Annotated in this window: 51 protein-coding genes, 1 tRNA gene and 1 other annotated feature (1 of these 53 running past the window's edge); of the genes, 49 read left to right on the top strand and 3 right to left on the bottom strand. The window is 42.9% G+C overall.

Features of this window, described 5'->3' with window-relative positions; translation table 11 throughout:
* A protein-coding gene (locus ABUA34_RS02160; protein WP_349822781.1) for a GLUG motif-containing protein crosses the window boundary here: on the top strand, window positions 1–4,305 show its 3' portion. 1,011 nt of this gene lie to the left of the window's left edge; the window shows 4,305 of its 5,316 coding nt (coding positions 1,012–5,316); its start codon lies beyond the left edge, outside the window; the stop codon is at window positions 4,303–4,305.
* A 106-nt stretch (window positions 4,306–4,411) separates the two neighbouring features.
* Here ABUA34_RS02160 and asnB read toward each other — a convergent pair whose 3' ends face one another.
* The gene (gene asnB / locus ABUA34_RS02155) at window positions 4,412–6,268 is read right to left on the bottom strand and encodes an asparagine synthase (glutamine-hydrolyzing) (RefSeq protein ID WP_349822780.1); all 1,857 of its coding nucleotides are present in this window, start codon (window positions 6,266–6,268) and stop codon (window positions 4,412–4,414) included.
* 210 nt (window positions 6,269–6,478) lie between these two features.
* On the opposite strand from asnB, the gene ABUA34_RS02150 reads away from it, so the two are divergent.
* The 7 genes from ABUA34_RS02150 (at window position 6,479) to ABUA34_RS02120 (ending at window position 13,728) form a co-directional block, all read left to right on the top strand.
* Window positions 6,479–7,834: an MATE family efflux transporter gene (locus tag ABUA34_RS02150; protein ID WP_349822779.1), complete on the top strand. Its 1,356-nt coding sequence runs from the start codon at window positions 6,479–6,481 to the stop codon at window positions 7,832–7,834.
* Between the two features lie 109 nt (window positions 7,835–7,943).
* The gene (locus tag ABUA34_RS02145; RefSeq protein ID WP_349822778.1) at window positions 7,944–9,254 is read left to right on the top strand and encodes a GNAT family N-acetyltransferase; all 1,311 of its coding nucleotides are present in this window, start codon (window positions 7,944–7,946) and stop codon (window positions 9,252–9,254) included.
* 74 nt (window positions 9,255–9,328) lie between these two features.
* Window positions 9,329–9,617, top strand: a binding site (T-box leader).
* Between the two features lie 101 nt (window positions 9,618–9,718).
* The gene (gene ilvB, locus ABUA34_RS02140) at window positions 9,719–11,443 is read left to right on the top strand and encodes a biosynthetic-type acetolactate synthase large subunit (RefSeq protein WP_022216433.1); all 1,725 of its coding nucleotides are present in this window, start codon (window positions 9,719–9,721) and stop codon (window positions 11,441–11,443) included.
* A gap of 81 nt (window positions 11,444–11,524) precedes the next feature.
* Complete coding sequence (gene ilvN, locus ABUA34_RS02135) at window positions 11,525–12,031, top strand: acetolactate synthase small subunit (RefSeq protein WP_022216434.1); 507 nt, start codon at window positions 11,525–11,527, stop codon at window positions 12,029–12,031.
* Between the two features lie 76 nt (window positions 12,032–12,107).
* A complete protein-coding gene (gene dtd / locus ABUA34_RS02130) occupies window positions 12,108–12,554 on the top strand; it encodes a D-aminoacyl-tRNA deacylase (protein WP_015534965.1) in 447 nt (148 codons plus the stop codon).
* Window positions 12,555–12,720: 166 nt separating this feature from the next.
* Window positions 12,721–13,383: a DivIVA domain-containing protein gene (locus tag ABUA34_RS02125; protein ID WP_055144408.1), complete on the top strand. Its 663-nt coding sequence runs from the start codon at window positions 12,721–12,723 to the stop codon at window positions 13,381–13,383.
* 15 nt (window positions 13,384–13,398) lie between these two features.
* A complete protein-coding gene (locus ABUA34_RS02120) occupies window positions 13,399–13,728 on the top strand; it encodes an SCP-2 sterol transfer family (protein WP_015534963.1) in 330 nt (109 codons plus the stop codon).
* Between the two features lie 109 nt (window positions 13,729–13,837).
* On the opposite strand, the gene ABUA34_RS02115 is transcribed toward ABUA34_RS02120, so the two are convergent.
* The gene (locus ABUA34_RS02115) at window positions 13,838–14,866 is read right to left on the bottom strand and encodes a 3-deoxy-7-phosphoheptulonate synthase (protein WP_022216437.1); all 1,029 of its coding nucleotides are present in this window, start codon (window positions 14,864–14,866) and stop codon (window positions 13,838–13,840) included.
* 149 nt (window positions 14,867–15,015) lie between these two features.
* Here ABUA34_RS02115 and ABUA34_RS02110 point away from each other — a divergent pair, with 149 nt between their 5' ends.
* The 38 genes from ABUA34_RS02110 to ABUA34_RS01925 all read left to right on the top strand — a co-directional run bounded on the left by ABUA34_RS02110 (window position 15,016) and on the right by ABUA34_RS01925 (window position 53,877).
* On the top strand, window positions 15,016–16,263 hold the full coding sequence (locus ABUA34_RS02110; RefSeq protein WP_238050284.1) for a D-alanyl-D-alanine carboxypeptidase family protein: 1,248 nt from the start codon (window positions 15,016–15,018) through the stop codon (window positions 16,261–16,263).
* 10 nt (window positions 16,264–16,273) lie between these two features.
* Complete coding sequence (locus tag ABUA34_RS02105; protein ID WP_022216439.1) at window positions 16,274–17,128, top strand: metallophosphoesterase; 855 nt, start codon at window positions 16,274–16,276, stop codon at window positions 17,126–17,128.
* Window positions 17,129–17,254: 126 nt separating this feature from the next.
* Window positions 17,255–18,859: a L,D-transpeptidase family protein gene (locus ABUA34_RS02100; RefSeq protein WP_161171927.1), complete on the top strand. Its 1,605-nt coding sequence runs from the start codon at window positions 17,255–17,257 to the stop codon at window positions 18,857–18,859.
* A gap of 9 nt (window positions 18,860–18,868) precedes the next feature.
* Window positions 18,869–18,956: transfer RNA gene (locus tag ABUA34_RS02095), tRNA-Ser, on the top strand.
* A 68-nt stretch (window positions 18,957–19,024) separates the two neighbouring features.
* On the top strand, window positions 19,025–19,840 hold the full coding sequence (locus ABUA34_RS02090) for a purine-nucleoside phosphorylase (protein ID WP_349822777.1): 816 nt from the start codon (window positions 19,025–19,027) through the stop codon (window positions 19,838–19,840).
* A gap of 15 nt (window positions 19,841–19,855) precedes the next feature.
* A complete protein-coding gene (gene rnhA, locus ABUA34_RS02085; protein ID WP_022216442.1) occupies window positions 19,856–20,338 on the top strand; it encodes a ribonuclease HI in 483 nt (160 codons plus the stop codon).
* 17 nt (window positions 20,339–20,355) lie between these two features.
* Entirely contained in the window at window positions 20,356–22,782 is a 2,427-nt protein-coding gene (locus tag ABUA34_RS02080) for a homocysteine S-methyltransferase family protein (protein ID WP_349822776.1), read from the top strand.
* A 186-nt stretch (window positions 22,783–22,968) separates the two neighbouring features.
* Entirely contained in the window at window positions 22,969–23,445 is a 477-nt protein-coding gene (gene ilvN / locus ABUA34_RS02075; RefSeq protein WP_015534958.1) for an acetolactate synthase small subunit, read from the top strand.
* A 70-nt stretch (window positions 23,446–23,515) separates the two neighbouring features.
* Entirely contained in the window at window positions 23,516–24,541 is a 1,026-nt protein-coding gene (gene ilvC, locus ABUA34_RS02070) for a ketol-acid reductoisomerase (RefSeq protein WP_015534957.1), read from the top strand.
* A 203-nt stretch (window positions 24,542–24,744) separates the two neighbouring features.
* Entirely contained in the window at window positions 24,745–25,242 is a 498-nt protein-coding gene (gene greA / locus ABUA34_RS02065) for a transcription elongation factor GreA (RefSeq protein WP_015534956.1), read from the top strand.
* Window positions 25,243–25,251: 9 nt separating this feature from the next.
* Window positions 25,252–25,791, top strand: a complete 540-nt coding sequence (locus tag ABUA34_RS02060) for an anti-sigma factor family protein (RefSeq protein ID WP_022216444.1) — start codon at window positions 25,252–25,254, stop codon at window positions 25,789–25,791.
* 42 nt (window positions 25,792–25,833) lie between these two features.
* Window positions 25,834–28,479 (top strand): DNA polymerase I, encoded by a 2,646-nt coding sequence (gene polA / locus ABUA34_RS02055; RefSeq protein ID WP_349822775.1) that lies wholly within the window; start codon window positions 25,834–25,836, stop codon window positions 28,477–28,479.
* 1 nt (window position 28,480) lies between these two features.
* The gene (gene coaE, locus ABUA34_RS02050) at window positions 28,481–29,074 is read left to right on the top strand and encodes a dephospho-CoA kinase (protein ID WP_015534955.1); all 594 of its coding nucleotides are present in this window, start codon (window positions 28,481–28,483) and stop codon (window positions 29,072–29,074) included.
* Window positions 29,075–29,206: 132 nt separating this feature from the next.
* Complete coding sequence (gene pta, locus ABUA34_RS02045) at window positions 29,207–30,238, top strand: phosphate acetyltransferase (protein WP_015534954.1); 1,032 nt, start codon at window positions 29,207–29,209, stop codon at window positions 30,236–30,238.
* 57 nt (window positions 30,239–30,295) lie between these two features.
* Window positions 30,296–31,489 carry an acetate/propionate family kinase gene (locus ABUA34_RS02040; protein WP_117548948.1) on the top strand — a complete coding sequence of 398 codons (1,194 nt, stop codon included), beginning with the start codon at window positions 30,296–30,298 and terminating at the stop codon, window positions 31,487–31,489.
* Window positions 31,490–31,607: 118 nt separating this feature from the next.
* Entirely contained in the window at window positions 31,608–32,123 is a 516-nt protein-coding gene (locus tag ABUA34_RS02035) for a YceD family protein (RefSeq protein ID WP_015534953.1), read from the top strand.
* Between the two features lie 13 nt (window positions 32,124–32,136).
* Entirely contained in the window at window positions 32,137–32,319 is a 183-nt protein-coding gene (rpmF, locus tag ABUA34_RS02030; protein WP_004850916.1) for a 50S ribosomal protein L32, read from the top strand.
* Window positions 32,320–32,548: 229 nt separating this feature from the next.
* Window positions 32,549–33,559 (top strand): phosphate acyltransferase PlsX, encoded by a 1,011-nt coding sequence (gene plsX, locus ABUA34_RS02025; RefSeq protein WP_022216447.1) that lies wholly within the window; start codon window positions 32,549–32,551, stop codon window positions 33,557–33,559.
* The gene (rnc, locus tag ABUA34_RS02020) at window positions 33,559–34,248 is read left to right on the top strand and encodes a ribonuclease III (protein ID WP_022216448.1); all 690 of its coding nucleotides are present in this window, start codon (window positions 33,559–33,561) and stop codon (window positions 34,246–34,248) included. The genes plsX and rnc overlap by 1 nt, the downstream gene beginning before the upstream one ends.
* A gap of 3 nt (window positions 34,249–34,251) precedes the next feature.
* Window positions 34,252–37,809, top strand: a complete 3,558-nt coding sequence (smc, locus tag ABUA34_RS02015) for a chromosome segregation protein SMC (RefSeq protein ID WP_349822774.1) — start codon at window positions 34,252–34,254, stop codon at window positions 37,807–37,809.
* Between the two features lie 30 nt (window positions 37,810–37,839).
* Window positions 37,840–38,817: a signal recognition particle-docking protein FtsY gene (gene ftsY, locus ABUA34_RS02010; protein WP_022216450.1), complete on the top strand. Its 978-nt coding sequence runs from the start codon at window positions 37,840–37,842 to the stop codon at window positions 38,815–38,817.
* A gap of 103 nt (window positions 38,818–38,920) precedes the next feature.
* Window positions 38,921–40,165 (top strand): threonine ammonia-lyase, encoded by a 1,245-nt coding sequence (gene ilvA, locus ABUA34_RS02005; RefSeq protein WP_238050276.1) that lies wholly within the window; start codon window positions 38,921–38,923, stop codon window positions 40,163–40,165.
* 15 nt (window positions 40,166–40,180) lie between these two features.
* On the top strand, window positions 40,181–41,620 hold the full coding sequence (locus ABUA34_RS02000; protein ID WP_118649332.1) for an ASKHA domain-containing protein: 1,440 nt from the start codon (window positions 40,181–40,183) through the stop codon (window positions 41,618–41,620).
* Entirely contained in the window at window positions 41,617–42,414 is a 798-nt protein-coding gene (locus ABUA34_RS01995) for an MBL fold metallo-hydrolase (protein ID WP_117548954.1), read from the top strand. Before ABUA34_RS02000 ends, ABUA34_RS01995 begins: the two co-directional genes overlap by 4 nt.
* A 73-nt stretch (window positions 42,415–42,487) precedes the next feature.
* Window positions 42,488–42,760, top strand: coding sequence for an ACT domain-containing protein (locus tag ABUA34_RS01990; protein WP_015534945.1), 273 nt, complete (start codon window positions 42,488–42,490; stop codon window positions 42,758–42,760).
* Between the two features lie 36 nt (window positions 42,761–42,796).
* On the top strand, window positions 42,797–44,161 hold the full coding sequence (locus tag ABUA34_RS01985; RefSeq protein WP_022216453.1) for a PFL family protein: 1,365 nt from the start codon (window positions 42,797–42,799) through the stop codon (window positions 44,159–44,161).
* A 169-nt stretch (window positions 44,162–44,330) separates the two neighbouring features.
* The gene (locus ABUA34_RS01980; protein WP_118016534.1) at window positions 44,331–46,199 is read left to right on the top strand and encodes a TIGR03960 family B12-binding radical SAM protein; all 1,869 of its coding nucleotides are present in this window, start codon (window positions 44,331–44,333) and stop codon (window positions 46,197–46,199) included.
* Window positions 46,183–46,881: a TIGR03936 family radical SAM-associated protein gene (locus tag ABUA34_RS01975; RefSeq protein ID WP_055222657.1), complete on the top strand. Its 699-nt coding sequence runs from the start codon at window positions 46,183–46,185 to the stop codon at window positions 46,879–46,881. The genes ABUA34_RS01980 and ABUA34_RS01975 overlap by 17 nt, the downstream gene beginning before the upstream one ends.
* A 46-nt stretch (window positions 46,882–46,927) precedes the next feature.
* On the top strand, window positions 46,928–48,094 hold the full coding sequence (locus ABUA34_RS01970) for a ribonuclease E/G (protein WP_173794531.1): 1,167 nt from the start codon (window positions 46,928–46,930) through the stop codon (window positions 48,092–48,094).
* Window positions 48,095–48,250: 156 nt separating this feature from the next.
* Complete coding sequence (gene rplU, locus ABUA34_RS01965; protein ID WP_004850943.1) at window positions 48,251–48,559, top strand: 50S ribosomal protein L21; 309 nt, start codon at window positions 48,251–48,253, stop codon at window positions 48,557–48,559.
* Window positions 48,560–48,587: 28 nt separating this feature from the next.
* Window positions 48,588–48,914: a ribosomal-processing cysteine protease Prp gene (locus ABUA34_RS01960; protein ID WP_015534943.1), complete on the top strand. Its 327-nt coding sequence runs from the start codon at window positions 48,588–48,590 to the stop codon at window positions 48,912–48,914.
* A gap of 5 nt (window positions 48,915–48,919) precedes the next feature.
* Window positions 48,920–49,207, top strand: a complete 288-nt coding sequence (rpmA, locus tag ABUA34_RS01955; RefSeq protein WP_004850948.1) for a 50S ribosomal protein L27 — start codon at window positions 48,920–48,922, stop codon at window positions 49,205–49,207.
* Between the two features lie 193 nt (window positions 49,208–49,400).
* Window positions 49,401–50,696 carry a GTPase ObgE gene (gene obgE, locus ABUA34_RS01950; RefSeq protein ID WP_055144437.1) on the top strand — a complete coding sequence of 432 codons (1,296 nt, stop codon included), beginning with the start codon at window positions 49,401–49,403 and terminating at the stop codon, window positions 50,694–50,696.
* A gap of 14 nt (window positions 50,697–50,710) precedes the next feature.
* Entirely contained in the window at window positions 50,711–50,998 is a 288-nt protein-coding gene (gene yhbY, locus ABUA34_RS01945) for a ribosome assembly RNA-binding protein YhbY (RefSeq protein ID WP_022216458.1), read from the top strand.
* A 13-nt stretch (window positions 50,999–51,011) separates the two neighbouring features.
* Window positions 51,012–51,635: a nicotinate (nicotinamide) nucleotide adenylyltransferase gene (nadD, locus tag ABUA34_RS01940; RefSeq protein WP_022216459.1), complete on the top strand. Its 624-nt coding sequence runs from the start codon at window positions 51,012–51,014 to the stop codon at window positions 51,633–51,635.
* Between the two features lie 69 nt (window positions 51,636–51,704).
* Window positions 51,705–52,283 carry a bis(5'-nucleosyl)-tetraphosphatase (symmetrical) YqeK gene (gene yqeK / locus ABUA34_RS01935; protein ID WP_349822773.1) on the top strand — a complete coding sequence of 193 codons (579 nt, stop codon included), beginning with the start codon at window positions 51,705–51,707 and terminating at the stop codon, window positions 52,281–52,283.
* Window position 52,284: 1 nt separating this feature from the next.
* Window positions 52,285–52,635, top strand: coding sequence for a ribosome silencing factor (rsfS, locus tag ABUA34_RS01930; RefSeq protein WP_173794532.1), 351 nt, complete (start codon window positions 52,285–52,287; stop codon window positions 52,633–52,635).
* A 288-nt stretch (window positions 52,636–52,923) separates the two neighbouring features.
* The gene (locus tag ABUA34_RS01925) at window positions 52,924–53,877 is read left to right on the top strand and encodes an HD-GYP domain-containing protein (RefSeq protein WP_349092678.1); all 954 of its coding nucleotides are present in this window, start codon (window positions 52,924–52,926) and stop codon (window positions 53,875–53,877) included.
* A 295-nt stretch (window positions 53,878–54,172) separates the two neighbouring features.
* Here the strand turns inward: ABUA34_RS01925 and lexA are convergent, their stop codons facing one another.
* Window positions 54,173–54,793 carry a transcriptional repressor LexA gene (lexA, locus tag ABUA34_RS01920; protein ID WP_022216463.1) on the bottom strand — a complete coding sequence of 207 codons (621 nt, stop codon included), beginning with the start codon at window positions 54,791–54,793 and terminating at the stop codon, window positions 54,173–54,175.
* A 312-nt stretch (window positions 54,794–55,105) separates the two neighbouring features.
* Between lexA and yneA the strand changes: the two genes are divergently transcribed.
* The 3 genes from yneA to ABUA34_RS01905 all read left to right on the top strand — a co-directional run bounded on the left by yneA (window position 55,106) and on the right by ABUA34_RS01905 (window position 57,524).
* Window positions 55,106–55,435, top strand: coding sequence for a cell division suppressor protein YneA (gene yneA, locus ABUA34_RS01915; RefSeq protein ID WP_015534940.1), 330 nt, complete (start codon window positions 55,106–55,108; stop codon window positions 55,433–55,435).
* Between the two features lie 274 nt (window positions 55,436–55,709).
* Window positions 55,710–56,774: a tyrosine-type recombinase/integrase gene (locus ABUA34_RS01910; RefSeq protein ID WP_055144446.1), complete on the top strand. Its 1,065-nt coding sequence runs from the start codon at window positions 55,710–55,712 to the stop codon at window positions 56,772–56,774.
* A 30-nt stretch (window positions 56,775–56,804) separates the two neighbouring features.
* A complete protein-coding gene (locus ABUA34_RS01905; protein WP_117548961.1) occupies window positions 56,805–57,524 on the top strand; it encodes a tRNA 2-thiocytidine biosynthesis TtcA family protein in 720 nt (239 codons plus the stop codon).
* Window positions 57,525–57,671 lie beyond the last annotated feature (147 nt).

Below are 57,671 nucleotides of genomic sequence, written 5' to 3'. Positions count from 1 at the left end.
ACATACATTTGGCAAGATGACAAAGAACATACAAAAGGAGTAGCATGCAAAGACTGTCCGATCGGATATGTGACTAAAGAGACGGAAGCACACAATTATAATTCGCAGGGATTTTGTACAGATTGCGACGCATATCAGCCGGCGGTGCTCACTACGGACAAGTATGATATTAATGAGGACGGGACAAAGGATGCGGTTTACGAGATCAGTAATGCAGGTCAGCTCTACTGGTTTGCCGGACTTGTAAATGGCACACTTTCAGGCGTAGCGCAGAATAAATCAGCCAATGCAGTCCTGACAGCGGATATTGTTGTGAATGCAAATGTTCTGAAGTCGGATGGAACCTTGAATGAGGGAACATTTAAGGAATGGACACCGATTGCAACTAGCGCAAGTCCATACACTGGTATATTTGATGGACAAAACCACACAATCAGTGGATTGTATTTCAATCAAGAGAATAGTTATGATGTAGGATTGTTCGGTCGTAACAATGGTAAGATTGCCAATGCAGGTATTTTGGATTCTTATTTCTATGGTACCAGCAAGGTAGGAGGCGTGTGTGGAAATAATTATACCGGAACTATCTCAAACTGTTATAATACCGGCAGCGTTAGTGGTATAGGAACAGCAGGAGGCGTGAGTGGATATAATTATACCGGAAGCATCACAAACTGTTATAATACCGGAAACGTCAGTGGTAGTAGCGGTTTTGTAGGAGGCGTGAGCGGATATAATAGTAAAGGAACTATCATAAACAGTTATAATGCCGGCAGCGTCAGTGGCTTAGAATATGTAGGAGGCGTGAGCGGAATTAATTATACCGGAAGCATCACAGACTGCTATAATATCGGTAGCGTCAGTGGTAGCGAAGGTAATGTGGGAGGTGTGAACGGATATAATGACGGAGGAACCATCACAAATAGTTATAATGCCGGTAGCGTCAGTGGTACAGAACGTTATGTAGGAGGCGTGAGCGGATATAATGACGGAGGAACCATCACAAACTGTTATAATACCGGTAGTAGTGTTAGTGGTAGTGGATATGTAGGAGGCGTGAACGGACGGAATCAAGGAACTATCACAAACTGTTATAATACCAGTAGTGTCAGTGGTAAAGAACGTTATGTAGGAGGTGTGATCGGACGTAATGAATCCAATGCAACCATCACAAACTGTTATTATGACAGCGCTATTTATACTGGAAATGCGATAGGCGCGAATGACGGAACCACTGAAAAGGTTGAAGGTAAAACGATAGAGCAATTCAAAACAGGTGAAGTTGCGTATCTCCTGCAGAACGGTCAGTCAGAAGAAATCTGGGGACAGACCATCGGAACAGACACCTATCCTGTATTACATGGTCCGAAGGTATATAAGAGCATAACTTATATGGGCTGTAACGATTCATCTGAAATTGCCTCGGTGTCATACAGCAATGAGAAAAAGGATGTATTTGGCAAACATAACTTCGAGGATGGCATATGCAGATACTGCGGTGAGAAACTTGCAGCGACAGTCACAAAAGGTGATGAGACTATATCCTGTGTTTCACTGCCAGAAGCAATAAGTTATGCCGAAAACATGCCGGACAGTGTTGTCACCGTTATGGAAGATACAAATACAGCTCTTGATATAAACAATCCCGATTCTGATTTTACTATAGACATAAATGGACATAAGACAGATGATATTGATGTAAAAAACGGAAAAATAACGATAATTGATTCTAAGACGGGAGGAGACGTAAAAGGTCATTTAGATATAAAAAAAGATTCAACAGTAACAATTGGTAATGTAAAAATTTCGGGAACGATACATGCTATGGGTCAATTGATACTAAATGGTGGAGATATAAACAAGATAATTCTAGCTGATGAAACAATAAAATTATACTTTAACAACAGTGATATAAAAATCAATGACGGAATATATTTGTATGGAATATACGGAGAAAAAATAATTATAAATGCAGAGCCTCATAATGTTATTCCGATTGTTCTGGATGGAATAGGTGTACAACAAGGTGCTGCATATGCTGTAGCAGGTGATGGCATTGCGTTAAAGTCAGATTGGTTCAACGCATCATCAGATGATTCTATAATTGATCTGTCAACAAGTATAGAAGATAATAAGCTTAGAATTGGAGCATTGCTGAACGATAAAGTATATGCAGAGTTAGATGAAAATAAAAACATCATCTACTCCGGAAGTGAGTTAAAACCATCTGTAAAGGTATATTATAATTGGGACAATATGTTTTCTGTACAGCTAAAAGAAGGCTCAGATTATAATGTAACGTATTCCGACAATATCAACGCTGGCACAGCGACTGCGATTGTAACAGGAATCGGTGCTTACTCAGGAACAAAGAACGTGACATTTACCATTGAGCCAAAGAAGATCAGCAGTCCAACATTTGACGGACTTAAGCCTGAGTACACATACACAGGACAGAAGGTAGAGCCTGAGTTTGCTCTTATGGACGGTGAGACAGTCATTCCTTCAAGCGAATATGAAGTATCTTACAGTGATAACACAGAAGTTGGAACAGCGACGATAACCATCACGGATGCCACGGGCGGAAATTACGATATAAACTGCAAGGCTGAATTCGATATAGTTAAAGCTGATCCGGTTATAAGTGAACTTCCGGTGGCAGATCCGATAAGTTACGATCCACACAAAACCTTAAATGAAGCAAGCATTTCGGGCGGAGCCGTAATCGGAGTTTCAGGAGAAAACATAACCGGAACATGGAGCTGGGCTGATGATTCTGTAGTACCATCGGTGGACGTTACAGACTATGATGTCATATTTACCCCAGATGACCAGAAACATTACAATTCAGTCAGGGGAACTATTCAGTTGAATGTATCAAAGGCCGATGTAGAAGTAGTTGAATTACCAGCGGCAAGCGGAATAACATACGGTGACAATCTTGCAAAAGCTGTTATATCTGGAGGAAGAGTGTCCTTTGAGGGTATTGATCAGGTTGAGATACCGGGAACATTTGCATGGAAGGATGATTCCATAAAGCCGTTTGTATCTGACAGTGACAAGACGCTGTATACCGTTGTATTTACGCCGGCTGACAGTGTGAATTACAACACAGCAGAAATTGAGATCACGGTAAATGTGAGCAAGGCTGCAATGCCGAATCTGCTGTTAAGTGTAGATAATACACATAAGACCGTTGGAAGTATTGCACTTCCGGGAGACTGGACATGGCTTGATGCTGATACATCGACTGCGATAAAGGCAGGCGGATTAGTGGAGGCAACCGCTGTATACGTTGGCGATGACAAGGAAAATTATGACAGCACAGAGCTGAAGATAACCATCTACAGAGCGGCATGTTCAGAAGGTGAGACTGTAAAGTATACACTAAAAGGAGAGAAGGCTCCGACCTGCACAAAGGCAGGAACTGGACATACAGAGTGTTCAATCTGCGGTGATGTCATGAGCACAGGTGTATATGTAAAGGAACTTGGACATAAGTGGAATTCTGGTAGGGTGACAAGGAAACCTACATACACGGCGACAGGTGTGAAGACATTCACATGTACCGTGTGCAAGACTGCGAAAACAGCAAGTATTGCCAAACTTGCAACAACAGATATAAGCAAGAAGACAAGCAAGATCACTGTTTCCGGAATAGAGAACAAGATCTACAACGGAAAGGTACATACCCAGAAGTCTCTTGTTGTCAAGGCTGGTGCAAAGACACTTAGACTGAACAAGGATTACACTGTAACCTACAGCAAGAACAAAGCGGTTGGCAAGGCAAGCGTGACCATATGTGGTAAGAATGCATATTCAGGAAAGATAACAAAGACATTTACCATAGTAAAGGCTGCCAAGGGAAAGACATATACAGTTGGGAAGTTCAGGTACAGAATAACCGGAGCAAAGGCAGACGGCACTGGCACAGTTGCAATTGCCGGAACAACGTACTCAAGGTCAGATAAAAGATTTGCATCACTGACCATCGCAGATACTGTCGTTGTAGGAGATGTAAGGTTTAAGATAACATCTGTAAGCGCAAATGCATTCAGCAGATACACTGCTCTTAAGAATGTCACTATCGGCAACAATGTGACAAGCATAGGGGCAAACGCATTTTTATCATGCAAAAACCTTAAGAAGATGACGATAAAGTCAGCTAAGCTTAAGAGTGTTGGAACGAAAGCCTTCAGTGGAACATACAGCAAGGTTACATTTGTTCTGCCAAAGAGTAAAGCAGCTTCATACAAGCAGCTTATAAAGAAGGGCAGTCCTTCTGCGAAAGCAATCTATAGATAACAAATATATAAATTGCCTGCAAAAACAAGACTTTCAGACCTCTTGTACATGCAGCGTATTCGCCATTTTCGATACGCCACATGTATACAGAAGGCTGGAAGTCTTTTTATATGTCAAGGACAATGGCATATTTTCTCAACCAGTGATCAATCTGGAGAAGATATGCCATCATCTGAGGTCCTGCCATGAGCTGACCGAACCAAGGTCTGCCGTAATCCTTTGGCGCATTTATGAAACTTTTCACATATTCTCTGTCGATGAGAGGCAGAAGAGGACTTTCCGGATCGTTTAGCACACAGAGAAGCCTCTTTGCAAGCTCCTGCTCATAATGAGGGTCATATGACTTTGGATAAGGGCTTTTCTTTCTGTACATGATCTCGTGCGGTACATAATCCTTCATGGCTTCCCTGAGAAGCTTTTTCTCACAGCCTTCGGAATATTTGTACTCCCATGGAACATTGAACACATAATCAAGTATTCGTGGATCTGCAAATGGAACTCTCGCCTCAAGTCCGCTTGCCATGCTTGTTCTGTCCATTCGGTCAAGCAATGTCTGCATGAACATCCTGATATTCAGATAAGATATCTGCCTGCGACGCTTTTCTGTGTCGGATTCCCCCGGGAGAAGATTGATCTCGGACAGGAGAGAATTGTATAGTGATGACACATATCCCGGTATATCAAGACTATCTCTGATGTCCGGCGACAGTACTGAGAGCCTTGGCGACAGATCCTTCATCCATGGAAATGTGTCTGAAGACAGCAGTTCATCCCTGTAGAACCATGGGTAGCCTCCGAATATCTCATCTGCACATTCTCCGGTCAATACTACTTTGTATTCCTTTGCCACAAGTGAGCAGAAGTAGAGAAGGGAAGAATCCACATCCGCCATAGTCGGCATATCCCTTGATTCCACGGAAGTATACAGATAGTCTGCAAGATCACTATAATTGCAAGTCAGATATGTGTGGTCTGAACCTATGTGGGCTACCATCATATCTACATATGGTCGATCCTGCTCTGGCTGGAATGCATTTGACTTGAAATATATGGAGTTGTCCTTGAAGTCAAATGAGAATGTGTGAAGCTGCTTTCCCTGCTCCTTAAGTTTTGCGGCGCATACGCTGCTGACGATTGATGAGTCGATGCCCCCCGAGAGAAATGTACATACAGGCACATCCGATACGATCTGTCTCTCTATACTGTCCTTGACAAGATAACGGACTTTTTCCACAGTGTCTTCATAGCTGTCAGTGTGAGGATTGCTGGTTATGCGGTAATATGTGAAGTCTGTCATTCCGTAGGGTGAGAATTTCATGAAATGTCCCGGCTTTACTTCGTCTATATTCTGAAATACTCCACAGCCTGGAGTCTTGGACGGCCCGATTCCGAACACCTCACATAGTCCCCGTGCATCAATGACAGGCCTTATACCTGGATAGTAGAGCAGGCCTTTGATCTCTGAGGCGAAGACAAGTGTTCCGTCATCAGTTACTGAGTAGTACAGCGGCTTCACACCGAAGTGATCCCTGTACAGATATATGGTCTGGATATGTTCGTCATATATCGCAAATGCAAATATTCCGTTCAGCCTGTGAACAAAATCGGGACCGAAGTGAAGAAAACAGTTGAGAATAACCTCTGTGTCCGAAGTTGTATCAAATGTATATCCAAGGGCGAGCAGCTCCGATTTCAGTTCCTTTGTGTTGTAGATCTCGCCGTTGTACACTATGTATATAGTATTTTCGCCGATGACCTTTTTCATAGGCTGTTCGCCTCTTGCTACGTCACGTATGGAAAGTCTTGTGTGTGCCATTCCACAGTGCGATGACAGCACTGTATTTTGTGCATCCGGACCTCTGTGAGCAAGTGCCTTATTCATGTCGTTCAATATGTATGAGTATCGTTCATGTTCGGTATTGAAATCCCTGTTGGAATTATAGAATCCTGCGATGGAACACATATATTTACCTCTTTTTGTGGTATCTATATATTATATTGGGGAGTTGATTTTATAGAACTTTTATATAATACTATAAGTTTGATGCAAGATATGTTAAGTATTGATATAATGTATCATATTTGTTTTTTGTGAGTATGAACACAAAATCGGCAATAAACATCATGACATTTGAACCTACAAAATATTGATAAAAGAAAGAGAAATACTGCAATGAAAAACACTTTAATAAAGACTAACAAAAAATACCTTCCGGGACTGTTAAATATCGCGGTTCCGATCATGCTGAGCAATCTGATATCACAGCTTCAGATGCTTATAGACAGAATATTTTTAGGACACGTAAACAGCATGTACATGAGCGCACTTGGCAATGTGACTTCACCGATGTGGACCACCATGTCGTTCTGTTTCTCCATCGTGACAGGAGCGTCTATACTGATAAGTCAGAGCGTTGGTGCAGGAGATACCGAACACATAGAGGAATACTCCGGTGCCATGGTGAAATACAATAATATCATACCGATACTGTTATTTTTCTTCTGGACATTCTGCGCTGAATTTGTATTCAGACTCATGGGTGTGTCAGACGGCCTGATGCCGATGTGTCTTGATTATTCCAGGTATTATGCGCCCGTATTTTTGATAACAGGACTGGGCGGTGCATTCAGCGTTATACTCCAGACATCAAACTATACCAAACCACTTGTCGTATATGGAATATTAAGATCTGGTGTGAATATACTCCTTGACTGGGTTATGATATTTGGAAGATTTGGGTTCCCAGCCATGGGGATAAAGGGGGCAGCCATAGCGACGACAATAGCGGAGTACTCTGGACTTATATTTGCAGTGATATTCGTGGTATCAAGCAAGAAACTTAACACTAAACCATCTATGAAATGGGTAGTAAAGGCACATATAAAGCCGTATCTTTTGTCGGCAAAGCTGGGAGTGAACACAGCTCTTGAGGATTTTGCATGGAATCTTGGTAATCTGCTGCTTATAAGGATTCTCAACGCCATAAATGAGATGGCTGCCGGAATTTATTCCATCATATTCAGTGTCGAGGTCCTGGCGGTTGTCATCATTGGAGCGATAGGAAACGGTACAATGACGCTAACCGGTGAGGCAAAAGGAAACAATGATCTGAGTAAATACAAGGGTGTATGTGTCTGTGCGTATGGCTTGTGTATAGTAGTTGGAATCATCACACTCGGTGTCTGTCTTGCGTTTCCACAGCAGATCATATCACTTTTCACCAACGACAAGAGTATAATTGCATCGTGTGGGATATATCTGATCTTTATCAGTATCAATCTGTTTGCCAAATCAGCAAATATAGTGGTTGGCAATGCGATCAGGGGCAGTGGCAATACGATATGGATGCTCATAACACAGCTGTTTGGTACGGTGTGGGTGGTTTCTGTGGCGCTTTTGTTTGTGTTTGTCCTTAAGCTTGGAATAGCAGGTGTCTTTCTTGCAGTCATAGTGGACGAGATCGTTAGATCTTTTATCAATCTCGGCAAATATCTGAGGATAGTGAAAAACTGGGAAAGCACAGACTGAGGTAAAAAGGCTGAATTAGCTAAACAGTGGGTGCGACATTCAGTGGCATATATAATTTAGAATAGACGTATCAGAAAAAGAAAGTCTTATATGAAAGGGGATATATGATTTGATTTTAGAAACTAATAGGTTAATATTACGTCACTGGCAGGAGAGTGACGCAGATATATTATTTGAATATGCAAGTGACCCTGATGTGGGACCTATAGCTGGCTGGCCAGTGCATGAGAGCAGGGAGTACAGCCTTGATGTGATACGGAATGTATTTAATGGGCCGGAGTGTTATGCTGTGTGTCTGAAGGACAGCGGCCTGGTTGTCGGTGCCATCGAATTACTGTTAAATGGAAGGACAGATATGACAGACCGCGATGACGAATGTGAACTCGGATACTGGATAGGAAAGCCTCACTGGGGCAACGAATACGCACCGGAGGCGGCCAGGAGACTCATAGAACATGGATTTCTTGATCTGGGCATGAGAACAATATGGTGCGGTTACTACGATGGCAATTCCAAGTCCTGCATAGTACAGGAAAAGCTTGGATTTGTGTTTCATCATACCTGTGATGAAGTGGATGTGCCTCTTTTGAATGAAATCCGGATAGGACATACGAATATTATGACGAGAAAACATTGGCTGTGTGGAAAGATGAAGAATTCACTGTATGATCAGCTGGCCAGGGATTACTGCTGTGATGCGGCTGATATATATTCCAGTGACAATATATTTTCTGAATACAGACAGATAGAAGGACAAAGACGGTTCAAAGGACAGGAAAAGTGCCCACTCAAAATAGCTGTGGTAAATGGCAAGCTGCTATTTACCGGTAGGAGAGAGATTGTAGAAGAATGCAGAAAACGCTATGAGAATGCATCTGGCAAATGGTTCATGGATATAGAGAAATTTCGTGAGCTTGACAGTATTCTTTCCAGATGCGGATGCAAATTGAAATCTGCCCACCCATTTTACCTTCCGACGAAACTGAGCGAACAGGCAGCGAGAAAAGATAATACAGATAAAACCGTTGATTCGATGATAAAAGAAGATTTTAACCTTGTCAGATATACGGGGGATGAGATCCTGCAATTCAAAGGAGATGACAGATGGGATGAAGCTTTCTGTTTTGATGATAACACTCCTGATGTGCTAGCTGTGGCTGCTGTATCAGATGGTGAGATCATTGGTATGGCTGGCGCAAGCGCTGACAGTGACGACTTCTGGCAGATTGGTATAAATGTTGTTCAAGATGCTGAGGGAAGGCATGTGGGTACATCGCTTGTATCTGAACTGACCAAGGATATACTCAGGTGTGGCAAAATACCATATTATGGCACAGGAATGTCACATATAGCCTCCCAGAGAGTTGCCGCTGCGGCAGGTTATGATGTGTTCTGGTTTGAACTGCTGGCGGGCAAGTAAAAGAATCGTTGACACATCTTCATGTTAATGATAAAATAATCACATCTAAGGGTCGTAAAACGACCGGGAAATAGTCAAATGCTATGACGAGGAGGAGTACATGCATCCCCCCGATCAACAGAGAGAAGACGGTGGTGAGAGTCTTCATCAGGAATGTGTGGAAGGTAGCCTTCGAGCAGTGGATTGAAAGATTGCAGCATACATATTTGTCGGCTGTTGTCGAGTAGGTTTCAACGGTTTTCCCCGTTACAGGAATAAGATATTAATAATGATTACAGTGATAATTTATTATAGTATCTGATAAGTGCAGACATTTGTCTGAATTTAGGTGGTACCACGGATATGAACATATTCGCCCTAAGCGTAAAACAGTTGCGCTTAGGGCTTTTTCTATGCATGGGGTGCATATATACATCCCGAGGCGTAAGTTTAGATTATCATGAACTTTACAGGAGGTATAAGATATGGAGATCAATGGAGCAAAGATGTTTGTAAAAGCGTTGCAGGAAGAGGGGGTAGACACTCTGTTCGCATACCCTGGTGGAACGGCGATAGACCTGTTTGATGCGTTGTATGATGCAGAAGGTATCGATATGATACTTCCAAGACACGAGCAGGCGCTTGTCCACGCAGCAGATGGATATGCACGTTCAACAGGAAGAGTTGGAGTGTGTCTGGTAACAAGTGGTCCGGGTGCGACAAACCTCGTAACGGGAATTGCCACAGCCAACTACGACAGCGTGCCACTGGTATGTTTTACAGGACAGGTTCCAATGAATCTTATTGGAAATGATGCTTTTCAGGAGGTTGATATAGTTGGAATCACAAGAAGCATATGTAAGTATGCAGTCACAGTAAGAAAGAGAGAAGATCTTGCAAGGATCATTAAAAATGCTTTTTACATAGCAAGAACCGGAAAGCCAGGTCCTGTAGTTGTTGATATTCCTAAGGATATACAGCTTGCCATGGGAAGTGACGAGTATCCTACAGAAGTAAATATCAGAGGTTACAAGCCTTCAGAGGGTGTACATGTTGGACAGATCAAGCGAGCCCTTGCGGAGCTTAAGAATGCAAAAAAGCCTGTGTTCCTCTGCGGCGGCGGAGTCAATATCGCACATGCGAGAAAAGAAATGCAGGAGCTTGCAGAGAAGACCGGTATACCTGTAGTTACTACAATTATGGGTAAGGGTGCTATTCCTACTGACCATCCACTCTATGTCGGTAACATCGGTATGCATGGTAACATGGCATCCAACAAGGCTATCATGGAGAGCGATGTACTTTTCTCCATCGGATGTAGATTTAACGACCGAATAACAGGTACTATAGATACATTTGCCAAGAATGCCAAGATCATACATGTTGATATAGATGCAGCGTCCATATCAAGAAATATAAAGGTAGATATACCTATCGTTGCTGATGCCAAGGTTGCCATATCCAAGATGCTTGAATATGCAGAACCTCTTGATATCAAAGGCTGGGTGGATGACATTATGAATGTCAAGGCTGAGTATCCTATCAACATGAACAGATATGATGGTGTGACCCCTGAGGCTATCATCAGAACCATAAACGATATGTACAGCAATCTCATCGTTACAACTGATGTTGGACAGAATCAGCTCTGGACAACGCAGTACATTGATATAGACGAGAACAAACAGCTCTTAACTTCTGGAGGTCTTGGAACCATGGGTTATGGATTTCCTGCTGCCATAGGCGCAAAGCTTGGCAACATGGATAAAGATGTTATCTGTATATCCGGAGACGGCGGAGTCCAGATGAACATTCAGGAGATGGCTACAGCTGTTGCGCTTGAGCTTCCTGTTACCCTCTGTATACTGAACAACGGCTATCTCGGCAATGTACGCCAGTGGCAGGAGCTGTTCTTCAATAAGAGATACAGCAGTACATGTCTCAGATACAGAAGAAGATGCAACAGAGACTGTCAGAATCCGGATAAATGCTGTCCAAAGTATTCTCCTGACTTTGTAAAACTGGCAGAGAGCTATGATGCAAAGGGCATCAGAGTTACAAAGCCTGAGGAAATCAGGCCGGCATTTGAGGCTGCCAGGGCAAATACAAACGGACCTACAGTTATAGAATTCTTCATCGATCCTACGGCCAACGTATTTCCTATGGTTCCGGGTGGAAAGTCACTGAATGACATGATACTTGACTGCTGATATTGATAAATTGATTTTATATTGGTAATAGAATGTACATATATAGATTTGTATATTATCCAGATGAAAGGAGTATATAGAATGAGCGTAAAGAAGAGATGGATATGCCTGTTCGTAGAGAATGAGGTAGGTGTACTTGCAAGAATTTCAGGTTTGTTTTCAAGCAAATCATACAATATAGATACTATAACCGTTGGAGTAACCGAGGATGAGACAATATCCAGAATGACCATCGGTTTCACCAGTGATGACAGGACATTTGAGCAGGTGAAAAAGCAGCTCAATAGAAGTGTTGAGGTTATCAAGGTCGTCGACTACACAGATATTGCAATCCACAACAACGAGATCTTATATGTCAAGGTCAATAGCTGCTCAAATGAAGATAAGGACGAGGTGTTCCGAATTGCAAATGCATTTGGCTATAAGATAACAGATTATAATAAGAAATCTGTGCTTGTAGAGTGTGTCCAGACGGATGCAAAGAACGACAATGCCATAAAGCTGTTCAAGGAGAGCTTCCCTAACAGGATAGAAGTTGTAAGAGGCGGCAGTGTTGCAGTTGAAGCGATAAGCATGTCGGACAGATAGTATGACCAGAAAATAACTGTCAAAATGATATTGCTGGTAAAATAGTCTGTAAAAAGACTATGAAAGGATCCGTAAAATGAAATTTGTTATACAGCGTGTCAATCACGCATCAGTCGAGGTAGATGGAAATATGATAGGCAGCATCCAGAAAGGTTTTCTGGTGTTTGTCGGAGTATACGATTCGGATACCAGAGAGATCGCTGACAAGATGATAAACAAACTTGTGAAGATGAGGATATTTGCCGACGAAAATGGCAAGACAAATCTTGACATAAACAGTGTAAACGGCCAACTCCTGATCGTTTCACAGTTTACCTTGTGCGCAGACTGCCGGAAGGGCAACAGACCATCATTTACTGGTGCAGGAGCGCCTGATATGGCCAATGAGATGTATGAGTATATAATTGAAAGATGCCGTGAGTTTGTTCCTGTGGTGGAACATGGAGAATTTGGTGCAGATATGAAAGTGGATCTGTCCAATGATGGGCCATTTACCATATTACTTGACAGTAATGAATTGTAATATATCCATGATTTGCCGAAAAAATTGTAATATATTGGGAAAATTTTATAAAATCCAACAATATTGTTGAAAAAATGAATATTTGTTAATATAATTACAAGTGGAGTTTCTATATGCAAAGGATAATATTATAGAGAGAACTAATACTGAAAAGGAGAACTATACAATGACAAAGGATCAGATTGAATCTAAAACCTTTAAAAAAGGACTTTTTGGATATAATAAGGATGAGGTTAACAGCTTCCTGCGCTCAGTTGCAGAAGATTATGCAGAACTTGAGACAAAGTATGCAGCTCTTGAGTCAGAGAACGAAGTGTCAAAGAAGAACCTTATGGAGAACAGCGTAAAGATTTATGAGCTTGAGAAGCAGCTCGAGCAGGCTGCTCCTGGTTCCAAGAAGGAAGCCAACGCAGCAAATGCTGAGGCTAACAAGATAATAAACGATGCTAAGAAGAAGGCTAACGAGGTTATCGCAAATGCAAAGGCTGAGCTTGCCAAGCTCAAGGAAGAGATGGAGACACTCAAGAGCGGATCAAGTGCAAAGGTTGCTGAGGCTGCAAATAAGGTTGAAGCTGCAGTTGAGGCGGATCCTATAACAAAGCTTAAGATGAAGTCGCAGGGCGGAGATGCACCTCAGAAGCTTAAGATGACACCAAAGGCTGCTCCAGAGGCAGAGCCAAAGCCGGCAGCATTCACAGGTAAGAGTGCTCAGGCTGCTCAGGAGGAAGAAGAGGAAGAACTTATTGTTGGTGAAGTAGAAGAAGGAGTAAAGCGTAATCAGGTACTTATCGGAGATGGCGATGAGGATGCAGACTTCGAGTTCTTATAAAGATTGGGTGTTTATATGACGTATAAAGAATGCGTGGAGTGTATCGACGGCGTTCTCAGTTCTTTGGAATTGGCGGATATTGATGATTGTTGTCTTCAGTTCAATGTTATCGGCAATGATAGTGGGGTGTTCTACATAGATATAAGGGATCATGTTGCCAGATTAACAGAGAATTCGGACAGGGAGTATAAGGTTAAATATGTATTTACAGTTCCAGTTCTTTCAAGACTTTTGAGAAGAGTTGTCGATCCGATGTATGCGTATACTACAAGTAAATATAAGATGATGGGAGATGTGTCTTTGGGAAGATGCATACTCGTCAAACTCTGCGAGGCTTCGGCCTGACAGATAAATAAAGAAAACCGGTGGTATCATGATAGATCCGCCGGTTTTCTTTTGTTGTATAAGCACAGCATGTGTAATTGTATAAGCGCGCAGGCTTAAAATGTATTTTTTACAGAAGATCAGCAACTTCTTTGAGAAGTCTCTCTGTCTTATCCCATCCAAGACAAGGATCTGTGATAGACTTACCATAGCATCCACCATCTACTGGCTGGTTGCCGTCTTCGATATAACTCTCAACCATAACACCCTTTACAAGATTCTTGATCTCAGAATCGTAATTCCTGCTGTGGATTATCTCTTTGACAATTCTTGGCTGTTCAATAAATTTCTTGCCAGAATTATTGTGGTTGGCATCAACTATACATGCATGATTTACGAGGTTGAACTTCTTGTATGTGTCAGCAAGGAGCCTGAGATCCTCATAGTGATAATTGGATATAGACTGTCCATGCTTATTCAGTGCACCTCTCAATATACAATGTGTCAAAGGATTTCCGTCTGTATGTGCCTCCCATCCAGAATAAAGGAATGTGTGGTGATGCTGTCCTGCTATACAGGAATTCATCATAACGTTGTAGTCACCACTTGTAGGATTCTTCATACCTACAGGAACATCCATTCCACTTGCGGTAAGTCTGTGCTGCTGATCCTCAACAGAACGTGCGCCTATGGCAACGTAAGAGAGGATATCATCTACATACTGCCAGTTTTCTGAATAAAGCATCTCATCAGCAGCGGTAAGTCCTGTCTCCCTGATAGCTCTTATATGCATTTTTCTGATGGCGTAAAGGCCCTCGAGCATGTCTGATGCCTTTGTAGGATCAGGCTGATGGAGCATTCCTTTGTAACCATCACCAGTAGTTCTTGGCTTGTTAGTATATATACGTGGAATGACCAGTATCTTATCCTTAACTTCATCTGCAACCTTTGCAAGACGATTCTGATAATCGCAAACAGCATCCTCATTATCTGCTGAACAAGGTCCGATAATAAATATAAATCGGTCATCATCGCCTACGAAAATTTTTCTGATTTCTTCATCTCTTCTGGCTTTGATGGCTTTCAACTCGCTTGAAAGAGGGTATAGTTCCTTGATCTCATCGCCAGTTGGTACTCGTTTAACTAATTTCATACTCATGAAACATGTCCTCCTTTTTTCTAGCCATTGATTATATCAGAAAAACTTTACAAAATAAAGAAAATAATACTATATTGGTGGGATAAAAAGTCATATTGCCGGATAAATGCATAATATAATATATAAACAGAAACTGAAAGAGGAGTTGTATGCTGCATTTTCCGGATAGAAAAAAGATGGGCAGGAAGAAAAATATCAGAAGATTATCTGTTATAACGGTACTCATCTTTATCATATTTGCAAACACAATGAGTACGAATCTTATGGTATATGCAGAGGAACAGACAGAGACTCAGGCGGCAGACCAGACAGAAGTTCTGGAGGTGAAATCTCCAAGCTGTATACTCGTTGAGGCATCCACAGGTCAGGTGTTATTTGAAAAAAACTGTGATGAAGCCATGGCTCCGGCTTCGGTTACAAAGGTTATGACGCTTCTTCTGGCTTTTGAGGCGATAGAGGCCGGACAAATGACTTTTGATGATATTGTAACTGTGAGTGAACATGCTGCGTCCATGGGCGGATCGCAATGCTTCTTTGAGGCAGGAGAAGAACAGACTGTTGAAGATATGATAAAGTGTATTATAATTGCATCCGGAAACGATGCGGCTGTTGCCATGGCGGAAAAGGTTGCCGGAAGCGAAGAAGCGTTTGTGAAAAAGATGAATGAGAGGGCTGCTGAGCTGGGGATGACAAATGCAAGTTTCAAAAATGCGTGTGGTCTGGATGCGGATGGACATAAAATGTCAGCACGGGATATCTCCATAATGTCCAGAGAACTCATAACAAAATATCCTGCCATCTTTGATTATTCAGGCATATGGATGGATTCGATCATACATAAAACACGAAGGGGCGAGAGTCAGTTTGATCTCGTCAACACAAATAAATTTTTGAATATGTATACAGGAGCAACCGGCCTTAAGACAGGTTTCACAAATACCGCAAAATATTGCATGTCGGCGACTGCTGAGAAGGACGGCATACAGCTTATTGCTGTCATCATGGGAGCTGATACAAAGGATATCAGAAACAAAGACGCCTGCATGCTGCTTGATTATGGATATTCGATGTGCCAGAAATATACAGATCTGAATATTCTTCAAGAAAAAGAGATTTCCATAGACAATGGCACCGAAAGTTGTGTTACAATTAAGACCGACTCACAATTCACCGGGATCCTGCTTGCGGGAGAACACGCGGAGGATGTGAAGAAGAAACTGGAGATGAGAGATCCGCTGACTGCCCCGGTTGACAGTGGTGAAGAGCTTGGAAAGATGAGCTATTATATTGGCGAGAGGTGCATCGGTTCAGTGCCGATATATGCGGCGGAGAAGGTTGATTCCATGAGTATGAAGTACGCTTTCGTTAAAGTGCTCAAGTTACAATTTACATATTGAGGTTAAATACATGAGGATTTTTTTAGTTGTAGTTATCGTACTATGCATTATAACGCTTGTTAATGTTTTGATAGAGAGTTACCGCGAAAACAGAAGAATCTCGTTTTCAAATTATCAACTGCATGACAGGAGAATAAGAAAAAAAGCCCGGATAGTCATGATATCAGATCTCCACAATGCGGAATTTGGAAAGGACAATGAGAAGCTTATAAGCTGTATAGAAAAGATCAATCCGGATTTCATATTGGTGGCGGGGGATATAATAGTCGGAAAGCCGGGACTTACAGTAGATATAGGTATACATTTCCTGAATGAACTTGGCAAGCGTTTTCCTGTGTATATGGGAAAAGGAAATCATGAGATGCGCGCATCCATATATGAAAAATATGGTGATATGTGGAACAGGTTATATGAAGGAACAAAAGATAACATCACCTGGCTTATAAATGAAAGTGTTCATCTTGATGAATACAATGTCACGATATACGGACTTGACATGAAGACGGAATATTACAGAAGATTCAAAAAGCTCGATATGGATGAAGAGTATTTGCTGAATGAACTTCCACCGATAAGCAGATCCGATTACAATATACTTATAGGACATGATCCTGATTATTTTGAAGAATATTCCCGATGGGGCGCTGATCTTACTGTATCCGGCCATGTACATGGTGGACTTGTGATCCTGCCATTTCTCGGGGGCGTGATATCGCCTATGATCAGACTGTTTCCAAAGTACTATAAGGGGTTATATTCCTGCGATGGACATAATATGATAGTCTGTGCAGGACTCGGACTTCACACTATCCGAATCAGAGTTAATAACGAACCGGATCTGGTGACCATCAATTTGTCCAGATAACAGTGCGTTAGCCTCTTATATTTAAACATAATTAAGAGTTGAATTATAGTAATATAGCATATAATATTATGTATGTTGGATGTAAGTTCGCATGGAATTATGTGCGAAGGGGAAGAGCGTGATTTTATGAACAATAACACAGATGATAACAATATAGATAAAGATAATGTGAACACTGATGCCGCTGAAGAGATAGTTGCTGAAGAGACAATATTCGGGGGGACAGAGACCGAACCGGAGACTGCGGCATCGGATGCAGCCATTCCCGATGGAGCAGGGATACCGATATTCCCAGATAATGAAGCTTCTGATGAAGCGGACGAACCGGATGACAAGCCTGCAAAAAAGACTCACAGGGCTTTGAAGATCACAGCGGCTATATTTGGAGCGGTGGTCGTATGTACATATATAGTTATATCGATATGGTTCATGTTCCATTACAACTACAAGACATACATCAATGATATAGACTATTCGTTTTACTCACTTGATGATGTCGATGCATACATAGAGAGTTACATACAGGATTATTCCCTCACACTCAAGCTCAGGGGCGGTGAGGAACATGTCATAAAACCAGAAGATATATCGCTTGATATAAAGCCGAATATAACAGCCAAGAAGATCATAAGCGAACAAAATGGTTTCCTCTGGCCTTATTACATGCTAAAGAGAAAAGATTATGACCTTTACTATTCAGCGTCGTATGACAAGGATGCTCTCGAGAATCTTTTGAAGAGCTATGACAGTCTTGACGAGTCCAAGATGGAGAAACCGGAAGATGCCTATGTTACGATCAAGGATGGAGAATCAACAATTATTCCTGAATCTGAAGGAAATTATCTTGATTTTGACAGATTATGCTGTATAATAGATGAGGCGATTGTTAAAGGTGAATCCGTGCTTGATGTATCGGAAAGTGACGCATACGAGAGTCCTGAGCTCACAGCCGACAGTGAAGAGATAGTAAATGAGCAGAAGGAACTTGCAAAGATCCTTGAGATGACCATTACATATGAGATAGATCAGGTGTCATGGAAGCTTACCAGCAAGGAATATGGCGACTGGATCAGCAACGTAAAAGGAAAATGGAAATTCTCAGAAGACAAGGTGCGTGAGTATGTCGAGAATATCGCAAGCAGATACGATACATACGGTGTGCCGAGGAATTTCAGAACTCATAATGGTGATGTCATCACTCTGGCGAATACCTGGTATGGCTGGATGATCGATGTGGACGGTGAGACAGAAGAGCTCATGAAGCTTCTTGAAGCCGGAGAGTCCACAACACATACACCGCCGTTTGACTGCTACGCTGCAGTTTATCACGATGGCGGCGATGATATCGGTGATTCATATATCGAATGTGATTTTGGCCAGCAGCATGTATATGCATATGTAGACGGCAATCTTGTGTGGGATTCCGACTGCGTAACCGGAAGCCTTGCAAACAATGGCAAATACAGAACACCTGAAGGTGTATATACGATCCTGTATAAGAAGACACCTGCTGTGCTTATCGGCGATGACTATGAGACTCCTGTAACATACTGGATGCCATTCATAGGCGAGCTGGGAATCGGATTCCATGATGCATCGTGGAGAAGTTCATTCGGCGGTGATATATACAAGAACAGCGGATCCCATGGATGTGTAAATCTTCCTGTATCCGCGGCAGAACAGTTGTTTAATATAGTATATGACGGAATGCCTGTCATCTGCTATTATTAAAGTGTAATTGGAGACGTACCCAAGAGGTTGAAGGGTCCGCACTCGAAATGCGGTAGGTCGGGCAACCGGCGCGAGGGTTCAAATCCCTCCGTCTCCGTTATAACTTATATAGATCCTGGTCAGGAATAATATCCTGACCTTGTTTTGTATTATGGGGGTGATGATTTGGTAACATACGATCAGTTGACGGAGGCTGCCTCGTATTTGAGACATGCGATAGGAGATGTTCCTGATATAGCCTTTATCCTGGGCAGTGGTCTGGGACATATGGCGGACGTTATTGAGAACCCTGTGTATGTGGATTACGGAGATATTCCACATTTTCCTGTATCTACAGTAGCAGGACACAGAGGCCGCTTCGTATACGGATGTATCCACGGGAAAAAGGTCCTTATCATGCAGGGACGGGTCCATTATTATGAAGGATACGATATGAGCCAGGTTGTTATGCCTGTCCGTGTCATGGGGCTGCTTGGTGTAGATAAACTTCTGCTCACAAATGCTGCAGGCGGAATATCTGAGAAGCTTGAGTCGGGCGATATCATGATGATAAGTGATCACATTTCAACATTTGTACCATCGCCACTCATTTGCAGTTACTATAATAAATTGGGTGTGAGATTTCCCGATATGACACATGTCTACGATGTGGAGCTGAATAGCTATATCAGAGAAGCATTTGCTGAAAATGATATTGATTTCAGGTCGGGTGTATATATTCAGGTCACCGGTCCTCAGTATGAGACTCCTGCAGAGATAAGAATGTTTGCGCGAATGGGAGCAGATGCAGTTGGAATGAGCACTGTATGTGAAGCTATAGCTGCAAGACATATGGGAATGCGTGTCGCAGGTCTTTCCTCAATATGCAACAAAGCTGCAGGCCTCGGCGGAGAGCTTTCGCACGAGGAGATCATTGCGGCGGGCGATGAAGCGTCAGGAAGACTTGTTCGTATCATAGACTCATTTATACAGAAAATATAATTATGGAGATCATATATGGATGTAATATTGTACACTGATGGATCTGCCAGAGGCAATCCAAATGGACCTGGTGGATATGGTGCTGTTCTTCAGTTTATCGATGCAAAGGGACAGCTTCATGAGAGAGAATACAGCCAGGGATATATAAAGACAACAAACAATAGAATGGAGCTTATGGCGGCGATAGTCGGGCTTGAGGCTCTTATAAAGCCATGTAATGTGAAATTGTATTCAGATTCACAGTATCTGTGCAACGCATTTAACCAGCACTGGATAGAGGGCTGGATCAAAAAAGGCTGGAAGCGCGGCAAGAATGAACCGGTCAAAAACCGGGATCTGTGGGAACGTCTGCTTGCAGCAAAAGCACCACACAACGTGGAATTCCTGTGGGTCAAAGGTCATGCCGGCAACCCTGGAAATGAGAGATGTGACATGCTGGCAACAGCAGCCGCAGACGGCGATGGAAAAATAACTGATGAAGGTCTGGATCAGGCCTGAGTACGAGGAGATAAGACATGAAAAAGGCAGATTTCAGAAAACTGTTTGATGATAAGATACTTATACTTGATGGAGCCACAGGAACAAATCTTATGAATGCAGGCATGCCTCTTGGCGTGTGCCCCGAGAAATGGATACTTGAACATCCACAGATAATGTTTGACCTCCAGGTTGCATATCTGAACGCCGGCACAGATATTCTGTATGCTCCAACCTTTACATGTAACAGGATAAAACTCAACGAGTATGGGCTTGCCGATGACCTTGAGGACATGAACAGAAGACTTGTAGAATTGTCTAAGGAAGCGGTCAAGGCTGCAGGTCATGGCCTCGTGGCGGGCGATATCACCATGACCGGAGAGATGCTCTATCCTATGGGAAAACTGAAGTTTGAAGAGCTGGTCGACGTATATAAGGAACAGATAAAGGTCATAGACGAGAGTGGTTGTGACCTGCTTGTGGTCGAGACCATGATGAGCCTCGCTGAGACCAGAGCTGCGGTTATTGCGGCAAATGAAGTGTCAGATCTCCCTATAATCGCCAGCCTTACATTCAACGAGGATGGACGTACCCTGTATGGAACCGATCCTGTGACAGCAGTAAATGTTCTTCAGAATCTTGGAGTGGCAGCTATAGGTGTAAACTGTTCCACAGGCCCTGATAAGATGGTCGAGCTTGTTAGACAGATGAAGAGCATCGCATTTATCCCTGTATTTGCAAAGCCGAACGCCGGAATGCCGGAGCTTGTAAATGATAAAAGCGTATATCGGATGACCCCTGAGGAATTTGCTGAAGATATGAAGATGATAATCGAGGCCGGGGCCGGAATGGCTGGTGGCTGTTGCGGTACGAGACCTGAACACATAAAGGCTCTTGCTGATATGGCTTCCAAGATGCCTGTTCCTGAGATAAGTTCAGAGCATGTCAGATGTATATCATCTGAGCGTTCATCTCTCATAATAGATCTGGATGCTCCGTTTAAGGTTGTTGGAGAGAGAATCAACCCGACTGGAAAGAAGAAGCTTCAGGCTGAGCTCAGGGAGGGATCTCTTGAGCTTGTCATGAATATGGCCGAAGAGCAGGTAGATAAAGGCGCTTCAATACTTGATATCAATGTCGGTATGAATGGTATCGATGAGAGAGATATGATGCTTAAGGTAGTATATCAGGTATCGCAGGCTGTAAACCTTCCGTTATGCCTTGATTCCAGCTCACCAGAGGTACTTGAGGCGGCACTTCGTATCTATCCGGGACGTGCGCTTGTCAATTCAGTATCCCTTGAGAAGGTGAAGATGGAAGAGATACTGCCTCTTGTAAAGAAGTACGGAGCTATGTTTATTCTTCTTCCTCTGTCGGATAAGGGGCTTCCGGAGAGTCCACAGGAGAAGGAGGACATAATCAACACGGTGCTTGGCACTGCGTATGAGATGGGATTTACGAAGAATGATGTGGTTGTGGACGGACTTGTTGCAACGGTCGGTGCCCAGAAGGACGCTGCCATCAACTGCCTGAAAACCATAAACTACTGTTATAACAACGGACTTGCAACCATCTGTGGTCTGTCCAACATTTCATTTGGACTTCCTGAGAGAATGTTTGTAAATACAGCATTCCTCACCATGGCTATCTCTCGTGGACTTACGATGGCTATAGCAAATCCTTCCCAGACCATGCTCATGAATGCTGCATTTGCTTCTGATATGCTGCTTTTCAAGGAGGAGAGCGATGTCCGTTATATTGAGAATGTCAAACCTCTTGAGCTTGCCTCACCGGGAGCGGGTGCATCCGGCGGCAAAGCAGGATCTGATCTGGAGGGAAAAAGCCAGATATACATAGATGTTCTCAAGGGAAATAAGAGATCAATACTTGACGATGTACACGCTGTGCTTGACAGCGGAGCTGATCCCCAGTCCATCATAGATAACGATCTGATAGGTGCGATAAATGAGGTCGGACGACTCTTCGAGAAGAAAAAATATTTCCTGCCACAGCTCATATCAAGTGCTGAGACCATGGAGATGGCGATAGGTGTTATAAGTCCACTTGTTCTGAAGGACAAGGACAGCTCTGATATGCCTACCATAGTCGTGGCGACAGTTGAGGGCGATATACATGATATAGGTAAGAACCTCGTGGTTCTTATGCTCAGAAACTATGGATTTAATGTTATAGATCTCGGCAAGGATGTTCCTTGTGATGTGATAATACAAGCGGCAAAGGATAATAACGCCAGCATAATCGGACTGTCAGCCCTCATGACAACCACCATGGTCAAGATGAAGGATGTTGTTGAAGCTGTGAAGGAGAATGGCCTGGACAGTAAAGTTGTTATAGGCGGTGCAGTTATAACCGAGAGCTACGCCGAGGAGATCGGTGCGGATGGATATTCCGAGGATGCGGCAAACTGCGTGGTTGTAGTCAAGAATCTTCTGGGCATAGAGTAAATATTTGGAAAAATCCGGATATCTCACTATAAGTTTTGGGGTATTTGTAAATACACAACAAAAATTATCAGAAATAACAGATAAAAATAATTACAAAATTCACGTTATAAATTGACATTAAAGTGGTTTATAACTATAATAATTTAGTACATTTTAAAGAGACGAGTTGAAAGGTGGTACATATAGATGGGTAATATTGTTTTGTCACTGCTTGTTGACAACACATCGGGAGTTTTGAGCAGAGTGTCAGGACTGTTCAGTAGAAGAGGTTATAATATTGACAGTGTGACAGTAGGAGAGACTGAGAATCCCGCTTATTCCAGAATGACTGTTGCAGTTAGCGGCGATGAAGCCAGCCTTATCCAGATCAAGAAACAGCTCAACAAGCTTGAGGATGTAGTGGATATAGTGGAGCTTGAGCCTGGCAAGTCTGTATGCAGAGAGCTCGTTCTTGTCAAGGTTAAAGCGAATCCGTCCGAGAGAAAGGATATTATCTCAGTTGCAGATATTTTCAGAGCGAATATAGTTGACGTTTCCAAAGATTCGGTTATTATAGAACTTACGGGAACAACAACCAAGTGTGAGGCGTTCCTCAGACTGCTCGATGGACATGAGATAGTTGAGCTTGTACGCACAGGTCTCACAGGTCTCATCAGAGGTTAATACGTTTTTAATTATCCAAGTGGTAGTTAATATATAAGTCATTTTATACATATTTAGGAGGATTAAAGAAATGGCAGAAGCAAAGATTTATTATCAGCAGGATTGCAATCTTTCATTACTTGATGGAAAGACAATCGCAATCATAGGATATGGTAGTCAGGGTCATGCACATGCCCTCAACGCTAAGGAGTCAGGATGCAATGTCATCATCGGTCTTTACGAGGGAAGCAAGTCATGGGCTAAGGCTGAGGCACAGGGATTTAAGGTATACACAGCCGCTGAGGCTGCAAAGCAGGCTGATATAATTATGATTCTTATCAACGATGAGTTACAGGCAGATATGTACAAGAAGGATATCGAGCCAAACCTTGAGCCAGGTAACATGCTTATGTTCGCTCATGGTTTCAACATTCACTTCGGTTGTATCAAGCCACCAAAGGATGTTGACGTAACAATGATCGCTCCAAAGGCACCTGGACACACAGTACGTTCAGAGTACCAGGCAGGAAAGGGTACACCTTGTCTTGTTGCTGTAGAGCAGGATGCTACAGGTAAGGCACTTGACCTTGCACTTGCATATGCACTTGCAATCGGTGGAGCAAGAGCCGGCGTTCTTGAGACAACATTCAGAACAGAGACAGAGACAGACCTCTTCGGTGAGCAGGCAGTCCTTTGTGGTGGTGTTTGTGCACTTATGCAGGCTGGTTTCGAGACACTTTGCGAGGCTGGTTATGATCCAAGAAACGCATACTTCGAGTGTATCCATGAGATGAAGCTTATCGTAGACCTTATCTACCAGTCAGGATTCGCTGGAATGAGATATTCAATCTCTAACACAGCAGAGTACGGTGACTATATAACAGGTCCTAAGATCGTTACAGCAGAGACAAAGAAGGCTATGAAGCAGATCCTTAAGGACATCCAGGATGGTTCATTTGCTAAGGAGTTCCTCCTTGACATGTCACCAGCAGGACGTCAGGTTCACTTCAAGGCTATGAGAAAGCTTGCTTCAGAGCATCCATCAGAGAAGGTTGGAGAGCAGATCAGAGCACTTTATAGCTGGAACAACGAGTCAGACAAGCTTATCAACAACTAATTTCTGGTTATATATTTAAACGTATACACTTTACCCGGTAATTACTGCATGCAGTGGTTGCCGGGTATTTTTTTTGAGGACCGTATCCGCACTGGATACAGGCAGCCGCTATGATAACCAGTGCAGCAACACCTCATTTTACTTTGAATGGATTTTGTGATAGTATATATAAAGTATTGCGTTAGATTTGGAGGCGTATCGATATGGGTAAGCAGCTTACAAAAAAAGACATCGAAAAGATGGAACAGGAGATCGAATATAGAAAATGTGTAGTCAGGAAGGAGAAGCTTGAAGCCGTAAAGGAGGCCAGAGCTCAGGGGGATCTCAGTGAGAATTTCGAATATTATGCAGCAAAGAAAGACAAGAATGCCAATGAGCGAAGGATCAGATATCTGGACAGGCTTGTCAGGACTGCAGATATAATAGATGATACTTCAGCAGACGATGAGGTTGGAATTGATAACACGGTAACCGTTTATTTTGAGGATGACGACGAGGAGGAAACATACAGAGTTGTCACAAGCGTTCGTGCTGATGTGCTTGACGGAAGGGTGAGCAACGTATCACCTATAGGCAGGGCGATTATGGGACACAAGGTTGGCGACAGAGTCCAGGTCGTTCCAGAGAAGGGTGAACCGTATTATCTAGTCATAAGAAAGATTGAAAACACACAGGATGATGGATCATTTGAGATTAACTAGGTGGATCATATGAATTGTTTGGAAGCACAGTCAAAGATAATGGCGTTTATTGAGAATAAACTCCCTGACGATGAACTCAGAGAGTTTATTAAGCATGTCAGATCATGCAAAAACTGCTATGAAGAGCTGGATATCTATTACACGCTTATAGTTGGTATGAAACAACTGGACGAGTCTGATAATATATCTACAGATTTTAAGAATGCCCTGGATAAGCATCTTGAGGAAGAGATGAACAGACTTACCACGGTAAAGAGAATAGCAAATTCCACGATACTGGTCGGAATTGCAGCCGTTGTTGCCGGACTTATATGGCTGTACAGCGGTGCTCTTGACAAGGTCTACAACTATGAACAGAATTCCAAACTCAGTGAGCAACCTGAATACTATTATGCTGAATTCTTTGGCTCAAGACTTTTGGACGATTCCCGCTATGATCTCAGTGATATCGACAGATATTACGAAGAACAAAACAAAGTCAGGGATGAAAGTACGGAATTTATGCAGAATATCAAAAAATATAATGCAAATCATAAGGGTATCGAATAGTCAGAATACTCTATGGCGAGCGGTAAATAAGAGGAGGTTTTCATGCCAGATACAGGTAAAAAGATATTGATAATAGATGGACACAGCATACTTAACAGAGCTTTTTACGGGCTTCCGGATCTCACCAACTATGAGGGACTTCACACGAATGCTGTCCTCGGTTTTCTTAATATTATATTCAAGATAATCGACGAAGAGAATCCGACAAATGTATGCGTGGCATTTGACGTTAAACAGCCTACATTCAGACATCTTGTGTACAAAGAGTATAAGGGCACAAGAAAGCCTATGCCGGATGAACTGCGGGAGCAGGTACCACTCATAAAAGAAGTCTTGACAGCGATGAACGTCACCATAGTTGAGAAGGGTGGTTATGAGGCTGATGACATTATAGGAACATTGTCAAGAGTTGCAGATTCTGCCGGATACAAAGTCGTGATAGTATCGGGTGACAGGGATCTTCTTCAGCTTGCAACAGACAATATCCTCGTCCGTATTCCGAAGACAAAAGCAGGCGGAACCACGATAGAGAACTATTACGCAGACGATGTGAAGGATCTCTATGGAGTTACCCCAGTCCAGTTTATAGATATGAAGGGACTTATGGGTGATACGTCAGATAACATCCCGGGGGTTCCTGGAATAGGTGAAAAGACCGCCTCAAAGATCATTCAGCAGTGGGGATCTGTGGCAGGAGCTCTTGAACATATAGACGAGATCAAGCCTCCTAAAGCCCAGAAAAATCTTGCGGAGTTCTCAGAACAGGCAATAATGTCCAGAGAGCTTGCAGCGATCAAGCTTGACTGTGAACTGGATTTCAAGCTTGAGGATACCACATATGAGAATGCGTTTAATGACAATTCATACAACATTTTCAAAAGACTGGAATTCAAGAGTCTCTTAAAGAAGTTTGACAACCAGCAGACTGTAAGTGAACTGAAACCGGATATAACAGTGGTAAATTCTACAGCCGACTTTGCTCATATCGAGGATGCTGCAAAGAAATCAGGAGCTGTCGGTGTATACGTTGCCCACAGTGATGACATGATGCTCGGCATAGCCGTTGCCTGTGATTCAAAGGATGTGTACGTGATAAACTGTTCATCGGGTATAGATCCTGATGAGGCAGTCAAATTTATATACGATCTGAAGAATGCCGGAATCATCATATGCATGGAGGATCTTAAGAGCGCGCTGAAATATGTAGATTTTCATGAATGTGACACAAATGTACTTGATATAGGAGTGGCAGCATATCTCCTCAATCCGATGGAGGATTCATACGATTACGATGATGTCGCAAAGGAATATCTTGGCAACATACTTCCTTCTGAGAAGGAACTCATCGGCAAAGATGAATTGAATATATTTACATTTATAAGTGATAATTTCCTTGAAGTATTTTCGTACAAGGCGGTCGTTCCGCTCCTTGCAAAGGATATCGTCATGGATAAGCTTGCCAAAGAAGGCATGCTTGAATTGTACAATAAGGTTGAGCTCCCTACCGTTTACACCTTATACGACATGGAAAAACGCGGAATAAGAGTCGATAAGGCAGAGCTTGAGGAATACAGCAAAAAGCTTGAGAAGAGGATTCAGGAGCTTCACGATTCGATAATCGGTTACGCAGGAAAAGAGTTCAATATCAATTCTCCGAAGCAGCTTGGACCTATCCTTTTTGAAGATATGGGCATACCGGGCGGCAAAAAGACCAAGACGGGCTACTCAACAAGTGTGGATGTACTTGAAAAGGTCAAAAACGAACATCCTATCATCGGAGATATTCTGGAATACAGACAGCTCACAAAACTCAATTCCACATACGCAGTGGGACTTGTGAACTATATATCGGATGACGGACGTATTCACGGAACCTTTAACCAGACTATCACGGCAACCGGAAGAATAAGCTCAACAGAGCCTAACCTTCAGAATATACCTATGAAGCTGGAACTCGGAAGACTTATCAGAAAGGCATTTATCCCTAAGGAGGGATATATATTTGTAGATGCCGATTACTCACAGGTAGAGCTTCGTGTACTTGCCCATCTGTCGGGAGATGAGGTTATGAAGAATGCCTTTCTGAATAACGTGGATATTCATGCCACTACGGCATCTGAGGTGTTTGAGGTTCCTATCGATGAGGTTACATCTCTTCAGAGACGGCATGCCAAGGCAGTCAACTTCGGAATCGTGTACGGAATCAGCGCATTTGGTCTGAGTGAGGATTTGGGTATATCCAGAAAAGAGGCTTCAGATTTCATTGCAAAGTATTACGACACCTATAAGAGTATAAAAGCGTATTTGGATGAACAGGTAGCCCACGCAAAGGAAAAAGGCTATGTGACGACCATGTTCGGAAGGATCAGGCCTATCCCTGAGCTGAAGTCATCCAACTTTATGCAGAGGAGTTTTGGCGAGAGGGTTGCCATGAATTCGCCTATACAGGGAACCGCTGCGGACATAATCAAGATCGCCATGGTGAGAGTTAACATGAAGCTCAAGGAGCTCGGACTGAAGTCACAGCTTATCCTGCAGATACACGATGAGCTTCTTATAGAGGCTGCCGAGGATGAAGTAGACATAGTGAAGAAGCTTCTCGTTGATGAGATGATGCATGCCGCAGATATGACCGTACCTCTTGAGGTGGGTGTTGCATCAGGAAATAACTGGTATGAGGCAAAATAATATGAAGATCATAGGAATAACTGGTGGTATCGGTTCTGGAAAAACTGCTGTGCTTGATATAATGCAGCGAGACTACGGAGCATTCATTATGGAGGCCGACGCTCTGGCTCACAGACTCATGGAACCGGGACAGATATCATACAATGACATAGTGGAACACTTTGGAAGAGATATTCTTGATGAAGACAGCAGAATCGACAGAGCAAAGCTTTCAGCGGTCGTTTTCAGCGATCAGAAGCAGCTCGATATCCTCAATTCCATAACCCACCCAAATGTAAAAAAGGCCATTCTTGAATCCATGGAGGAGCAGAAAAAGTCAGGATGCAGACTATACGTTCTTGAAGCTGCACTGCTTATCCAGGATGGGTATTTGGACATCTGCGATGAGATGTGGTATGTCTATGCAGACGTTTCAAAACGAATTGAACGTTTGTGTGCTTATCGCGGATTTACCGATGAAAAAGCAAGAAAAGTCATCGCTTCGCAGGAGCCTGATAGCTATTACGAGAAAAATTGTTCAAAAAAGATAGACAATTCAGGTAATTTAGAAAAATTGAGAAACCAGCTTAAGCTGGCGATGGGAATTGAGTGTTAGATTTTTTTAGTTATTATCACGGATTGTACGGATAAAAAGACAATTTTTTTGGCTATTTCTATTGAGAATAATGGGGCAATGAGTTAAACTTTAACTATGTGTGTTTTCATTATTTCAAAGGGGGAAATAAACATGAAGTTTATTGATCAGTTAAAAGAAAAAGCCAAACAGAATAAGAAAACTATCGTACTGCCTGAGACATCAGACATGAGAACAATCGAGGCAGCCGGCAAGGTATTGGCAGAGGGCATTGCGAACATTATCCTGGTTGGAGACAAGGAAGATATCATGAGCAGAGCTGGTGATATCGATCTCAGCGGAGCATCATTTGTTGACCCTAAGAATTATGAGAAATTTGATGAATACGTGGATGCTTTTGTAGAGATGAGAAGAAAGAAGGGCATGACCGAGGCAAGAGCCAAGGAACTGCTTTTAACAAACCCATTATATTTTGGATGTATGATGGTTAAGCAGGATGATGCAGACGGTATGGTTGCCGGTGCGATCAATGCATCAGCAGATGTGCTCCGTGCAGCACTTCAGACACTGAAGACTGCTCCGGGAACAAGAATCGTATCAGCATTCTTCCTGGTTGTAGTTCCAGATTGTCAGTATGGTGCCAACGGAACATTTGTATTTGCAGATGCAGGACTCAATCAGAGCCCGTCAGCGTCAGAGCTTGCAGATATCGCAGAGCAGTCAGCGAAGTCATTTGAACTTCTGGTTGATGAGACACCTGTTGTGGCTATGCTGTCACATTCAACAAAGGGAAGCGCAAAGCATCCTGACGTTGACAAGGTTATTGAAGCTACAGAGATCGTTAACGCTGAGTTTCCTGACCTTCTGTGTGATGGTGAGCTTCAGTCAGATGCAGCACTCGTTCCTGAGGTTGCAGCATCAAAGGCACCTGGAAGCAAGGTCGCAGGACAAGCGAATGTTCTTGTGTTCCCTGATCTTGATGCAGCGAACATCGGATACAAGCTTGTACAGAGACTCGCAAAGGCTGATGCATATGGTCCTGTTACACAGGGTATTGCAAAGCCTGTAAACGACCTGTCAAGAGGCTGTGTTGCAGACGATATAGTTGGAGTTGTTGCCATAACAGCTATCCAGGCTCAGGCTCAGGAGGACGGCAGAATGAAGGTAACTCCAAAAGAGAGATAGTAAAAGATAATTTTTAAAGATGATTTATTTACACATAAGTTGTGCAGGAGGATTGAAATGAAGGTTCTTGTAATTAATTGTGGTAGTTCATCACTGAAGTATCAGCTTATTGATTCTGATACAGAGGCTGTTATAGCAAAAGGACTGTGTGAGAGGATCGGTATCGACGGAAAGCTCACACATCAGACCATGGGTAAGGATAAGTATACAGTGGATGCCGCTATGCCGGATCACAATGCTGCTGTAAAATTTGTTCTTGACGCTCTTCTTGATACAGATAAGGGAGCTATCGCTTCACTGTCAGAGATCGACGCTGTTGGACACAGAATAGTTCACGGTGGTGAGAAGTTTGCGAATTCAGTAGTTATAACAGACGAAGTAATGGCGGCCATAGAAGAGTGTAATGATCTTGCACCACTTCACAACCCTGCCAACCTCATTGGAATCAGAGCATGTCAGGCACATATGCCGGGTGTTCCTATGGTTGCGGTATTTGATACAGCGTTCCACCAGACCATGCCTGATAAAGCATATACATATGCAATACCTTACGAATATTACGAGAATTATAAGATAAGAAGATACGGTTTCCACGGAACAAGCCACAGCTTTGTATCCAAGAGACTGGCAGAGCTTATAGGCAGGGATATCAAAGATACCAAGCTTATCGTATGCCACCTTGGAAACGGATCAAGTATCACAGCAGTTGACGGCGGTAAGTCAGTGGACACTTCCATGGGACTCACACCTCTTGCAGGTCTTCCTATGGGCACAAGAAGCGGTGATATAGATCCTGCGATTCTTGAGTTCATTGCCGGAAAAGAGGGCAAGAGCGTTGAGGAGATAACAACTATTCTTAATAAGAAGTCAGGTGTATCAGGACTTTCAGGCGTATCAAGTGATTTCAGAGATCTTGACGCCGGCATGAAGGAAGGCAATGACAGATGCCGTCTTGCTCTCGATGTATTCTGCTACAGTGTCAAGAAATATATTGGAGCATATGCAGCCGCAATGGGAGGTCTTGATGCGATAGCGTTTACGGCAGGAATCGGAGAGAACAATCCATATGTAAGAAGAGTTTCAACAATGGATCTTTCATTCATGGGTATCGATATAGATGAGACGAAGAACGAGATCCGCGGCGAAGAGCAGAAGATATCCACTGACGCTTCAAAGGTTCAGGTATGGGTAGTTCCTACAAACGAAGAGCTTGCCATTGCAAGAGAGACTGTAGAGCTTGTTACAAAATAAGTCTTCTGTATAACGACAGGATTCAGTTGACGGAATTGTATAAAAATTTTGCAATATTTTGTTGACAATAAATATCTGTATATGTATAATAGCAGATGTGCGATTTTTAGGAGATATTATGTTAATTGATTTATCTGAGATTTTATCCACTGAGGGATTGACTAAAAGCGTTGAAGTACATGTAGACTTTGATAGTTTCCAGTTTAAGGGAATGGACTACCGGATTGGACAGGCAGATGATTTTCAACTGAATCTGTCGAATGACGGCAAGAACAGAGTCAAGGTTACCGGAAGCACTGATGTTGTCATGGAGCTTGTGTGTGACAGATGTCTGGAGGAGTTTGAGAGAACTTTCCATATAGATATCGACACAGTTATTGATACTTCCGTTTTGGATTCTGATAAGGTAGATGAGATAGATGAGTTAAGCTATTTTGAAGACTGTAATATCGATATGGACGCACTGTTGAAAAAGGAACTGATGGGTTTAGTTCCAATACAGATTCTGTGCAGGGATGACTGCAAGGGACTCTGTAAGGTGTGTGGAACGAATCTAAATCATGGTACATGTAACTGTGATGATTTTGTTCCTGATCCGAGATTATCAGTTTTTAATGACATCTTAAAGAATTGAGGAGGTGTGAATAATGTCAATTTGTCCAAAGAATAAGAGCTCAAAGGCTAGAAGAGATAAGAGAAGAGCTAACTGGAAGATGTCTGCACCAGCATTAGTTAAGTGCAGCAAGTGTGGCGAGTTAATGGTTCCACACAGAGTTTGTAAGAACTGCGGTTCATACAACAAGAAAGAGATTATCTCAGTTGCTGAGTAATTTCCAGTTCTCACTCGGTATTTGAGTAGTAGAATAAACAAGACCTTTCTTATTTTTATAATAAGGAAGGTCTTTTTTCGTGCACATATATACATGGCGGTTTGTATATTTGTACTGAAATATTTGACTTTGACAATTCAGAAATATATAATGACCTTGTGCGTTTGCACCTAAAAATAATTATATGGTGGGATATCCCATAATACACGTAAGATAGGAGAGTTTTGATATGGGCGATACAAGAATTGTAGTAGATGCTATGGGCGGAGATTATGCACCGGAGTGGATCATAAGAGGTGCTGTAGAAGCTGTGAACGAAGGGGCAAAGGCTCATATAATTCTCACTGGAAAAGAGGCTGTCATAAAGGGTGAGCTTGCAAAATACACATATGACACCTCCAAGATAGAGATAAAGAACTGTACTGAGGAGATCACATGTCACGATGCACCTGTTCAGGCAATCAGAAGCAAGAAAGACTCATCACTTACAGTTGGAATGAATATGGTAAAAAGTGGAGAGGCTGACGCAATAATCTCAGCCGGAAGCTCAGGAGCCATCCTTGCAGGAGGACAGCTTATCGTCGGAAGATCCAAAGGTGTGAAGAGATCACCTCTGGCACCACTCATCCCTACGACCAAGGGATATTCACTTCTTATTGACTGCGGTGCTAATGTAGATGCGAGACCTGAGCATCTGCTTCAGTTTGCAAAGATGGGTTCCATATATATGGAGAACATCGAGAAGATCGAGAAGCCAAGAGTAGCCATCGTCAATATTGGTGACGAGGAGGAGAAGGGTAACGCCCTCGTAAAGGAGACATACCCACTGCTCAAGGAATGTAAGGACATCAATTTTGTTGGAAGTATAGAAGCTCGTGAGATTCCAAATGGTGCTGCAGATGTCATCGTATGTGAAGCATTTGTGGGAAATGTTATCCTCAAGCTGTACGAGGGACTTGCAAAAATGCTGCTTGGAGAGATCAAGAAAGCGGTCATGTCTTCATTCAAGTCAAAGATCGGCGGTGCACTTATAAAGGATTCCCTCGGAGAGCTCAAGGAGAGATTCAACGCCAAGACAAAGGGTGGAGCACCTCTTCTTGGACTTAAGGGACTCGTAGTAAAGATCCACGGCAACTCACACAACGAAGAAGTTAAGAGTGCAATATTCCAGTGCATCAACTTCAGTGAGACCGGAGTAAACGCCAAGATTGCTGAAAAGCTGAGTGAGGAGCAGGCATAATGAAGAAGGATTATGGTGAGCTTGAAAAAAGAATAGGATACGAATTCAAGGATATAAGACTTCTGATAACGGCTCTGACACACACGTCATTTGCAAATGAGCTTAAGGTTAATAAAACTGAGTCATATGAGAGACTTGAGTTTCTCGGGGATGCCATCCTTGAGTATATTGTGAGTGACTATCTCTTCCGCAAGAAGAGAGAATATGAGGAGGGAAAACTCACAAAGCTGAGGGCAAGTCTTGTATGCGAATTTACTCTTTCACAGATATCCGAGAGTCTTGGATATGGCAAATTTGTCCTTCTTAGCAAGGGTGAAGCCCAGACAGGCGGAAGGACAAGGAAATCCATTCTGTGTGATCTCTTTGAATCCGTTCTCGGTGCGATGTATCTTGATGGCGGAATGGATGTCGCCAAGAAGTTTGTCCATCAGTTCCTGCTGGATGACGTTGAGACAAAATCATTGTTCTACGATGCAAAGTCAACCCTTCAGGAATTCTGCCAGAAGAATGGAAAAGAATTAAAGTATGAGCTCATAGAGGAGAAGGGGCCTGAACATAACAAGATATTTGTATCGGATGCCATGATAGATGGCCAGGCTACAGCCAGAGGTGAGGGTTCAAACAGAAAAAACTCCGAACAGATGGCTGCATACAAAACATTGTTACAATTAAGAAAAAAGCAGGATTAATTTATGTATTTAAAGAGTATAGAGGTAAATGGCTTCAAGTCATTTGCAAACAAGATAGTATTCAAATTCAATCACGGAATAACCTGTATCGTTGGACCTAATGGTTCGGGTAAGAGCAATGTAGCGGATGCAGTGAGATGGGTTCTGGGTGAACAGAGTGCCAAGAGTCTCCGTGGTTCCAAGATGGAGGATGTCATTTTCTCGGGAACACAGCTCAGAAAGCCGCAGGGCTCCGCATATGTTGCCATAACTCTTGACAACAGCGATCACAGCCTTCCTATAGATTATAATGAAGTCACAGTTGCAAGACGAGTATACAGATCAGGAGAGTCTGAATATCTGATTAACGGTACTGTCAGCAGACTGAAGGATGTATATTCTCTCTTCTTTGACACCGGTATCGGTAAGGAGGGTTATTCAATCATCGGACAGGGCCAGATCGAGAAGATCCTCAATGGTAAACCTGAGGAGAGACGAGAGCTTTTTGACGAGGCTGCCGGAATCGTAAAGTTCAAGAAGAACAAGGCTGCTGCGGAGAAATCACTTGAAGCAGAGAGGGACAATCTCAGCCGTGTCAACGACATTCTCAAGGAGCTTGAAAAACAGGTCGGACCACTCAAGGAGCAGTCTGAGACCGCAAGGAAATACCTGGCATTTAAAAATGAATTAAAAAAACTCGATGTGAATGCATTCCTTCTCGAGACAGAGAAACTTAAAACAGCTCTCGAGGAAGATCAGAACAGGCTCACTATCGTAAACGATGATATAGATGAGAGCAAGCAGGCGTATGAACAGACAAAGGAAGAATACGACCAGATAGAGACTGCTATAGAGCAGCTCAATTCCATAATTGAGTCATCTAAAAACGAGATTCATGAGAACAGGCTTGCAAAAGAGCGTGCTGAAGGTGAGATAAATGTTATCAACCAGCAGATAATCACACTCAAAATGAACGATCAGAACATACATGATCAGATAGACCGAATCAACAGCCAGATCGAGTCCGGCGAGGAAGAACTCGCAGATTACACATCCCAGAAAGATGAACTGGATGACTCTATCTCAGAAGTTGAACAGGCACTTAAAACAGCCCAGAAGGAAAGCTCCGACATGACCTCCTACATAGAGACCTGCCAGCAGGAGATTGAGAGCTGCAAGGCTGACATCATAGAATATATGCATGAGAGCGGTAATCTCCAGGCAAAGGTCGGAAGATATGACGCCATGCTGGAGAATATCAACTTTAGAAAGACACAGCTCAACCAGAGACTTCTGCAGTTTAAGAGCGACGATGCCGGGGACAAGAAGGAATATGAGTCACTGTCATCACAGCTTGCCGAACTTGAGGCGGGAGTAAAGGTCATTCTCGCGGGATTGGACAGTGCAACCGATCAGCTTGCCCAGAATCAGAATAGAAACAAAACTAACCGTGAGCTGATCCACAACACCAACGAGAAGCTTTCGGCCACAGAGTCCAAGATGGAGGCTCTCAGAAATATAACTGAGAGATACGACGGATACGGCAACAGTATCAGACGAGTCATGGAACAGAAACAGTGGAATCCGGGCATAATAGGCGTTGTTGCGGACATAATCACGGTAAATCAGAAGTACGAGGTCGCTGTGGAGACTGCCCTTGGCGGAAGTATACAGAACATTGTCACTGAGGACGATGCCACTGCCAAGAGAATGATCTCATATCTGAAGACCAACAGACTCGGACGTGCAACATTTCTTCCGCTTAACACCATAACAGACCGCGGTTCCGTCAGAAATGATGTGCTCAGGGAAAAAGGAGTCATAGGAGTTGCATCAGATCTTGTTGAGGTCGATTCCAAATTCAACACGCTGGTAAAGAACCTTTTAGGCAGGATCATAGTTGTCGACAATATCGATAATGCCCTGGCGGTAGCGCGTAAGAACAATCAGTCGCTCAGACTTGTCACCATAGAGGGAGAACTGATAAATCCGGGCGGATCAATGACCGGAGGTGCATTCAGGAATTCCAGTAACCTTCTCGGAAGAAAGAGAGAACTGGATGAACTCAAGGAGCAAATCGATAACCTGAAATCAACAGCGTCAAAGGCTGCGGCTCTCGACGCACAACTTAAGACTTCAAGAGATCAGCTCAGACAGGATATAGACAAATACAACTCCGAACTGCAGCAGGCATATCTGAAAAAGAATACTCTGACCATGAGTATTGACCAGGTCAAAGAAAAACTTGCCGAATCTGAAAGAGTATTTGTCTCGATCGAGAAAGAGGTAGCAGAGCTCAATAATCAGATAACGGAGATAAACAACAATAAGGATTCTCTTGCCGACAACAACAAAAAGCATGAAGCCATGAGGCTTGAAGCTGAGGCAAGAGTGGAAGAACTTGAGGGACAGGGACAGGAGAACAAGGATAAGCTCACCGCTGCAAACGCAAGGGTATCTGAGCTTATGATTAAGTTTAATTCCGTCAAGCAGAAAGAGGACTTCATTGTAGAAAATATCCGAAGAATAAATATGGATATCGAAAAATACAAGGAAGAACTTGAGGGCTTTACAAGCCGCGTGGAGTCATCATTCAGTGAGATCACAGAGCTGGAAGACAGGATAGCTGCTATAAAGACAGATATCGCAAGCAGAACCGGAAGTATCGCTGACAACGAGGACAAGGTAAACGAATTCTCAGTCAAGAGAGAGGAATTACAGCAGAGCCACAAGGAATTCTTTGCCAGACGAGAAGAACTTTCCGAAAAGATTGCAGGACTCGAGAAGGACTCATACAAGCTCACATCGGTAATCGAGAAGAACACTGAGAAAGCAGACGAACTCAGCAACTATATGTGGGAGGAGTATGAGCTTACATACAGCAGTGCCCAGGAACTCAAGGACGATAATCTTCCTGAACTGCCGGCACTAAAGAAGGAGATCGTTGCAGTAAAGGCCAAGATCAAATCCCTTGGAGATGTCAACGTCAATGCCATAGATGACTACAAGGAAGTCTCTGAGAGATACGAATTTCTCAAGGGACAGCATGACGATATAGTCAGTGCGGAGACCAACCTTGTAAATATCATTGCGGAGCTTGAAAAATCAATGCAGGAGCAGTTTGCCGAGAAGTTCAAGGAGATACAGGTCATGTTCGACAAGGTATTCAAGGAGCTGTTCGGTGGTGGACGTGGTGCACTTGAGCTGGTTGATACCGAGGATCTTCTTGAAACAGGTATCAGGATCATAGCACAGCCACCTGGAAAGAAGCTCCAGAATATGATGCAGTTGTCAGGTGGAGAGAAGTCCCTCACCGCCATAGCACTGTTATTTGCAATTCAGAGTCTGAAGCCATCACCTTTCTGTCTGCTGGACGAGATAGAGGCGGCTCTTGACGACTCAAACGTAAGAAGATTTGCACAGTATCTCAACAGGCTTACAAAGGATACGCAGTTCATAGTTATATCACACAGAAAGGGAACCATGGAGGCTGCTGATATCCTGTACGGTATAACCATGCAGGAGAAGGGTGTATCTACCCTCGTATCAGTCAACCTTATTGAGAACGATCTGGATAAATAACAATAGAAGATATTAAACAGGAGGTATGTCATGGCAGAGGAAAAAGAGAAAAAAGGATTTTTTGCGAGACTTAAGGCAGGTCTTGCAAAGACAAGAGATAATATAGTAGAAAGCTTTACAGATGTATTCGGTGCATCCCATATAGATGATGATTTCTATGAGAATCTTGAAGAGACATTTATCATGGCTGATATGGGATATGAGACGACTGAGAAGGTTATAGAGGGACTTAAGCAGAAGGTTGAGGATTCACACATCAAAGAACCTGCTGCCTGCAAGGAACTTGTGATCAATATAATCAAGAACCAGATGTCTGTGGACGATTCAGCGTACGACTTCGAGAATAAGAAGTCCGTTGTGCTGGTCATCGGGGTAAATGGTGTCGGCAAGACAACGACCATCGGAAAGCTTGCTGCCCAGTACCGCCAGAGAGGCAAGAAGGTTCTCATGGCTGCTGCCGATACATTCAGAGCTGCCGCCATAGATCAGTTAAAGACCTGGGCTGACAGGGCACAGGTTGATATAATTTCACACAATGAGGGCGCTGATCCCGCTGCAGTTGTATACGACGCAGTGGCTGCCGCCAAGGCAAGAGATACGGATATCCTTCTCGTTGATACAGCGGGAAGACTTCACAACAAGAAGAATCTCATGGACGAGCTTGCAAAGATGAGAAGGATCATCACAAGGGATTATCCGGAGGCAAATGTTGAGGCGCTCATAGTTCTGGACGGAACAACAGGTCAGAATGCCCTTGAACAGGCAAGACAGTTCAGCAATGTAACTGAGCTTGACGGTATAGTTATCACCAAGCTTGACGGAACTGCCAAGGGTGGTATTGCGATAGCGATCCAGGCAGAGCTTGACGTACCGGTCAAGTTTATCGGAGTTGGTGAGAAGATCGGTGATCTCCAGAGATTTGACCCTCAGGAATATGTCAACGCATTGTTCGCAGATTTTGACGAGGACAGATCCGAGATCGATATGCTCATCGGCGATGACATGTAATACTACGGCATATATAATGATCATATGTATGTCAATATACTTATATCTGTGCACAACCATATATGATTTTCAAAAGGATTTTTACATAAGGAGACATTAACAAATGGCAGAACAGAACACAACAGACAAACTGACACTTGCGAAATTTGAGGAGGCCTACGACATTGTACAGAAGGTGGTTCTCCCTACAAAGCTCATATACAGTGACTATTTCAGTGAGATAACAGGCAACAAGGTATACTTCAAACCTGAGAACCTTCAGAAGACTGGTGCATACAAGATCAGGGGTGCATATTACAAGATAAGCACTCTTTCAGATGAAGAGAGACAGAAGGGACTGATAACAGCTTCGGCTGGAAATCATGCCCAGGGTGTGGCATATGCTGCAAAAGCATATGGAGTAAAGGCGACCATCGTTATGCCTTCATCTACACCTCTCATCAAGGTTAACAGAACTAAGGCATACGGCGCAGAGGTTATACTGTATGGAGACGTATATGATGAATCATGTGCATACGCTCTTGAGCTTGCAGAGGACAAGGGTTATACATTCATTCATCCGTTCGATGATCTCGATGTTGCCACAGGACAGGGCTCGGTTGCGATGGAGATCATAAAGGAGCTTCCTTTCGTTGACTATATCCTTGTTCCTATCGGAGGTGGCGGTCTGGCAACAGGTGTGTCCACACTTGCCAAGATGATGAATCCGAACATCAAGGTCATAGGTGTTGAGCCTGCCGGAGCAAACTGTATGCAGGTCTCACTGAAGAACAAGAAGGTTACAACACTTCCATATGTCGACACCATTGCAGATGGAACTGCAGTAAAGACACCGGGAAGCAAGATTTTCCCATATATACAGAAGAACATAGATGATATTATAACTGTAGAGGATAACGAACTCATCGTTTCATTCCTCGATATGCTTGAGAACCACAAGCTTCTTGTTGAGAATTCAGGTCTTCTCACAGTGGCAGCACTTAAGCATCTCGATGTAAAGGGTGCCAAGGTCGTAAGCATACTGTCGGGCGGCAATATGGATATGATAACATTTGCCTCACTTGTACAGCACGGACTTATCGCAAGAAGCAGGATCTTCACAGTTTCAACACTTCTTCCTGACAAGCCGGGTGCACTCATGAACATTTCAAAGGTTATCGCTGATCTCCAGGGAAATGTTATCAAGCTTGAGCACAACCAGTTCGTATCCATCAACAGGAATTCAGCAGTTGAGCTTGTTATCACTATGGAGGCATTTGGCCCTGAGCACAAGCAGCTCATCATCAACACACTTGCTGATAAGGGCTACAAGCCAAAGGAAGTCATGACAAAGGGAATATACAATTAATTGTAGTTGATATCGATGATTAACAATGAACTCACTTTAACCGTAAATGACAACAAAATAATCGCCTGCAGACGCGGTGACAATCTGTTCAAGGTGCTGTGCAGCGCCGGATATGTGTTCAGTGGAAACTGCGGAGGTCTTGGAAGGTGTCAGAGATGTCTGGTGGATGTAAAAGGTGCGGGCACGGTAAAAAGCTGTACCTACACTATCACTGATAACATACAGATAACCATAGGTGAGGATAACATGTCAGTCCTTGCTTCGTACAAGGGTGCTGATGAATCCAACAACGTATATAATGGCGATGGTCGTGGTATAGGCATAGCTATAGATTTAGGCACTACCACCATCGCCATAGAACAGATAGATATGTCTGATGGAAGTGTCACGGACAGATGTGGATTTATGAATCCGCAAATTGAATATGGCAGCGATGTCATATCAAGGATCCGAACAGGCTCCACAGAAGATGGACTGACAAAGCTCAGAAGCTCAGTAGTCACAAGGATTTCCTCAGAGTTGGCCGGAATGGGGGATGCCCCTGCAGATATATCAAGGATAATTATTTCCGGAAACACCACCATGAATGCAATACTGGAGCGGCTGCTTCTGGACAATCTCGGGCATGCACCATTTGAGATCAGGAATCCTGACAGTATAACAGTATCAGGGAAGGATTTCTTTGATGATGAAAGATTTTGCAGTGCAGAAGTCACATGTCTTCCTAACCTCAGCGCATTTGTTGGAGCTGACGCATTGTGCGGTGCAGTCGTCTGTAACATTGACAGGTCTGACAAATATCAGTTGTTTGCAGATCTCGGAACAAACGGAGAACTCATACTTGCAAAGCAGGGCATCGGTTATGCCACCTCATGTGCATGTGGTCCGGCATTTGAGGGAATGCTGAGGAGAGGTGTTGCAGCTCCAACCACAGCCTTTGATCTGCTGAACAGACTTAATTTGCTACACATAGTGAATGACGATGGAGTCCTGGTTGATCAGTATATAGACGGCGGCTACAGACTTGCGGGTGGAGTGACAATTGACATGGATATGATCAGAAGCTTTCTCCTTGCAAAGGCAGCCATATGTGCAGGGATAGAATCCCTCATGGATATGGCGGGGATAACGGCAGAGGACGTATCACGTGTATATCTGGCAGGAGGCTTCGGGTGCAGTCTTAATATATCAAGTGCGGTAAGCCTTGGACTTTTTCCGGACAGTTTTCAGGAAAAATCAGAATTTGCAGGAAATACATCCCTGCACGGAGCACATAAGTGCTTGATTGATAAGAGTTTTATTGATAGAATATATGCGTTTAAAGAGACCCTGACTGCTGTGAATCTCGGTGAGCTTGAGGGCTTTGACAGAAGATATTACAGTCATATGGATCTCAGACCATGGACCGCACAGTCACATGGTACAAATAAATTACAACAGAAGAGTAGATTATGAAATTACTAAGTATAGCAAGCGGTAGCAGCGGTAACTGCTATTACGTCGGCAATAGCGATACCCATCTTCTTGTGGATGTAGGCATAAGCTGCAAGAGGGTTGAAAACGCCCTTAAGGATGAGGGAATAAAGCCGTCTGAACTCGATGGTGTTCTTGTAACGCATGAGCATATAGATCATGTGAAGGGCATAGGTGTTCTGGCAAGAAAGCACGGTGTTCCTATATATGCCACTGCAGGAACCATAGCTGAGATGAAGAAGATGACCTCCCTTGGCAGTATCGATGAGGGACTGTTTCATGAGATTCGTCCTGATGAAAAGATACTGATAAAGGATATAACCGTTGATCCGTCATCCATCTGGCATGACGCAGCGGATCCGGTATGCTACAGCCTGTATGGAGATGGCAAAAAAGTGTCCATAGCGACTGATATGGGCAATTATAATGATTATATTGTAGATAAGCTTGACAACTCAGATATAATGGTAGTTGAGGCCAATCATGATGTCAGAATGCTTGAGGCGGGACCATATCCTTATTATCTCAAGAGACGAATCCTTGGCAACTATGGTCATCTGTCCAACGAATTATCAGGGCAGCTCATATACAGACTTCTGAATGACCATGTGAAGGGTATCATTCTGGGACATCTGAGCAAGGAGAACAATTTTGAAGAGCTGGCATACGAGACAGTCAAGCTGGAGCTTGAAAACAATTCATACGCCAACGATGTAAGGGAATTTGGGCTGGCAGTAGCCAGAAGAGACATGCCTATGGCTGCCATAGAAGCGTAGGCTGATTTTTAGGAGTGAATAAAGATGGGTTCTGTATGTACAGGCTCCATCATCAACAAGGAGGATAAATGAAATGAAAAAGAGAATCATAACTGTAGTAGGTAAGGACAGCGTGGGAATCACAGCTAAGGTATGTGTATATCTGGCAAACAACCAGATCAATATACTTGACATATCACAGACTATAGTTGCAGGGTACTTCAACATGATGATGGTGGTTGATACACAGGAGTCATCCAAATCAACAGAGCTCATCGCGTCAGAACTCGGACAGATCGGAGAAGAGATTGGAGTACAGATAAAGGTACAGCACGAGAAGATCTTTGAGACAATGCACAGAATCTAATAATATACAGTCTGACAGACAGAAAAGAGGATATACATGATTAGCATAAATGAAGTAATCGAGACCAATAAGATGATCTCAGACATGAATCTGGATGTTCGTACCATCACAATGGGAATCAGTCTTTTGGATTGTGTAGGCACAGATGTGGATGATACATGTACAAAGATATATAACAAAATAACAACATATGCCAAGGATCTTGTATCAACAGGTCAGGAGATATCAAGAAGATATGGTATACCAATCGTCAACAAGAGAGTTTCTGTAACACCTATAGCACTGGTTGGTGGTTCCGTATGTAAGACCACCGGAGATTTTGTAAAGATAGCAAAGGCTCTTGACAAGGCTGCAGACACCATAGGAGTCAACTTCATCGGAGGATATTCAGCGCTTGTAAATAAGGGCATGACTCCTGCTGATGAGCTTCTTATCCGTTCAATTCCTGAAGCACTCTCAAGCACAGGAAAGGTGTGCAGCTCCATAAATGTAGGTTCAACCAAAACCGGTATAGATATGGATGCAGTCAAGATTCTCGGAGAGATGATCAAAGACACTGCCGAGCTCACCAAGGAAGCAGATTCCATCGGTTGTGCAAAGCTTGTAGTATTCTGTAACGCACCTGATGACAACCCATTTATGGCCGGTGCATTCCACGGTGTTACCGAGGGAGACTGTGTCATCAATGTCGGAGTCAGCGGCCCTGGTGTTGTAAAGAAAGCCCTTGAGAAGGTAAGAGGAGAAAACTTTGAGGAACTCTGCGAGACCATCAAGAAGACAGCTTTCAAGGTAACCAGAGTTGGACAGCTCGTTGCAAAAGAGGCATCCAAGATGCTCGGCGTACCATTTGGTATAGTTGACCTGTCACTTGCCCCTACTCCTGCAGTCGGAGACAGTGTAGGTGAGATTCTCGAGGAGATCGGTCTTGAATACGCCGGAGCTCCTGGTACAACAGCAGCCCTTGCGCTCCTCAACGATCAGGTTAAGAAGGGTGGAGTTATGGCTTCATCATACGTCGGAGGACTCTCCGGTGCATTCATCCCTGTATCTGAGGACCAGAGAATGATCGATGCAGTTTCCGCAGGAGCATTAACTCTTGAGAAACTTGAGGCCATGACATGTGTATGTTCAGTAGGTCTTGATATGATAGCAATTCCTGGTGATACATCACCTGCAACCATATCAGGAATTATCGCTGATGAGATGGCTCTTGGTATGATCAACCAGAAGACAACCGCTGTAAGACTTATCCCTGTTATCGGTAAGACAGTTGGAGATCAGGCTGAATTTGGCGGACTTCTCGGATACGCACCTATCATGCCTGTCAACAGATTTGCATGTGATAAGTTTGTCAACAGAGGTGGACGTATTCCAGCCCCTATCCATAGTTTCAAAAACTAATATTGGATAATGCGGTATAGGATCACAGTTCCTGATACGATATAGATATATAGAGGATGCGCACTGAATACGGAAATTCCGTGCGCATCTCTTTTGCTGTAATTGAATATTTCCATTTGGAGATATCTGATAATATGATCACAAGAAAATTATTTAAGGATATTATTTTATGAGAAGATTAGCTTTACCGGATGAAATACTGATGAAGGTTGAAAAGCCCGCCAGATATATAGGTGGAGAATACAACAGTGTTATGAAGGACAAGGACAAGGTTGATGTGCGTTTCTGCATGTGTTTTCCTGATGTATACGAGATAGGTATGTCCCATCTCGGAATTCAGATACTGTACGATATGTTCAACAGGAGAGAGGACACATGGTGTGAAAGAGTTTATTCGCCATGGCCTGATCTGGACGCGGAGATGAGAGAACATGACATCCCTCTGTTCGCGCTGGAATCCCAGGATCCTATAAAGGATTTTGATTTCCTTGGAATAACACTCCAGTACGAGATGTGTTACACCAATATTCTTCAGGTGCTTGATCTGGCTGGAATCCCACTCCGTACAAGAGACAGAAAAAAGGGAGACACACTTGTTATAGGCGGAGGCCCATGCTCATACAATCCTGAGCCTATAGCAGACTTCTTTGACATATTCTATATGGGTGAGGGCGAAGTATCATATGATGCACTTCTGGAGCTTTACAAGGTGTATAAGCACTCTGATATGACCAGGGAAGAATTTCTCATAAAGGTGTCCAACATTCCGGGATTATACGTTCCTGAGCTCTATGAAGTCACATACAAGGAAGATGGCACGATAGCTTCATTTGCTCCTAGATTTGAAGATGTGCCTGCCACGATAACCAAGACGGTTGTCATGGATCACAGCAAAGTCACATACCCTGAGAAGCCTGTTGTGTCATTCATGAAGCTCACTCAGGACAGAGTTGTTCTTGAGATCATGCGCGGATGTATAAGAGGCTGCAGATTCTGCCAGGCTGGAATGATATACAGACCAACCAGACCTAAGGATGTCAATCTGTTAAAGGGCTATGCTGAGAAAATGCTGGCAAGTACAGGACACGAGGAGATAACCTTCAGCAGTCTGTCGTCGAGTGATTACGAGGAGCTTCCGGAACTCACAGACTGCCTGATCGAGAAGATGGACAATGAGCATGTAAATATCTCTCTGCCATCGCTCCGTATAGACGCCTTTTCTCTGGATGTCATGAGCAAGATCCAGGATGTGAAGAAGAGTTCACTTACATTTGCCCCTGAGGCAGGAACGCAGAGACTCAGAAATGTTATAAACAAGGGTCTCACAAAGGAGAACATAATGGATGGTGCCCTGAAGGCCTTCAAAGGCGGCTGGGATAAGGTGAAGCTGTACTTCATGATGGGCCTTCCTACTGAGACATATGACGATATTGCCGGGATTGCAGACCTGTCGGAGGAGATCACTGAGCTTTTCTTTGCAAATATCCCAAGAGAAGAACGAAATGGACGTGTCATGGTCACCGCATCGGCATCATATTTTGTGCCAAAGCCATTTACTCCGTTCCAGTGGGCTCCGATGATAAGGCCTGAGGAATTTGTCAAGCGTGCATACTTTGTGAAGGACAGATTCCGCGCAGAGAAGAACCATAAGAGTCTTAAGTTCCAGTACCACGAAGCAGATATCACCATACTTGAGGGACTGCTTGCTCGAGGCGACAGGAAGCTCTGCGATGTAATATATGATGTCTATAAGGCCGGTCAGATATTTGACGCATGGACAGAGTTCTTCAAAAAAGAAAACTGGGACAACGCCATGGCAAAGCACGGTCTGGATATAGATTTCTACACATACAGGGACAGAAGTGTTGATGAGATACTTCCATGGGATTTCATTGATATAGGAGTCACAAGAAAGTTCCTTGAGAGAGAGTGGGAGAACGCCCAGAACGAAAAGGTAACCCCTAACTGCAGACAGCAGTGTTCCGGCTGTGGTGCCGCAAGATTTGGAGGAGGTGTATGTTTTGAAAATAAGAATTAAATACTCCAAGCTCGGTAACCTCAGATTTATAGGACACCTTGACGTTATGAGATATTTCCAGAAGGAGATAAGACGTGCCGGTCTGGATGTGAGCTATTCCAAGGGATATTCGCCTCACCAGATCATCTCGTTTGCCGCTCCGCTGGCCATGGGAATCACTTCTGATGGCGAATACTTTGACGGAGAATTTGAATCCGTTACAACATCCAGAGAGATGATCGATGCATTGAATGCCGTATCGGTTGATGAGATGAAGGTCACTGAGTGTGTACTTCTTCCCGATGATGCAAAGAACTCCATGTCAGTTGTGTCAGCATCGGACTATGTCATCTCATTCCTTGACAAAGCAGGAACTGAAGAACGGCATAATATACTGGACAGTGTGGAATCCTTCATGTCGCAGGATCAGATCGTCATTCTGAAAAAAACAAAGAAGAGCGAACGCGAGGAGAATATAAAACCTGGTATCATGACCTGCGAACTGAGGGACGATCAGATATATATGCTGCTGTCAACCGGAAGTGAATACAACCTCAAGCCGGAGCTCGTCATGCAGGCTCTCTGCGCGTATGCGGGTGTCAGTCACAACCAGTTCCATTATCATATTCACAGACTGGAGACGTACATGGATGGCCCTGATGGCAATATAATACCTCTATACAAGGCCGGTTCACCATTCTAAGAGTCTGCCTGACCGCATATTTGAAAGATTATAAGGGGAATATCACATGAGAAAGCTGGTAGTTTCACACTACGACAACAAAATATTACAGGCTGTTATACAGGATGGCAAAGTCACAGATCTTAACCTGTCAGAGGGCAGTACAGTCCTCGGCAATATCTATGTGGGCAAGGTGGCCAACATCGTAAACAATATAAATGCCTGCTTCGTGGATTACGGTGACAGACTTCCCTGCTACTACAGTCTGGATGACAATGATATTATATACGCCGATGGCAGGGAGCACACAAAGCTCAGGATCGGCGATGAGATAGTCGTTCAGATCAGCCGTGACGCAGTCAAGACCAAGAACCCTGTTGGTTCATCGGAGCTCACCCTCCGCGGGGATTACTGTGTGGTCCACACCGGGGAACAGATCGGTGTATCGAACAAGATAAGCAGCAGAAAGCTCCGGGACGAGCTTAAGGACATCGCGCGAAATACCCTCCCGGCGGGTATAGGTTGTATCATTAGGACAAATGCTGTGGATGCGGACCCTGAACTCATAAAACGTGAACTGAATGAGCTGGGCGGTCGTCTCACGCAGATCCTGAAGGCCGCAGCAACCAGAAAATGCTTTTCCTGTCTGTACCGGAATCCACCGGAATATATAGAAAACATAACTTTCATGGGAAGTAATAAGCTAGATTCACTGGTAACCGATGATGAAGAAATATTCCACGTATTTGAGGATTACATAGAGAAAAAACAGCCTGGAACAATAGACTTAACGCTTCATACCGATACGGAATGTCCGCTTACGGCAATCTACAATCTCAATAAAGAAGTGGAGGGAGCTCTAAAGGAGAGAGTATGGCTTAAGTCAGGTGCCTACCTTATAATCCAGCAGACTGAGGCCATGGTAGTTGTGGATGTGAATACAGGCAAGGCTATATCAGGCAGAGATATGGAACAGCACATGCTGAAGGTCAACACCGAGGCTGCCATCGAAACCTGCCGTCAGTTAAGACTCCGCAATCTGTCAGGGATAGTAGTCATAGACTTTATAAACATGAAGAATCCCGATGATATCCTCAGGATACGTGATACCCTGATAAGAGAGCTGGCAGACGATCCTGTACCAGCCAAATTCGTAGATATCACCAAGCTTGGACTTATAGAGCTGACCAGAAAGAAGTTAAAGAGACCGCTTCACGAAATGGTTAAGCTTTGATGAAAATAAATCAAAAAATATTGTAAAAATATATCAGAAAATTATTGACAAATAATCATCTCAATGGTAGATTATATGAGTGTGCCGCACAGTTAGGTATAAGTGTGTCAACAGACACCACCAAAACTGGCGAGTTTGATTAAGGAGGTATTAACCATGTACGCAATTATAGCAACAGGCGGTAAGCAGTACAAGGTAGCTGAAGGAGACGTGATCAAGGTTGAGAAGCTCGCAGCAGAGGCTGGAAGCGAAGTAACATTTGATGATGTTATCTTAGTAAGCACTGATTCAGACGTTAAGTGTGGAGATGCAGTTGCTAATGCATCTGTAACAGCATCAGTAGTTGGTGAAGGCAAGTCTAAGAAAGTTATTGTTTACAAGTACAAGAGAAAGACTGGCTATCACAAGAAGAATGGTCACAGACAGTCATATACTAAGGTTGAGATCAAGAAGATCAACGCTTAATTGGTATTGATTGTATCGATTATAAGACATGATTGATGTAGTTATTTATCAGAACAGCAATTCGGAATATATAGGATTTAAGACAGATGGACATGCGGAATATGATGATCCTGGACAAGATATCGTCTGTAGCGCAGTTTCAGCGATCACGATAACTATCCTGAACTCTGTTGAGAAGCTTTCAGATGTGAATTTCACACTTGACTGCGATCAGGAGAGCGGACATATGGATTTCATATTCACAGAGGAGCCGGATATCAAGGCACAGACTTTGATGCAGGCGCTTGTGATCGGTATATCCGGAATCGAAGAATCCTATGGCGATTATATTTGTATGACCTTTAAGGAGGTGTAATTGACATGATGAAGATGGAACTTCAGTTTTTCGCTCATAAGAAAGGTGTAGGTTCTACAAAAAACGGCAGAGACTCAGAGTCCAAGAGACTTGGCGCTAAGAGAGCTGACGGTCAGTTCGTAAAGGCTGGTAACATCCTTTACAGACAGCGTGGAACAAAGATTCACCCAGGTCTTAACGTTGGTATCGGCGGAGATGACACACTGTTCGCTACAGCTGATGGTATCGTTAGATTTGAGAGAAAGGGTAGAGACAAGAAGCAGGTTTCTATCTATCCAGTAGTTAACGAGTAATATTGGATATATATAAGTAATACTATCAAGAGACTGGAGTAATTTTTATTATTCCAGTCTTTTTTTACAGACAAAAGTGCAGATATGGGGTATACTATAAAATAGTGTGCAGATGTATCTGCAGAACTTGACACAGGTAGTTTAGACATTGAATATTCGGTATAGAATATCTGACATAGAAAGGCGGTATATTATGTTTGCCGATAGAGCCAGAATATATGTGAGATCAGGCAAGGGCGGTGACGGACATGTATCCTTCAGAAGAGAGAAATATGTTCCAAACGGCGGTCCTGACGGCGGTGACGGAGGTAATGGCGGTGACGTTATCTTTGTTGTCGACGAGGGAATGAACACGCTCACTAACTATAGACATGTGACAAAATACAAAGCCGGAGACGGTGAAGAGGGCGGCAAGAAGAACTGCCATGGCAGCAATGGTGCCGATATCGTGCTCAAGGTTCCACCTGGAACTGTTGTCAAAGATTCAGAGACAGGTAAGGTTATTCTAGATATGGCATACAAGAAGGAACCTGTTGTTTTCCTTAAAGGAGGCCGTGGTGGCCGTGGCAACAGAACATATGTAACTTCGACCATGCAGGCGCCAAAGTATGCACAGCCTGGTCAGCCAGCCAAGGAGCTTACAGTAGATCTTGAACTCAAGTGTATAGCTGACGTAGGACTTGTCGGATACCCAAGTGTAGGTAAATCAACCTTCCTTGCAAGAGTTACGAATGCCCGTCCTAAGATCGCGGCATATCATTTTACCACTTTAGTTCCGAACCTGGGTGTGGTGGATCTCGGGGATAAGAACGGCTTCGTGATCGCAGACATTCCAGGAATAATTGAAGGTGCGTCAGAAGGAACAGGTCTTGGACTTCAGTTCTTAAGACATATAGAGCGTACAAAGGTTATAATCCACATCGTGGATGCAGCCTCGGTGGATGGAAGAGATCCGATCAATGATATCCACGTAATCAATGAAGAGCTCAAGAAGTACAATAAAGACATCGAGAACCGTCCACAGGTTATAGCAGCCAACAAGGTCGATCTTCTGGATGATATGGGCTATGAGACTGTCATAGAGATGCTTAAGGAGGAATTCCCGGAGGATGAAGGATATAAGATATTCCCTATATCTGCAGTATCAGGAAAGGGTATCAATGAACTTCTCTGGTATGTCAATGACCTTGTAAAGCAGTCTCCAAGGGAGATCATCGAATTTGAACCTGAGATAGATCTGTCCATGCAGGATGATCCTGAGCTTCCATTTGAAGTCAGAAAGTCAGACGAGGAGGAGGGTGTATATATCGTCGAGGGTCCACGAATCGAGAAGATGCTCGGATATACGAACCTTGAATCTGAGAAGGGCTTTGATTTCTTCCAGAAGTTCCTCAGAGACAATGGAATACTTGCACAGCTTGAGGAGCTTGGCTGTGTAGACGGAGATACTGTAAGAATGTATTTCCTTGAATTTGATTATTATAAGTAAAGGAATAAATATATATGAATAGCAAACAGAGAGCATATTTAAAGGGGCTGGCACAGACCATCCAGCCTATACTCAACATAGGCAAATCATCACTCACACCTGAGTTCACAGAATCTGTTGCAGAGGCTCTTGAGGCGAGAGAACTAATCAAGATCTCTGTTCTCAAGAACTGTCTTGACGATCCTCGTGAGATAGCAGCTATGCTCGGTGAGAGAACCCACTCACAGGTAGTTCAGGTGATCGGCAGAAAGATCGTTCTGTACAAGGAGTCAAAGGAACATAAGAAAATCGAACTTCCATAGGGGGGAATAAGCCATGCTGGCACAAAAAGCAGGACATGTAGGTATACTCGGCGGAACATTCAATCCTATACACTATGGACATATAGAGCTTGGCGTACAGGCACTGGAACAGTTTAGACTGGATAAAGTGCTTGTGATGCCCAACAATAAGCCTGGTTATAAAGATATTTCCAACGAAGTTACAACAGATCACCGGGTCAACATGATAAAACTTGCCATAGATGGCATAAAAGGGTTGGAGTATTCTGATTTTGAGCTCAGACGTCCCGGGATCACATACACCTCAGATACGCTTGAGGCCCTTCATGAGTTATATCCTGACGTTCACTGGTATTTTATCATGGGCGGGGATTCCATTATGTATTTTGACCACTGGCACAGACCTGACATCATATCAAGGCATGCAACGCTGCTTGTCACAACAAGAAGTGGAGCTCCTGAGGATATGATCAACGACAAGATAGCAAGCCTGCAAAGCTTGTTTCCGGCTTCTGATATCCGCCGGGAGTACATCCACCAGCACGATATATCCTCAAGTGATATAAGAGCTGCTGTGCGGTCAGGAGAAGATATCAGGGATATGGTTCCCGACAGCGTGATAACATATATCAGGGACAATGGTCTATATCACGTTTGATCTGGCAGGTATAACAACATATATTGAATATTACTTATACTTGAACATTTGCAACAGATAGGAGATAAGATGAACAGATTTGAGATGCGTGAGCGCCTTGAAAACAAGCTCACAAAGAAAAGATTTGAACATTCACTTGGTGTGGAATATGTATCAGGCTGCCTGGCCATGGTTCACGGAGCAGATGTGAACAAAGCTTTGACTGCCGGACTTCTACATGACTGCGCCAAATGTCTGCCTGCAGACGAGAAGATAGCAAGATGCCAAAAACACGGACTTCCAATAAGCCAGGTCGAATTTGCTAACCCTGAGCTTTTACACGCAAAGCTGGGAGCATATTACGCAAGAGAAAAATACGGAGTTGACGATGAGGACATCCTATCGGCTATAGAATTCCATACCACTGGAAGACCGGCTATGTCGCTTCTGGAAAAGATTGTTTTTGTGGCTGACTATATAGAGCCGAACCGTAAGCCTTTGCCGGAGATAGATGAAATAAGAAATGAGGCATTCTCCGATATTGACGCTTCGGTGGCCCACATATTAAAGAATACTTTAACTTATCTGGACAGTGGCAGCTGTGGAGACACGGACGAAATGTCTGTCCGGACATATAAATATTATACATCATTGAACAGTGAGGACTAATATGGCAGATTCCAGAGAGATGCTCAAGATAGCATGTGCTGCTCTTGAGGATAAAAAAGCATTTGACATTAAGATCATAGACATAAGCAGAATTTCAACCTTATGTGATTATATAGTGATAGCTGACGGAACAAATAAAAAACAGGTTCAGGCACTCAGCGATAATGTTGAGGACCATATGCACGAAGCTGGATATTCCCACAAGGGAGTGGAGGGATATTCTGAAGGTGGATGGATTTTGCTGGATTATTATGATATAATAATCCATATATTTTCTGAAGAATCAAGAAGATTCTACAACATAGAGAAGATATGGAGTGACGGAGATATTATATCTCTGGACAGCATATAAGATATTCAGTTTAAAATAAGATTGGGTTGCAAGTAAGAATTTGGGGATTAAAACATGGAGAGTAACAGGCTATTAAGCGACAATTATATCAAGATCAATCATATTGCCTCCAAATGTATGAGGCTTTTTGCTATATTGATACTTTTGTACTGGGTATTTACATATATTGGAGGGCAGTGCAATATAGTGCTCCTGTGTTCCTGCATGGGAGTATGCTGTATTCTGACCCTTATACCTACGATTTTTATTGATCTACTTAAGAACAATGAGGGCAAATGTATAAAATATGTGGTAATTGCATTGGCTGTACTCATATGCTCCATACTCAATACAACTTTATCGTACACAGCTATGATCGTCTGGATATTTCCTATGCTTGTAGCTTCCCTTTATTATAACAAAACAATGGTTCTCTATACTGCGCTTTTATCTACAGTCGGTGTATTCGCTGCAGATATAGTCAATTACAGATTATGTGATCTTGTTATTCCACCCGCACATGATGATTTTGCTGACAATATGATACTGGTCATAGCGCCATGTGTTATAGCCATTTTTATCATGTCATTTGTATCATATTTCATAGTATCAAGAAACTCAACAATGCTCAATAATGTTATAGACCATGCTGAAGAGGTCAAAACTAATCAGAAGGAACTCATATATGCGTTTGCCGAGCTCTCAGAGAGCAAGTCAAAATCAACAGGTGAGCACATCAAGAGAGTTGCAAAATACATGGAGGTTCTTGGAAAGGCATCCGGTTTTGATGACGATTATGTTGACATGCTTTCAACCGCAGCCATGATGCACGATATCGGCAAACTGATGATCAGCGAGGAAATACTCAACAAACCTTCCCGTCTTACAGATGAGGAGTTCGCCATTATGAAGAGTCATGTATTATATGGTGACGCACTTCTCTCAAAATGTCCGGGACAGATCCTTCAGATTGCAAGAACGATCGCCAAGGAACATCATGAGAAGTGGGATGGCTCTGGATATCTGCATATGAAGGGAGAAGAGATCGCATATATCAGCAGGCTTATGGCTGTATGTGATGTATTCGATGCCCTTACATCAGCAAGATACTACAAGAAAGGCTGGTCTATGGAGGAGGCTTATACCGAGATAGTAAGCCAGAGTGGTAAACAGTTTGATCCAAAGGTAGTATTATTATTCCAGGCTCATTTCAAGGAATTCAAACAGATAGCAGAACAGAATGCTGATAAGCACATATACTAAAATGTGATTACTTAAAAATAGGCTAAATATACATTAAGCTAATAGGCTAAAAAACTGTTTTTTATGGTTTTTTAGCCTATTTTTGTTGAATTTAGGCTTGAAATAAGCTAATTAATTGGTATAATGTAATTAACAAGTTGATATAAATTAACTATTTTGAAGTTAATTTACTTTTAATAAGCCCCCTCTTAAAAAATATGACATAAATTGATCCCCAGGTCATATACGTAAATGTTGCTGACGTATGTTGACCTGGGGATCTCTTTCTTAATGGATTTATTATATTATATTGTAATTACATCTGCCTAAATAATCCGATAACCTTTCCGAGTATATCGCAGTGGTCTACGATAATTGGATCCATATAATCATTTTCCGGCTGAAGTCTTATATGACCATTCTCCTTAAAATATCTCTTTACTGTAGCCCCATCATCGATAAGTGCAACCACAATATCACGATTGGAAGCAGAAGAGCATTGTTCAACAATAAGGAGATCACCATCGTTGATTCCGATGTTGATCATACTTTCGCCCTTAACGCGAAGCATGAATGTCTGATTATTGGTGTTATGTAAATATTCCGGTGGAATAGGAAAATAATCCATAATATTCTGTGTGGCAAGGATAGGAAGTCCCGCTGCAACCTGTCCAACAACAGGTATATTAATAACCTCACGCCTTGACAATGCAAAATCATCATCTATTATCTCTATAGCCCTTGGTTTTGTTGGATCACGCCTTATATATCCGTTCTCCTCAAGAGATGCGAGATGAGCATGTACTGATGATGTAGACTTGAGTCCAACAGCCTTGCAGATCTCTCTTACTGAAGGTGGATAGCCCTTCTTAAGCTGTTCTTCCTTGATATATTCCAAAATCTCTGTCTGTTTATCAGATATCTTTCCTTTTCCCATGTATATTGAACCTCCACAAATAAATTCTATTTAACATAATCTGTTGTATACAAAATATGATAGCACATATGTTCTGATATTGCAAACGAATGTTCTGTTTTAATTTTGCTTTGTTTTGAATATTCTTGACCGGATCTATTCTTTCGTGGGAATAAAAATGGACACCTGATAGTGCATAATATAGGAGTATTAAGGATTCAGAGTTACAATACGAACTGCAGTCGTACAAGTGTTCGAAAATCACTTGACAACAAAACATCTGTTCGATATAATACGAACATAGTAACAAACATACGTTCAGGAGGGATAGAGATGAATAGATTATTTAATTTCATTAGCAATAAAAAGGTGACAATAATTGTAGCCATAATCATAGCAGCAGTATTATATGTTTCGATCACACACATGGATGCATCCGAAGCTGATGCCACCAATGCCAGCACCAAGTATTACACATGTATATCCGTTGAGTCTGGCGATTCACTTTGGGATATAGCCCAGAAGTATATGACTGATGAATATACATCAACCCAGGATTATATCGATGAAGTTGTCTCGATCAACAATCTGAACAACGATTCATCGATAGTAGCCGGAACCAACCTGGTAATACCATATTATGAAGTGACTGATCTCAATTAAACAAGGAATTAGATGTTCTTGATTAACGCATATAGATTCTATTAAATGATAGATTCTATATGCGTTTTCTGTTTAGATTTTTGCTTAGAGAGTCGTAAGAATCAGTGAAAGAAGTGCAGTTGGAATGTATTTTAGTCTATATGTTTCTATTCGCTAAACTCAGGTTTTACGAAAAAAATATAGCATATTATATTAGATTATGCTATAATCCATTTAGTCATATACATGAATATGCCCACAAATTAACATATATCAGGAGGTTTCAAATATAACGATGCCAGCCAAGCCATACAACAAACAGGTCGATGAGAATAATATATTATTGCTCAGAGATATTCTTTCCGAGTTACCACAATACGCAACGATCGCTTTTCGTGGAATTGAGAATACTACATCCACAAGAACACGCCTTGGTTACGCCAGAGATATAAAAACATTCTACGAGTATTTATGTGAAAATAACCCATTCTTTCGTGATAAAACTCCACTTGATATTACTACTGAGGATCTCAGCAGACTTGAGGCCGAGGACATCGAGGAGTTCCTGCATGCCATGAAGCTTTACACTAAAAACGGACGTACATACACCAACGGTGAACAGGCGTTAAAACGCAAATTATCTGCACTCCGGGTATTTTTTGCATACCTGTATAAAAACGACCGTATAAGCTCAAACGCTGCAGAAAAGGTCGACATGCCAAAGATACACGATAAGAAAATTATACGAATGGAGCCAAACGAGGTTGCAGATTTTCTTGATAATGTTGAGTATGGCAGCGGCCTGACTGAACGCCAGAAAAAATATCATGAGAAAAATAAAGTCCGTGACCTGGCGCTTTTATCACTTATGCTCAGCACCGGCATGCGTGTATCCGAATGCGTTGGAATTGATATACGTGACGTTGATTTCGATAATATGCGGATTAAAATCGTTCGAAAAGGTGGCAAGGAGGCATACGTATACTTCAGTGATGAGGCAAGTGAAGCTTTGCTTGAATATCTTGATGAAAGGAAAAAACTGATACCGGAAAAAGGCCATGAGGATGCGTTATTTCTGTCCGGTCAATTAAAAAGAATATCTGTCAGATCAGTTGAGAATATTGTAAAAAAATACTCTCTTACCTCCGTTCCTTTAAAGCATATAACACCTCACAAACTCAGGAGTACGTTTGGCACTGAGCTTTATAGGGCTACAGACGACATATACCTGGTGGCGGACGTATTAGGCCACTCGGATGTAAATACAACAAGAAAACACTACGCTGATATGGATGAGGACAGAAAACGTCGTTTCAGGAACGAAGTACAGCTTCGTGAAAAACGCACAATTAAACCATAATAATATTATGTTAACTTAAGGAGTATTTTTATGAAATCACAAAAGCTTTTATCATATACAAGACGAGCTATAACTGATTACGATATGATCAGTCCCGGTGACAAGATAGCCATAGGAATATCCGGAGGCAAAGACAGTCTGACACTTTTATATGCAATGTCCAAACTGAAAAAGTTTTATCCCATACCATTTGAAATTGAAGCTATAACCGTAGATCTTGGATTTAAGGATTTTGACACGTCCAGACTTAAGGAATATTGCGAGTCACTTGGAGTCAATTATACGGTTTGCAAAACTCATATAGGCGAGATCGTTTTCGATTACAGGAAGGAACCTAATCCATGTTCACTCTGCAGCCGTATGCGTAAAGGAGCCTTCAATGATTGTGCTGCAGAACTTGGCTGCAACAAGATCGCATATGCCCATCACAAGGATGACGTTATAGACAGCTTCCTGATGTCCATGCTGTATGAAGGGCGCATTCACACCTTCTCTCCTGTCACTCATCTGGAGAAATCAGGTGTCACACTCATAAGACCTCTTATATACGCCCTGGAAGGCGAAATAAGAGCATTTGCACGCGCCAACGATCTTCCAGTCTGCAAGAACCCTTGTCCCGCTGACGGCGTCACAAAGCGTCAGGAAAGCAAAGACATTATAGACGAACTCAAAGTACGCGTGCCTGATGTAAAAGATCGTATATTTTCCTCCATCGAGGGTGCCGGAATAGACGGGTGGTCAAGGCACTGATTAATAGCTTATGGATAAAAAAATAAATCCAATCACAAAACAAAAATGACAGTAAGCGTTTAACAAACAATGATATGTACCCTCTTTACTGGACAACCAGTAAGGAGGGTATTTTTATGCGTTATAGTTATGAGTTTAAAATGATGT

The organism is Coprococcus sp. RTP21428st1_C9_RTP21428_210409, from assembly GCF_040227395.1.
Lineage (GTDB): Bacteria > Bacillota > Clostridia > Lachnospirales > Lachnospiraceae > Coprococcus > Coprococcus aceti.
This window is presented reverse-complemented; position numbering and strand designations above follow the sequence as displayed.

Coding starts and splice junctions, on each gene's coding strand:
- asnB (WP_349822780.1), bottom strand. CDS start 6,268: ATGTGTTCCATCGCAGGATTCTATAATTCCAACAGGGATTTCAATACC.
- ABUA34_RS02150 (WP_349822779.1), top strand. CDS start 6,479: ATGAAAAACACTTTAATAAAGACTAACAAAAAATACCTTCCGGGACTG.
- ilvB (WP_022216433.1), top strand. CDS start 9,719: ATGGAGATCAATGGAGCAAAGATGTTTGTAAAAGCGTTGCAGGAAGAG.
- ilvN (WP_022216434.1), top strand. CDS start 11,525: ATGAGCGTAAAGAAGAGATGGATATGCCTGTTCGTAGAGAATGAGGTA.
- dtd (WP_015534965.1), top strand. CDS start 12,108: ATGAAATTTGTTATACAGCGTGTCAATCACGCATCAGTCGAGGTAGAT.
- ABUA34_RS02125 (WP_055144408.1), top strand. CDS start 12,721: ATGACAAAGGATCAGATTGAATCTAAAACCTTTAAAAAAGGACTTTTT.
- ABUA34_RS02120 (WP_015534963.1), top strand. CDS start 13,399: ATGACGTATAAAGAATGCGTGGAGTGTATCGACGGCGTTCTCAGTTCT.
- ABUA34_RS02115 (WP_022216437.1), bottom strand. CDS start 14,866: ATGAGTATGAAATTAGTTAAACGAGTACCAACTGGCGATGAGATCAAG.
- ABUA34_RS02110 (WP_238050284.1), top strand. CDS start 15,016: ATGCTGCATTTTCCGGATAGAAAAAAGATGGGCAGGAAGAAAAATATC.
- ABUA34_RS02105 (WP_022216439.1), top strand. CDS start 16,274: ATGAGGATTTTTTTAGTTGTAGTTATCGTACTATGCATTATAACGCTT.
- ABUA34_RS02100 (WP_161171927.1), top strand. CDS start 17,255: ATGAACAATAACACAGATGATAACAATATAGATAAAGATAATGTGAAC.
- rnhA (WP_022216442.1), top strand. CDS start 19,856: ATGGATGTAATATTGTACACTGATGGATCTGCCAGAGGCAATCCAAAT.
- ABUA34_RS02080 (WP_349822776.1), top strand. CDS start 20,356: ATGAAAAAGGCAGATTTCAGAAAACTGTTTGATGATAAGATACTTATA.
- ilvN (WP_015534958.1), top strand. CDS start 22,969: ATGGGTAATATTGTTTTGTCACTGCTTGTTGACAACACATCGGGAGTT.
- ilvC (WP_015534957.1), top strand. CDS start 23,516: ATGGCAGAAGCAAAGATTTATTATCAGCAGGATTGCAATCTTTCATTA.
- greA (WP_015534956.1), top strand. CDS start 24,745: ATGGGTAAGCAGCTTACAAAAAAAGACATCGAAAAGATGGAACAGGAG.
- ABUA34_RS02060 (WP_022216444.1), top strand. CDS start 25,252: ATGAATTGTTTGGAAGCACAGTCAAAGATAATGGCGTTTATTGAGAAT.
- polA (WP_349822775.1), top strand. CDS start 25,834: ATGCCAGATACAGGTAAAAAGATATTGATAATAGATGGACACAGCATA.
- coaE (WP_015534955.1), top strand. CDS start 28,481: ATGAAGATCATAGGAATAACTGGTGGTATCGGTTCTGGAAAAACTGCT.
- pta (WP_015534954.1), top strand. CDS start 29,207: ATGAAGTTTATTGATCAGTTAAAAGAAAAAGCCAAACAGAATAAGAAA.
- ABUA34_RS02040 (WP_117548948.1), top strand. CDS start 30,296: ATGAAGGTTCTTGTAATTAATTGTGGTAGTTCATCACTGAAGTATCAG.
- ABUA34_RS02035 (WP_015534953.1), top strand. CDS start 31,608: ATGTTAATTGATTTATCTGAGATTTTATCCACTGAGGGATTGACTAAA.
- rpmF (WP_004850916.1), top strand. CDS start 32,137: ATGTCAATTTGTCCAAAGAATAAGAGCTCAAAGGCTAGAAGAGATAAG.
- plsX (WP_022216447.1), top strand. CDS start 32,549: ATGGGCGATACAAGAATTGTAGTAGATGCTATGGGCGGAGATTATGCA.
- rnc (WP_022216448.1), top strand. CDS start 33,559: ATGAAGAAGGATTATGGTGAGCTTGAAAAAAGAATAGGATACGAATTC.
- smc (WP_349822774.1), top strand. CDS start 34,252: ATGTATTTAAAGAGTATAGAGGTAAATGGCTTCAAGTCATTTGCAAAC.
- ftsY (WP_022216450.1), top strand. CDS start 37,840: ATGGCAGAGGAAAAAGAGAAAAAAGGATTTTTTGCGAGACTTAAGGCA.
- ilvA (WP_238050276.1), top strand. CDS start 38,921: ATGGCAGAACAGAACACAACAGACAAACTGACACTTGCGAAATTTGAG.
- ABUA34_RS02000 (WP_118649332.1), top strand. CDS start 40,181: ATGATTAACAATGAACTCACTTTAACCGTAAATGACAACAAAATAATC.
- ABUA34_RS01995 (WP_117548954.1), top strand. CDS start 41,617: ATGAAATTACTAAGTATAGCAAGCGGTAGCAGCGGTAACTGCTATTAC.
- ABUA34_RS01990 (WP_015534945.1), top strand. CDS start 42,488: ATGAAAAAGAGAATCATAACTGTAGTAGGTAAGGACAGCGTGGGAATC.
- ABUA34_RS01985 (WP_022216453.1), top strand. CDS start 42,797: ATGATTAGCATAAATGAAGTAATCGAGACCAATAAGATGATCTCAGAC.
- ABUA34_RS01980 (WP_118016534.1), top strand. CDS start 44,331: ATGAGAAGATTAGCTTTACCGGATGAAATACTGATGAAGGTTGAAAAG.
- ABUA34_RS01970 (WP_173794531.1), top strand. CDS start 46,928: ATGAGAAAGCTGGTAGTTTCACACTACGACAACAAAATATTACAGGCT.
- rplU (WP_004850943.1), top strand. CDS start 48,251: ATGTACGCAATTATAGCAACAGGCGGTAAGCAGTACAAGGTAGCTGAA.
- ABUA34_RS01960 (WP_015534943.1), top strand. CDS start 48,588: ATGATTGATGTAGTTATTTATCAGAACAGCAATTCGGAATATATAGGA.
- rpmA (WP_004850948.1), top strand. CDS start 48,920: ATGATGAAGATGGAACTTCAGTTTTTCGCTCATAAGAAAGGTGTAGGT.
- obgE (WP_055144437.1), top strand. CDS start 49,401: ATGTTTGCCGATAGAGCCAGAATATATGTGAGATCAGGCAAGGGCGGT.
- yhbY (WP_022216458.1), top strand. CDS start 50,711: ATGAATAGCAAACAGAGAGCATATTTAAAGGGGCTGGCACAGACCATC.
- nadD (WP_022216459.1), top strand. CDS start 51,012: ATGCTGGCACAAAAAGCAGGACATGTAGGTATACTCGGCGGAACATTC.
- yqeK (WP_349822773.1), top strand. CDS start 51,705: ATGAACAGATTTGAGATGCGTGAGCGCCTTGAAAACAAGCTCACAAAG.
- rsfS (WP_173794532.1), top strand. CDS start 52,285: ATGGCAGATTCCAGAGAGATGCTCAAGATAGCATGTGCTGCTCTTGAG.
- lexA (WP_022216463.1), bottom strand. CDS start 54,793: ATGGGAAAAGGAAAGATATCTGATAAACAGACAGAGATTTTGGAATAT.
- yneA (WP_015534940.1), top strand. CDS start 55,106: ATGAATAGATTATTTAATTTCATTAGCAATAAAAAGGTGACAATAATT.
- ABUA34_RS01910 (WP_055144446.1), top strand. CDS start 55,710: ATGCCAGCCAAGCCATACAACAAACAGGTCGATGAGAATAATATATTA.
- ABUA34_RS01905 (WP_117548961.1), top strand. CDS start 56,805: ATGAAATCACAAAAGCTTTTATCATATACAAGACGAGCTATAACTGAT.